The 56,245-nt window shown below is 39.7% G+C and carries 71 protein-coding genes and 2 other annotated features (1 of these 73 cut by a window edge); of the genes, 3 read left to right on the forward strand and 68 right to left on the reverse strand.

Annotated elements, in window-relative coordinates; translation table 11 throughout:
- Positions 1–629: 629 nt before the first annotated feature.
- The gene (gene pdaB / locus AC0KUU_RS27870) at positions 630–1,394 is read left to right on the forward strand and encodes a polysaccharide deacetylase family sporulation protein PdaB (protein ID WP_043982700.1); all 765 of its coding nucleotides are present in this window, start codon (positions 630–632) and stop codon (positions 1,392–1,394) included.
- Between the two features lie 44 nt (positions 1,395–1,438).
- Here pdaB and AC0KUU_RS27875 read toward each other — a convergent pair whose 3' ends face one another.
- A complete protein-coding gene (locus AC0KUU_RS27875; RefSeq protein WP_043982702.1) occupies positions 1,439–2,059 on the reverse strand; it encodes a KinB-signaling pathway activation protein in 621 nt (206 codons plus the stop codon).
- Positions 2,060–2,204: 145 nt separating this feature from the next.
- Here AC0KUU_RS27875 and gerD point away from each other — a divergent pair, with 145 nt between their 5' ends.
- Positions 2,205–2,834, forward strand: coding sequence for a spore germination lipoprotein GerD (gerD, locus tag AC0KUU_RS27880; RefSeq protein WP_013054964.1), 630 nt, complete (start codon positions 2,205–2,207; stop codon positions 2,832–2,834).
- A 187-nt stretch (positions 2,835–3,021) separates the two neighbouring features.
- Positions 3,022–3,930 (forward strand): LysR family transcriptional regulator, encoded by a 909-nt coding sequence (locus tag AC0KUU_RS27885; protein WP_043982703.1) that lies wholly within the window; start codon positions 3,022–3,024, stop codon positions 3,928–3,930.
- Positions 3,931–3,968: 38 nt separating this feature from the next.
- Here AC0KUU_RS27885 and AC0KUU_RS27890 read toward each other — a convergent pair whose 3' ends face one another.
- The 67 genes from AC0KUU_RS27890 to clpC form a co-directional block, all read right to left on the reverse strand.
- The gene (locus AC0KUU_RS27890; protein ID WP_034654900.1) at positions 3,969–5,042 is read right to left on the reverse strand and encodes an Mrp/NBP35 family ATP-binding protein; all 1,074 of its coding nucleotides are present in this window, start codon (positions 5,040–5,042) and stop codon (positions 3,969–3,971) included.
- Positions 5,043–5,132: 90 nt separating this feature from the next.
- A complete protein-coding gene (gene cwlD, locus AC0KUU_RS27895; RefSeq protein ID WP_043982704.1) occupies positions 5,133–5,840 on the reverse strand; it encodes an N-acetylmuramoyl-L-alanine amidase CwlD in 708 nt (235 codons plus the stop codon).
- A 70-nt stretch (positions 5,841–5,910) separates the two neighbouring features.
- Positions 5,911–6,336, reverse strand: a complete 426-nt coding sequence (locus AC0KUU_RS27900) for a DUF2521 family protein (protein WP_013081382.1) — start codon at positions 6,334–6,336, stop codon at positions 5,911–5,913.
- A 108-nt stretch (positions 6,337–6,444) separates the two neighbouring features.
- Positions 6,445–6,837, reverse strand: a complete 393-nt coding sequence (gene rpsI / locus AC0KUU_RS27905; protein WP_013054959.1) for a 30S ribosomal protein S9 — start codon at positions 6,835–6,837, stop codon at positions 6,445–6,447.
- A 22-nt stretch (positions 6,838–6,859) separates the two neighbouring features.
- A complete protein-coding gene (rplM, locus tag AC0KUU_RS27910) occupies positions 6,860–7,297 on the reverse strand; it encodes a 50S ribosomal protein L13 (RefSeq protein WP_013054958.1) in 438 nt (145 codons plus the stop codon).
- A gap of 156 nt (positions 7,298–7,453) precedes the next feature.
- Positions 7,454–8,194, reverse strand: a complete 741-nt coding sequence (gene truA / locus AC0KUU_RS27915; RefSeq protein ID WP_013054957.1) for a tRNA pseudouridine(38-40) synthase TruA — start codon at positions 8,192–8,194, stop codon at positions 7,454–7,456.
- Positions 8,195–8,212: 18 nt separating this feature from the next.
- Complete coding sequence (locus AC0KUU_RS27920; RefSeq protein ID WP_043982706.1) at positions 8,213–9,010, reverse strand: energy-coupling factor transporter transmembrane component T family protein; 798 nt, start codon at positions 9,008–9,010, stop codon at positions 8,213–8,215.
- Positions 9,007–9,876, reverse strand: a complete 870-nt coding sequence (locus tag AC0KUU_RS27925) for an energy-coupling factor ABC transporter ATP-binding protein (protein ID WP_162215143.1) — start codon at positions 9,874–9,876, stop codon at positions 9,007–9,009. Before AC0KUU_RS27925 ends, AC0KUU_RS27920 begins: the two co-directional genes overlap by 4 nt.
- On the reverse strand, positions 9,852–10,691 hold the full coding sequence (locus tag AC0KUU_RS27930; protein WP_013054954.1) for an energy-coupling factor ABC transporter ATP-binding protein: 840 nt from the start codon (positions 10,689–10,691) through the stop codon (positions 9,852–9,854). The genes AC0KUU_RS27925 and AC0KUU_RS27930 overlap by 25 nt, the downstream gene beginning before the upstream one ends.
- Positions 10,692–10,829: 138 nt before the next feature.
- On the reverse strand, positions 10,830–11,192 hold the full coding sequence (rplQ, locus tag AC0KUU_RS27935; protein WP_013054953.1) for a 50S ribosomal protein L17: 363 nt from the start codon (positions 11,190–11,192) through the stop codon (positions 10,830–10,832).
- Positions 11,193–11,236: 44 nt separating this feature from the next.
- Complete coding sequence (locus AC0KUU_RS27940; protein WP_013054952.1) at positions 11,237–12,181, reverse strand: DNA-directed RNA polymerase subunit alpha; 945 nt, start codon at positions 12,179–12,181, stop codon at positions 11,237–11,239.
- A 180-nt stretch (positions 12,182–12,361) separates the two neighbouring features.
- Positions 12,362–12,751 carry a 30S ribosomal protein S11 gene (rpsK, locus tag AC0KUU_RS27945; RefSeq protein ID WP_013054951.1) on the reverse strand — a complete coding sequence of 130 codons (390 nt, stop codon included), beginning with the start codon at positions 12,749–12,751 and terminating at the stop codon, positions 12,362–12,364.
- A 23-nt stretch (positions 12,752–12,774) separates the two neighbouring features.
- Entirely contained in the window at positions 12,775–13,140 is a 366-nt protein-coding gene (gene rpsM / locus AC0KUU_RS27950) for a 30S ribosomal protein S13 (protein ID WP_013054950.1), read from the reverse strand.
- 24 nt (positions 13,141–13,164) lie between these two features.
- Positions 13,165–13,278, reverse strand: a complete 114-nt coding sequence (rpmJ, locus tag AC0KUU_RS27955; protein WP_003156543.1) for a 50S ribosomal protein L36 — start codon at positions 13,276–13,278, stop codon at positions 13,165–13,167.
- A gap of 37 nt (positions 13,279–13,315) precedes the next feature.
- Positions 13,316–13,534 (reverse strand): translation initiation factor IF-1, encoded by a 219-nt coding sequence (gene infA / locus AC0KUU_RS27960; protein WP_010285101.1) that lies wholly within the window; start codon positions 13,532–13,534, stop codon positions 13,316–13,318.
- A 235-nt stretch (positions 13,535–13,769) separates the two neighbouring features.
- Positions 13,770–14,516 (reverse strand): type I methionyl aminopeptidase, encoded by a 747-nt coding sequence (gene map, locus AC0KUU_RS27965; protein WP_322551666.1) that lies wholly within the window; start codon positions 14,514–14,516, stop codon positions 13,770–13,772.
- Entirely contained in the window at positions 14,513–15,166 is a 654-nt protein-coding gene (locus AC0KUU_RS27970) for an adenylate kinase (RefSeq protein WP_013054948.1), read from the reverse strand. Before AC0KUU_RS27970 ends, map begins: the two co-directional genes overlap by 4 nt.
- Before the next feature lie 66 nt (positions 15,167–15,232).
- On the reverse strand, positions 15,233–16,525 hold the full coding sequence (gene secY / locus AC0KUU_RS27975) for a preprotein translocase subunit SecY (RefSeq protein WP_013054947.1): 1,293 nt from the start codon (positions 16,523–16,525) through the stop codon (positions 15,233–15,235).
- A complete protein-coding gene (rplO, locus tag AC0KUU_RS27980; protein ID WP_013054946.1) occupies positions 16,525–16,965 on the reverse strand; it encodes a 50S ribosomal protein L15 in 441 nt (146 codons plus the stop codon). The genes secY and rplO overlap by 1 nt, the downstream gene beginning before the upstream one ends.
- A gap of 33 nt (positions 16,966–16,998) precedes the next feature.
- The gene (rpmD, locus tag AC0KUU_RS27985) at positions 16,999–17,181 is read right to left on the reverse strand and encodes a 50S ribosomal protein L30 (RefSeq protein ID WP_013054945.1); all 183 of its coding nucleotides are present in this window, start codon (positions 17,179–17,181) and stop codon (positions 16,999–17,001) included.
- A 14-nt stretch (positions 17,182–17,195) separates the two neighbouring features.
- Positions 17,196–17,696: a 30S ribosomal protein S5 gene (gene rpsE / locus AC0KUU_RS27990; protein ID WP_013054944.1), complete on the reverse strand. Its 501-nt coding sequence runs from the start codon at positions 17,694–17,696 to the stop codon at positions 17,196–17,198.
- A 20-nt stretch (positions 17,697–17,716) separates the two neighbouring features.
- A complete protein-coding gene (gene rplR / locus AC0KUU_RS27995; RefSeq protein ID WP_013054943.1) occupies positions 17,717–18,079 on the reverse strand; it encodes a 50S ribosomal protein L18 in 363 nt (120 codons plus the stop codon).
- 32 nt (positions 18,080–18,111) lie between these two features.
- A complete protein-coding gene (gene rplF, locus AC0KUU_RS28000) occupies positions 18,112–18,651 on the reverse strand; it encodes a 50S ribosomal protein L6 (protein WP_013054942.1) in 540 nt (179 codons plus the stop codon).
- A gap of 30 nt (positions 18,652–18,681) precedes the next feature.
- Positions 18,682–19,080 (reverse strand): 30S ribosomal protein S8, encoded by a 399-nt coding sequence (rpsH, locus tag AC0KUU_RS28005; protein WP_028410368.1) that lies wholly within the window; start codon positions 19,078–19,080, stop codon positions 18,682–18,684.
- A gap of 30 nt (positions 19,081–19,110) precedes the next feature.
- Positions 19,111–19,296, reverse strand: a complete 186-nt coding sequence (locus AC0KUU_RS28010) for a type Z 30S ribosomal protein S14 (RefSeq protein ID WP_013054940.1) — start codon at positions 19,294–19,296, stop codon at positions 19,111–19,113.
- 33 nt (positions 19,297–19,329) lie between these two features.
- Positions 19,330–19,869 carry a 50S ribosomal protein L5 gene (gene rplE / locus AC0KUU_RS28015; RefSeq protein WP_013054939.1) on the reverse strand — a complete coding sequence of 180 codons (540 nt, stop codon included), beginning with the start codon at positions 19,867–19,869 and terminating at the stop codon, positions 19,330–19,332.
- 31 nt (positions 19,870–19,900) lie between these two features.
- Positions 19,901–20,212, reverse strand: coding sequence for a 50S ribosomal protein L24 (rplX, locus tag AC0KUU_RS28020; protein ID WP_013054938.1), 312 nt, complete (start codon positions 20,210–20,212; stop codon positions 19,901–19,903).
- 49 nt (positions 20,213–20,261) lie between these two features.
- Entirely contained in the window at positions 20,262–20,630 is a 369-nt protein-coding gene (gene rplN, locus AC0KUU_RS28025; protein WP_013054937.1) for a 50S ribosomal protein L14, read from the reverse strand.
- A 51-nt stretch (positions 20,631–20,681) separates the two neighbouring features.
- Positions 20,682–20,945 (reverse strand): 30S ribosomal protein S17, encoded by a 264-nt coding sequence (rpsQ, locus tag AC0KUU_RS28030; RefSeq protein ID WP_013054936.1) that lies wholly within the window; start codon positions 20,943–20,945, stop codon positions 20,682–20,684.
- A gap of 25 nt (positions 20,946–20,970) precedes the next feature.
- A complete protein-coding gene (gene rpmC / locus AC0KUU_RS28035; RefSeq protein WP_013054935.1) occupies positions 20,971–21,171 on the reverse strand; it encodes a 50S ribosomal protein L29 in 201 nt (66 codons plus the stop codon).
- Positions 21,161–21,595, reverse strand: coding sequence for a 50S ribosomal protein L16 (gene rplP, locus AC0KUU_RS28040; RefSeq protein ID WP_013054934.1), 435 nt, complete (start codon positions 21,593–21,595; stop codon positions 21,161–21,163). Before rplP ends, rpmC begins: the two co-directional genes overlap by 11 nt.
- A 2-nt stretch (positions 21,596–21,597) precedes the next feature.
- Positions 21,598–22,254 carry a 30S ribosomal protein S3 gene (rpsC, locus tag AC0KUU_RS28045; protein WP_013054933.1) on the reverse strand — a complete coding sequence of 219 codons (657 nt, stop codon included), beginning with the start codon at positions 22,252–22,254 and terminating at the stop codon, positions 21,598–21,600.
- A 3-nt stretch (positions 22,255–22,257) separates the two neighbouring features.
- Entirely contained in the window at positions 22,258–22,599 is a 342-nt protein-coding gene (gene rplV, locus AC0KUU_RS28050; RefSeq protein WP_013054932.1) for a 50S ribosomal protein L22, read from the reverse strand.
- A 19-nt stretch (positions 22,600–22,618) separates the two neighbouring features.
- The gene (gene rpsS, locus AC0KUU_RS28055) at positions 22,619–22,897 is read right to left on the reverse strand and encodes a 30S ribosomal protein S19 (protein ID WP_013054931.1); all 279 of its coding nucleotides are present in this window, start codon (positions 22,895–22,897) and stop codon (positions 22,619–22,621) included.
- A 57-nt stretch (positions 22,898–22,954) separates the two neighbouring features.
- On the reverse strand, positions 22,955–23,785 hold the full coding sequence (gene rplB / locus AC0KUU_RS28060) for a 50S ribosomal protein L2 (protein WP_013054930.1): 831 nt from the start codon (positions 23,783–23,785) through the stop codon (positions 22,955–22,957).
- 27 nt (positions 23,786–23,812) lie between these two features.
- Complete coding sequence (gene rplW, locus AC0KUU_RS28065; protein ID WP_013054929.1) at positions 23,813–24,100, reverse strand: 50S ribosomal protein L23; 288 nt, start codon at positions 24,098–24,100, stop codon at positions 23,813–23,815.
- Positions 24,100–24,723: a 50S ribosomal protein L4 gene (rplD, locus tag AC0KUU_RS28070; protein WP_013054928.1), complete on the reverse strand. Its 624-nt coding sequence runs from the start codon at positions 24,721–24,723 to the stop codon at positions 24,100–24,102. The genes rplW and rplD overlap by 1 nt, the downstream gene beginning before the upstream one ends.
- 28 nt (positions 24,724–24,751) lie before the next feature.
- Positions 24,752–25,381, reverse strand: coding sequence for a 50S ribosomal protein L3 (rplC, locus tag AC0KUU_RS28075; RefSeq protein WP_013054927.1), 630 nt, complete (start codon positions 25,379–25,381; stop codon positions 24,752–24,754).
- A 41-nt stretch (positions 25,382–25,422) separates the two neighbouring features.
- Positions 25,423–25,731: a 30S ribosomal protein S10 gene (gene rpsJ / locus AC0KUU_RS28080; protein WP_013054926.1), complete on the reverse strand. Its 309-nt coding sequence runs from the start codon at positions 25,729–25,731 to the stop codon at positions 25,423–25,425.
- A gap of 315 nt (positions 25,732–26,046) precedes the next feature.
- Complete coding sequence (gene tuf / locus AC0KUU_RS28085; protein WP_013081371.1) at positions 26,047–27,237, reverse strand: elongation factor Tu; 1,191 nt, start codon at positions 27,235–27,237, stop codon at positions 26,047–26,049.
- A gap of 116 nt (positions 27,238–27,353) precedes the next feature.
- Positions 27,354–29,432, reverse strand: coding sequence for an elongation factor G (gene fusA / locus AC0KUU_RS28090; RefSeq protein ID WP_043982712.1), 2,079 nt, complete (start codon positions 29,430–29,432; stop codon positions 27,354–27,356).
- Positions 29,433–29,489: 57 nt separating this feature from the next.
- Positions 29,490–29,960, reverse strand: coding sequence for a 30S ribosomal protein S7 (gene rpsG / locus AC0KUU_RS28095; RefSeq protein ID WP_013054923.1), 471 nt, complete (start codon positions 29,958–29,960; stop codon positions 29,490–29,492).
- Between the two features lie 50 nt (positions 29,961–30,010).
- Positions 30,011–30,433, reverse strand: coding sequence for a 30S ribosomal protein S12 (rpsL, locus tag AC0KUU_RS28100; RefSeq protein WP_013054922.1), 423 nt, complete (start codon positions 30,431–30,433; stop codon positions 30,011–30,013).
- A gap of 99 nt (positions 30,434–30,532) precedes the next feature.
- A complete protein-coding gene (locus tag AC0KUU_RS28105; protein ID WP_013054921.1) occupies positions 30,533–30,781 on the reverse strand; it encodes a 50S ribosomal protein L7ae-like protein in 249 nt (82 codons plus the stop codon).
- Positions 30,782–30,912: 131 nt separating this feature from the next.
- Positions 30,913–34,506 carry a DNA-directed RNA polymerase subunit beta' gene (rpoC, locus tag AC0KUU_RS28110; RefSeq protein ID WP_013081369.1) on the reverse strand — a complete coding sequence of 1,198 codons (3,594 nt, stop codon included), beginning with the start codon at positions 34,504–34,506 and terminating at the stop codon, positions 30,913–30,915.
- 62 nt (positions 34,507–34,568) lie between these two features.
- Entirely contained in the window at positions 34,569–38,132 is a 3,564-nt protein-coding gene (gene rpoB / locus AC0KUU_RS28115) for a DNA-directed RNA polymerase subunit beta (protein ID WP_013081368.1), read from the reverse strand.
- A gap of 245 nt (positions 38,133–38,377) precedes the next feature.
- Positions 38,378–38,980, reverse strand: a complete 603-nt coding sequence (locus tag AC0KUU_RS28120; RefSeq protein ID WP_043982713.1) for a class I SAM-dependent methyltransferase — start codon at positions 38,978–38,980, stop codon at positions 38,378–38,380.
- Between the two features lie 112 nt (positions 38,981–39,092).
- Complete coding sequence (gene rplL / locus AC0KUU_RS28125; protein ID WP_013054917.1) at positions 39,093–39,455, reverse strand: 50S ribosomal protein L7/L12; 363 nt, start codon at positions 39,453–39,455, stop codon at positions 39,093–39,095.
- A gap of 44 nt (positions 39,456–39,499) precedes the next feature.
- Positions 39,500–40,000 (reverse strand): 50S ribosomal protein L10, encoded by a 501-nt coding sequence (rplJ, locus tag AC0KUU_RS28130; RefSeq protein ID WP_013054916.1) that lies wholly within the window; start codon positions 39,998–40,000, stop codon positions 39,500–39,502.
- A 40-nt stretch (positions 40,001–40,040) separates the two neighbouring features.
- Positions 40,041–40,184: a sequence feature (ribosomal protein L10 leader region), on the reverse strand.
- A 65-nt stretch (positions 40,185–40,249) separates the two neighbouring features.
- Positions 40,250–40,945: a 50S ribosomal protein L1 gene (gene rplA / locus AC0KUU_RS28135; RefSeq protein WP_013054915.1), complete on the reverse strand. Its 696-nt coding sequence runs from the start codon at positions 40,943–40,945 to the stop codon at positions 40,250–40,252.
- 110 nt (positions 40,946–41,055) lie between these two features.
- Entirely contained in the window at positions 41,056–41,481 is a 426-nt protein-coding gene (rplK, locus tag AC0KUU_RS28140; protein ID WP_013054914.1) for a 50S ribosomal protein L11, read from the reverse strand.
- A 165-nt stretch (positions 41,482–41,646) separates the two neighbouring features.
- Positions 41,647–42,180 (reverse strand): transcription termination/antitermination protein NusG, encoded by a 534-nt coding sequence (gene nusG / locus AC0KUU_RS28145; RefSeq protein WP_013054913.1) that lies wholly within the window; start codon positions 42,178–42,180, stop codon positions 41,647–41,649.
- Positions 42,181–42,375: 195 nt separating this feature from the next.
- Positions 42,376–42,555 carry a preprotein translocase subunit SecE gene (secE, locus tag AC0KUU_RS28150; RefSeq protein ID WP_013054912.1) on the reverse strand — a complete coding sequence of 60 codons (180 nt, stop codon included), beginning with the start codon at positions 42,553–42,555 and terminating at the stop codon, positions 42,376–42,378.
- 53 nt (positions 42,556–42,608) lie between these two features.
- Positions 42,609–42,758, reverse strand: coding sequence for a 50S ribosomal protein L33 (gene rpmG, locus AC0KUU_RS28155; protein WP_013081365.1), 150 nt, complete (start codon positions 42,756–42,758; stop codon positions 42,609–42,611).
- A gap of 81 nt (positions 42,759–42,839) precedes the next feature.
- On the reverse strand, positions 42,840–43,490 hold the full coding sequence (gene sigH / locus AC0KUU_RS28160) for an RNA polymerase sporulation sigma factor SigH (RefSeq protein WP_013054910.1): 651 nt from the start codon (positions 43,488–43,490) through the stop codon (positions 42,840–42,842).
- 68 nt (positions 43,491–43,558) lie between these two features.
- On the reverse strand, positions 43,559–44,068 hold the full coding sequence (locus AC0KUU_RS28165) for an NYN domain-containing protein (RefSeq protein WP_013081364.1): 510 nt from the start codon (positions 44,066–44,068) through the stop codon (positions 43,559–43,561).
- 2 nt (positions 44,069–44,070) lie between these two features.
- Positions 44,071–44,814 (reverse strand): 23S rRNA (guanosine(2251)-2'-O)-methyltransferase RlmB, encoded by a 744-nt coding sequence (gene rlmB / locus AC0KUU_RS28170; RefSeq protein WP_043982715.1) that lies wholly within the window; start codon positions 44,812–44,814, stop codon positions 44,071–44,073.
- On the reverse strand, positions 44,804–45,229 hold the full coding sequence (locus tag AC0KUU_RS28175; protein ID WP_013054907.1) for a Mini-ribonuclease 3: 426 nt from the start codon (positions 45,227–45,229) through the stop codon (positions 44,804–44,806). The genes rlmB and AC0KUU_RS28175 overlap by 11 nt, the downstream gene beginning before the upstream one ends.
- Positions 45,230–45,236: 7 nt before the next feature.
- Complete coding sequence (gene cysS / locus AC0KUU_RS28180; RefSeq protein ID WP_043982717.1) at positions 45,237–46,634, reverse strand: cysteine--tRNA ligase; 1,398 nt, start codon at positions 46,632–46,634, stop codon at positions 45,237–45,239.
- On the reverse strand, positions 46,624–47,280 hold the full coding sequence (gene cysE, locus AC0KUU_RS28185; protein ID WP_025753192.1) for a serine O-acetyltransferase: 657 nt from the start codon (positions 47,278–47,280) through the stop codon (positions 46,624–46,626). Before cysE ends, cysS begins: the two co-directional genes overlap by 11 nt.
- A 72-nt stretch (positions 47,281–47,352) precedes the next feature.
- Positions 47,353–47,577: a binding site (T-box leader), on the reverse strand.
- 39 nt (positions 47,578–47,616) lie between these two features.
- Positions 47,617–49,074 carry a glutamate--tRNA ligase gene (gltX, locus tag AC0KUU_RS28190; RefSeq protein WP_028412658.1) on the reverse strand — a complete coding sequence of 486 codons (1,458 nt, stop codon included), beginning with the start codon at positions 49,072–49,074 and terminating at the stop codon, positions 47,617–47,619.
- A 105-nt stretch (positions 49,075–49,179) separates the two neighbouring features.
- The gene (gene ispF, locus AC0KUU_RS28195) at positions 49,180–49,659 is read right to left on the reverse strand and encodes a 2-C-methyl-D-erythritol 2,4-cyclodiphosphate synthase (protein ID WP_013054903.1); all 480 of its coding nucleotides are present in this window, start codon (positions 49,657–49,659) and stop codon (positions 49,180–49,182) included.
- The gene (ispD, locus tag AC0KUU_RS28200; RefSeq protein ID WP_043982719.1) at positions 49,656–50,357 is read right to left on the reverse strand and encodes a 2-C-methyl-D-erythritol 4-phosphate cytidylyltransferase; all 702 of its coding nucleotides are present in this window, start codon (positions 50,355–50,357) and stop codon (positions 49,656–49,658) included. Before ispD ends, ispF begins: the two co-directional genes overlap by 4 nt.
- A gap of 25 nt (positions 50,358–50,382) precedes the next feature.
- Positions 50,383–51,480 carry a PIN/TRAM domain-containing protein gene (locus AC0KUU_RS28205; protein ID WP_013054901.1) on the reverse strand — a complete coding sequence of 366 codons (1,098 nt, stop codon included), beginning with the start codon at positions 51,478–51,480 and terminating at the stop codon, positions 50,383–50,385.
- Positions 51,481–51,627: 147 nt separating this feature from the next.
- Positions 51,628–52,707, reverse strand: a complete 1,080-nt coding sequence (gene disA / locus AC0KUU_RS28210; protein WP_013054900.1) for a DNA integrity scanning diadenylate cyclase DisA — start codon at positions 52,705–52,707, stop codon at positions 51,628–51,630.
- A 3-nt stretch (positions 52,708–52,710) separates the two neighbouring features.
- Positions 52,711–54,087, reverse strand: coding sequence for a DNA repair protein RadA (gene radA, locus AC0KUU_RS28215; RefSeq protein ID WP_013054899.1), 1,377 nt, complete (start codon positions 54,085–54,087; stop codon positions 52,711–52,713).
- Positions 54,088–54,210: 123 nt separating this feature from the next.
- Positions 54,211–56,245, reverse strand: the 3' portion of a protein-coding gene (gene clpC / locus AC0KUU_RS28220; protein ID WP_043982721.1) for an ATP-dependent protease ATP-binding subunit ClpC. Its footprint extends 407 nt past the window's final position; the window shows 2,035 of its 2,442 coding nt (coding positions 408–2,442); its start codon lies beyond the right edge, outside the window; the stop codon is at positions 54,211–54,213.

The following is a 56,245-nucleotide window of genomic DNA, read 5'->3' on the forward strand; positions in this document are numbered from 1 at the left end:
CCAGCGTTCATCCTGAGCCAGGATCAAACTCTCCGAAGAAATGTTTGACTTGCTCAATTTAAAAATAAAATTTAACGTTGACGTTTGTCGCTTTGTTCAGTTTTCAAAGTTCAACCGTCGCTCTTGAGCGACTTTTTTATATTAACAAGTTGTCGTTCATTTGTCAACAACTTTTTAATATTTTATTTCTGATGAATTGCGATTGTTTTCCAATCACCCATCAGCGACATTTAATAATTTAACATCTGTACTATATAAAGTCAACACTTTTTAAAAATTTTTTTTCGTTTTACCAAAAAACCTTATTTACTTCCCTGTTTTCACTGAACCTTAGCAAGATCTTTGAAAGGATTTGGTACTTCTCTTGAATGTTTCGTTCAAGAACTACATGATTCAAACTTTGTTGAAAAGCAACGTTTGTTCTTTTCATTTCTTCTCTGAGTAGTGCTTCTAACTCTAAACACTCCACTTGATTAAATAAACAAATTTTCATTGATTCACCTGCTTTTTGCGACATTGATTCTCAAAACATCAAAATAAAATCAGTCGTTCTTTTCCTTACCTGTTATTAATTGTAGACAAAACGCATACAAATTAGACAAGTACTACTTATTAAATGAGGTGACAAAATGAATATGTTTTATACTATTCGAGCCAAAAGAATCAAACAAACAATGCTTATCGTAGTTGCTGCTTTGTTTACAAGCTTTTTTCTTTATGCTCAACAGACGTTTCACTTTCCTGTGTTTTCAACAGATAACGGTCCACGAGCTGTTTATAAGGCGGATGATAAAAATTCCGAAGTCGCTCTTACATTTAACATCAGCTGGGGAGACGAAAGAGCTATTCCTATTCTAAATGAACTGAAAAAACAGCATATTGAACATGCTACTTTCTTTTTATCTGCTTCATGGGCTGAACGTCATCCAGATGTTGTAGAGCGCATAAAAAAAGAAGGCCACGAAATTGGCACAATGGGCTATGACTATACTTCCTATACAAGCCTAAAACCTAATGAAATTAGACAAGATCTTGCAAAATCAAAGAAAGTCTTTGATTCCCTAGGACTTAAAGATGTTCACCTTCTTCGGCCTCCTAACGGGCAATTTAATAAAGACATCTTAAAATTAACAGCGGATATAGGATATACAACCGTGCACTGGAGCATCGACTCTAAAGACTGGACAAATCCAGGAGTTGAAAAGATTGTATCGAATGTCACAAAACCCTTAGATGGGGGAGATATTATCTTGCTGCACGCGTCTGACTCCGCTCAACAAACAGCAAAGGCTATTCCATATATCAAGAATTCATTACAAAATAAAAAAGTCTCAAACGTAAGTGTTTCAACATTAATTTCAAATTCAAAAACCCAAGTAAAAGATATCCGCTAAGATCTATTCGCACTGTATATGGAAAGCAAAAGCAGACAAATATACTATTTGTCTGCTTTTGCTATTCTTTCGTGCGTAAGAAGTTTCGGCAAAATAAGAAGTTGATACATATTACAAATTAGAAGTGGAAACACCATAAGGTAAAGCCAGCTTTCTTCGTTCGTTCGCAGCGCAGGGAACCATTCAATTGTCGTTACAACAATCATAAAAAACAGCGCTGGTACAAAAGCCTCTTTATTCGTCTGCTTTTTCTTTGCATACGCCACTAACAACCCTACCGCTAACAAGAAAACGCTTAACAAAATATACTTGCCTATGCCTTCTCCCGGTTGTTGAAAGAACTTATATCGAAAATAAGCAACGTCAAATAATACAAATAAAACAAATACAATTTGAACCGATTTCCAAAGTGATGCAGATTTAAAAATTCCCAACCCAAATCGGTGAATAGTTAAATATGCAAAAAACCCCATTTGACTAATTAAACTAAAAATAAACCCTACGCCTACGAGCCATGTTAAAACAGCAACAATTTCTCCTATCTTTCCTTGTTGAAATAAATGACCGTATTCCCCCCAGCGCACCGCAAATCCAACAAAAGCTGTACTTATCCCCCCGACAGCTAACGTGGTTAGAAATAGACGAACCCAATTTCGACTATTCACTTCCATCTCCCCCATAAGTTACAAAATTGTACCTTTTCATAAATTGTACCAATCACGTTTTGAAAAATCTAGAGCTCTTTTATGAATAAAAAACCTTGATTATCTCATATTAAGCGTAAGCATATTAGGAAAGGAGCTCATTACTATGAAAAAGCGACTCATGCTCCTCATTTATATAGGAATGTGTATGCTTTTAGCTACAGCCTGTGCACCGCAAGATGAAGAGAACAATGGTATGGATTATGATCAAACAAAGAAAATGGTTGTTGATATTTTAAAAACAGATGAAGGAAAAAAAGCAGTCGAGGCAATTATGAAAGACCCTTCTGTTAGACAAGATATTTTAATGGATCAAAACGCGATAAAAGATACAATTTCTCAAACCCTAGTCTCAGATAAAGGCGTGGAATTTTGGAAAAAAGCCATGGATGATCCGAAGTTTGCTGAAAGCTTTGCTAAAAGTTTGGAAAAAGAAAATAAGACGGTCATCAAACAACTGATGAAAGATCCTGAATATCAAGGAATGCTTCAAGATGTTTTAAAGGATCCGGCTATGGAAAAAGAAGTACTGACTGTTTTAAAGAGTAAAGAATATCGCACTTATTTACAAAAGATTATGACCGAAACGTTTGATAGCCCTCTTTATCAATCTAAAATTCAAGACATTCTTTTGAAAGCCGCTGAAGAAACACAAGGTGGACAAAAACAAAGCAGCGACGATGGGGGTTCTTCTTCCTCTGGATCTGATTCAGGCGGAGAACAGCAACAGCAGTGATTAAATACGCATCTCATATGAGGTGCGTATTTAATTATGCCATTTATTTTTATTAAAAAACCTAAATAACTTCTTTATATTTTTTAATACTTAGTATTTTTATTGGAATTGTAAACTTTAATTCTTAGCTTTATGGTAAAATATTAGAAATTAACACAATCGTTTTATAGCAAAAGGAGGGAATTCGATGGAATTTCGCGTTATTAAAACGTTTCAAACCATTGTTCGTTTAGGAAGCTTTCAATTAGCCGCTGAATATTTAAAGTACTCTCAGCCTACCATTACACTGCACATTCAAAAGTTGGAATCCGAACTAGGATTTAAGCTTTTAGAACGAGGAAAAAGCATAAAACTTACTGAAGCAGGTAAAATCTTTTACGAGCGGGCAAATATTTTACTAAAGGAATATGAATATCTAAATAACACCTTAAAGGATTATTCAACAGGCGAAGCTGGCACTATCCGTATAGGTGCTGCAGAGCCTACAGCAAGCAGTCGACTGCCTTCCATTCTCTCATTATTTAAAAAAAGATATCCCAACACAGAAATTAGCTTACTCGTTGCAGACGAAAAGCATCTTCATCAACATATACGCAATCAAGAAATTGATTTCGCGATTGGCACTGTCTCAGAATCGTTCAGAGATATAGAATTTGAGGCACTACTAACGGAAAAACTTGTGCTGCTACTACCATTCAATCATGCTCTAACAAAAAGAAAAACAATCTTTGCAAAAGATTTAATACACGAAACGCTGATTACAGCTGGGCACTCTTCCGTTCAAAAGAAAATTGAGCAGCTAATCTTTGAACGAACAGGCCAACTGCCTGCTAAAGTCCAGTTAGGCACTATTAGCACACTTCAGCATTTTGTAAAAGAAAACTTAGGAGTAGCCGTTGTTCCACAAATAAGCGCAACTCTTCCGCCAGATCAAGTAGTGGTTAAAACGATTCATGACTTGCATGAGGGGCCTGCAATCGGCATTTTAAAGCACCAGTCTCACACCGTAAGTACAGCCGGAAAAACATTTTTAGCTCTCTTAAAACAAAACCTTGCATTTGATTTAAAAAAGGCGCAGATTGAACTCTCTGTATAATAGCAAAAAGCACGCGCTGTTCGAGCGCGTGCTTTTCGTTATTTTCCTGTTGCTGCTTTTTCATTTTCGCAAATAAATGCAATCTTGCTTGCAATCTCTCCATATATTTTACCTAAACGATGCGATTCATCGTAAATGGAAGGTGCAAAATCTTCTTCATTCCAGTCAGGCTGACTTAACGGAAGCTGTCCTAACAGCTCTGTCTGAAGTTCCTCAGCGAGTTTTGGACCTCCGCCTTTACCAAATACATACTCTTTTTCCCCTGTTAGCTGGCTTTCAAAGTAGGCCATATTTTCTACAACTCCAATTACCTCATGGTCGGTTTTCAAAGCCATAGCACCCGCTCTAGCTGCAACAAATGCCGCTGTAGGATGTGGTGTTGTAATAATCACTTCTTTACAAGCAGGAAGCATAGAGTGAACGTCTAATGCGACATCACCTGTTCCGGGAGGTAAGTCTAGTAGAAGATAATCTAATTCTCCCCATTCAACTTCTGTAAAAAAGCTTGTCAACATTTTTCCAAGCATAGGTCCTCGCCAGATAACAGGTGAATTATCTTCTACAAAGAAGCCCATGGAAATAACTTTTACTCCGAAACGGTCAACTGGGATAATCTTTTCACCTTCTACTACAGGACGCTGTGTGATTCCCATCATATCTGGAACGCTGAATCCATAAATGTCAGCATCAATTAAACCAACTTTCTTTCCTAAACGAGCTAGAGAAACGGCCAAGTTAACAGAGACTGTTGATTTACCAACGCCTCCTTTACCGCTGGCAATAGCAATAAATTCAGGCGCATTCGGACTAGTTAGTAAGTTGCCAGTATTCGGCTGCTCAGCACGGTACTGCTGAAGTTCCTCAGGCGTAAACTCAACAAATCGCAGTCCAACCGACTGTACACCTGCTTTTTTTAATTCTTCTACAATTGTGCCTTGAAGGCTCAGCTGTTCACTAGTACCTGTTTTTGCAACAGCAATCTTCAGGCTTATATGCTGTTTTTCAGATTTAATTGTTATTTCTTTAATCGCATCTGTTTCTGATAGTTTTTTATTTAAAAATGGATCTGTAATTTCCCCTACTACTTCTTTTACTTGCTTTTCCGTTAGCATACTCCCACCACCATGTTAAAATCTATTTATTTATACTATCAAGTATATCATACATATTAGATTTTTCTGAATAGAAGGATGCTATGCTTTTTATTTCGGCTTTTCTCCAGTAAAATACCGGCTGACTCCTTCATAAACGGATTCAGCTAACTTTTTTTGATAGCGTTTCGATTGAAGCATTTTACGTTCTGTAGGATTTGATAAGAACCCTACTTCAACCAAAGCACCGGGTGGCTTAGAATGCTTAAGAAGGTAAAGAGTTTGAATAGCTTTTGCTTCACGAGTCGTATTGTCCAGGTTATTTCTTAGCTCTTGTTGAATGAGTTTGGCCACTTGCTCGTTTTCTTTTAGGGATCCGTAATAGAAAGTTTGAGCCCCTCTCCACGCAGAGGATGGAATAGCATTCAAGTGAATACTTAAGTACAAATCAGCATTGGATTTATTAATCATCGTTAAGCGATTTTTTAAGTCTTCTACTTTTCTGCGACTGTATCCTCTTGTATCTTTGGCCGCTAAGTCTTCGTCTTTTTCTCTCGTCATAATAACAAGTGCCCCTTGCTCTTGTAGATAGTCCCGAAGCATTAATGAAATTTTAAGAGTTATTTCTTTTTCAAGCACTTCATCCTCTCCTACCGCTCCTCCATCAACACCGCCGTGTCCAGGATCTAGTACAATAACTTTCCCGCTAAGAGGGAGTGAAAGCGAACCGGATGATGTTCTATGATCTATCTGATATTGTACAATGACAAAAAGAACGAGAAGCGCTATAATTGTGCTCATTATTTTTACTTTAGACATTTTATCCCTTCCCTTCTTGCCTCACCTATTTATTTCTATATGGGACAAGAACGGGAATTATGAGTACTTTTTAATGCAAACGTAACCGACGTCTTTTTTCTGCGGTACGATAACCTTCTTTCCACCAGTCTTGCACATATCCTTGACACAAATAATACAGACCGTCTTGATAAAGATCTGTTACAGACATGCTGACGGCTCCGTACAATGTATCAATTAAAAGAGACTCTTCTTGCTTACTGTGCTTCTGAAAGTCTTCGTAGCCTTTACCACGTTTACTCACCCGGGCACCTAATAAAAATGATTCGATGGCAATATCAAGACAGTACTCCTCCACATGTTCGTCTCCTAGCATATTCCACTGAAACATGGGATGAAAATAACGGCGCAGCCTCTCTTGAAGTAAATCAAACGACAGTTCTCTTAGGACTTTGCGTTCATATTTCATTTCTTTTTCATAACGTTTTTCTTTTAAATATGTAACCTCGTTCACCATAACGCCTCCCTTTTTTACATATTGTCTGCACAAGCCTTCGTCTCATACGCAAACAACAAATAAAAAAAGCCTTGGTCCAAAGACCAAGGCTTGAAACGTAATATAAAATTAACGTTTTGAGAATTGTGGTGCACGACGAGCGCCTTTAAGACCGTATTTTTTACGTTCTTTCGCACGAGCGTCACGAGTTAATAGACCAGCACGTTTTAATGTTCCACGGTATTCAGGGTCTGCTTCTAATAAAGCACGAGAGATTCCGTGACGAATAGCGCCAGCTTGACCTGCATAACCTCCACCATTAACGTTTACAAATACGTCATAGTTACCTACAGTTTCAGTTAAAGCAAGTGGTTGTTTTACTACTTCACGTAGTGCAGCAAATGGAATGTATTCTTCGATTTCACGACCGTTGATTGTTACGCGACCGTTACCTGGTACTAAACGTACACGAGCAACAGAGCTTTTACGACGACCAGTTCCGTAATATTGTACCTGTGCCAAGATAATAACCTCCTCTTATTAATTATCCGCGAAGTTCGTAAACTTCTGGTTTTTGTGCTTCATGTGGATGTGTTTCACCAGCATACACATGTAATTTTTTGAACATTTGACGGCCTAGGCTACCTTTTGGAAGCATGCCTTTGATTCCTAATTCAAGCATTTTCTCAGAGTAGTTAGTACGCATTTCTAATGCTGTACGTTGTTTCAAACCACCTGGGTGCATGCTGTGACGGTAATAAATTTTATCAGTTAATTTTTTACCTGTTAGTTCGATTTTTGACGCATTGATAAGGATCACGTGATCACCAGTATCAACATGTGGTGTAAAAGTTGGTTTATGTTTACCGCGTAAGATTGATGCTACTTCACTTGCTAAACGACCTAAAGTTTTACCTTCAGCATCGACAACATACCATTTACGCTCTACTTCGTTTGCTTTCGCCATGAAAGTTGTACGCATGAGTTTCCCTCCTAATTTTCATCATCAATTATAAAATTATTTCAACCTTCTATTTCAACACGATTAATTTCCGGGGCTAACCGTGGGGTTAAAATACATACCATATGATATATTATATCTTTAAGCTACTAATGTCAAGAAAATGTTACACCAGGTTTAGTTGTCATAGAAAACGCGCCATAAATATAGTCCTTGCGAAGGCGCAGTTTTTCCTGCACGAGGACGTGATTTGCTTTCTAGAATATCTTTTATAGCATCTGGTTCAATACGGCCTTGTCCCACTTCTAAAAGCGTTCCAACAAGAATACGAACCATATTATACAGAAAGCCACTTCCAACGAATCTAAACACAAGCTGACTATTCTCTTCATACATATCAATCTTGTAAATCGTACGAATCTTATCTTCCACTTCTGTTCTCGCTGAACAAAAGCTTGTAAAGTCGTGTGTACCGAGTAAATATGTGATGGCTTTTTTCATTTTTGAGTAGTCTAATGGATAAGGGTAATGGTATGCATAAGAACGAGTGAAAGGATTTCGATCTTCGCCGCGCAAAATATGATAGCGATACTCTTTTGAAGTAACGTCATACCGGGCGTGAAAATGTGCATCAACTTCACATACATTCTTCATTACAATATCATCTGGTAGCATTGAATTCAATGCTTTTTTCCACTTATCACATGGAATATTTAGGTTTGTATCAAAATGAATGACTTGCCCCTGTGCATGAACATTTGTGTCCGTTCGTCCAGAGGCGTAAATCGGAACTTTTTTGTTATGCATTTTCTCTAAAACGGCTTCAATCTCCAGTTGAACAGTTCGCTTATTGGGCTGAACTTGATAACCTGAAAAGTGTGTGCCGTCGTATGCAACTATACATTTTAAACGTTTCATCTTTTCACCAAACAATCTTTACGTTCTAATCAGCACTAAAACAACTGCTACTGCCAGCAGAAGTAAAAGCATAATTGTATCTATGCTTCCCCATTTCAATTGACGATACTTTGTACGCCCTTCTCCGCCTTTATAACCCCTTGCCTCCATGGCAATAGCTAGCTCTTCAGCACGCTTAAATGAACCTATAAATAGAGGAACAAGTAAAGGAACAACAGCTTTCAAACGATCCCTAAGGGGGCCGCTGCTAAAGTCCACTCCTCGTGCTGTCTGCGCTTTAATAATTTTATCTGTCTCTTCCATCAATGTAGGAATAAAGCGAAGAGAAATGGACATCATTAAAGCTAATTCGTGTACGGGAAGCTTAAGCTTTTTAAATGGATTCAGCAAGCTTTCCATTCCATCTGTTACTTCAATAGGCGTAGTCGTTAAAGTTAGCATCGTCGTAATTAAAATTAAGAACAAGAAGCGCAAGGAAATTAAAACACCTTGAATAAGGCCGCCTTTATAGACAGAAAACCATCCCCATTCAAACAAAAGAGGACCTTCCTTTGTCATAAAAATGTGCAAAAGAAACGTGATGATAATAATAAACATAACGGGCTTTAACCCTCTTAAAATAAACGAGACGGGCACTTTACTCATGGCCACTATCATAAGGGTATACACACCTAAAAAAGCATAGCCGATAGGATTATTTGCTAAAAACACAATTAATACATACGCAAATACGAGAAGCAGCTTGGCCCGAGGATCCATTCGATGGACAACCGAATGACCCGGCACATACTTACCAATAATGATTGAGTTCATCATAATCGTTCACCTTGCTGCATAAGGTGCTGCACTTTCTCTACCACCTCAGAAAAGGTAATAACCGTATCCGATGCTTCAAGCTGAAATTTCTCTTGCAGCTTCAGCATAAAGCGAAGCGATTCTGGAACATCCAATCCATATTCTTTTAACTGCGTATGCTGACCAAATACTTCTCTAGGTGACCCTTTCATCGCAATCGTTCCCTTATTCATCACAATTAGCTCATCTGCGTACATAGCTGCATCTTCCATGCTGTGAGTCACGAGAATCGTCGTCAAGCCTTTTTCTTTATGAAGACGATAAATCATATTCATAATTTCTTGACGCCCTCTAGGGTCCAATCCAGCAGTTGGCTCATCTAAAATTAGCACACTAGGATTCATCGCTAGAATACCTGCTATCGCTACACGACGCATTTGTCCACCACTCAAATCAAAAGGAGATCTGGCGAGAATGTCTTCTGGCAATCCTACTAACTTGATAAGCTCTCTTGCTTTTTGCTTTGCTTCTTTTTCCGAAACGCCATAATTCATTGGTCCAAAAGCTATATCTTTTTCCACCGTTTCTTCAAAAAGCTGATGTTCTGGAAATTGAAACACCACGCCTACTTGCTGACGAATAGCTTTTAAATTCTTTTCTTTTCGATTGGCTTTAATGGTGCGCTCACCGATTTGAATTTCACCAGCAGTTGGCTTCAATAAGGCATTCAGATGCTGTATGATTGTTGATTTCCCAGAACCAGTATGGCCAATAACAGCCAAAAATGTACCTGATTGAATGTTTAAATTTAAGTCATGTAGAGCAATTCGTTCAAATGGTGTATTAACTTGATAACGGTGCTCTACTTCTTTGAATATAATGTCCATAGTTCGTCCACCAAGTCCTCATCTGTTAAATGAATTTTTGATAAAGGAATTCCTACGGAAGCAAAACGATGGCTTAGTTTAACGGAAAACGGCAAGTCTAGTCCAATATCCGTTAACTTGGAACCTAATGCAAATACTTCGCGTGGAGTACCTGTTGCATAGATCTTCCCTTTGTTCATCACAACGACTCTGTCAGCCATTGCTACTTCATCTAAATCGTGAGTAATTGAAATAACCGTCAGTTGTTTTTCTTCTTTTAATTTTCTAACAGTTTCAAGTACTTCAGTTCGCCCAATAGGATCTAACATAGATGTTGCTTCATCTAGAATGATGACAGATGGCTGTACGGCAATTATACCCGCAATGGCCACACGCTGTTTTTGTCCACCTGATAGCTGATGAGGCTCTTGATCCAGAAAAGCACTCATATTGACCATTTCGATTGCTTCAGGTATACGTTTTTCCATAATCTCAAATGGAATCCCGTTGTTTTCAAGCCCAAAAGCAATATCGTCTTGAACGGTTGAGCCAACAAATTGATTATCTGGATTTTGAAACACCATTCCAATCTGCTTGCGCACATCCCATATTGTTTCTTCAGATAAAAGAGTATCGCCCACTCGAACCGTTCCTTTTTCAGGTAGCAAAAGGCCGTTTAGAATTCGTGCCAGCGTCGACTTACCAGATCCATTATGTCCAGCTATCGCTAACCATTCACCTTTATAAGCAGAGAGAGAAAGGTGATCTAATGTTAGGTCTGCTTCAGGATCGTATCGAAAGCATAAATCTTTTACCTCTAAAGACATTTCTTTCAACGCTATCTTCCTCTCAGCTTTTTCTATTGCAGCATTGCCTACATTGATTTTTTACGCTATTTACCCAGTTTTAGGTATAAAAAAAGGGCAACGACTAGTTACACACTGTCTCGCCCTTTTCTATCTGTATTAAAAATATTAAACTAATTCAATGATAACCATTGGAGCACCGTCACCACGGCGAGGTCCAACTTTTAAGATACGAGTGTAACCGCCTTGGCGATCTTCGTAGCGAGTAGCAATATCGCTGAATAGTTTTTGTAAAGCGCTTTGACCAGCTTCTTCGTTAGCTACTTCATTACGGATGTAAGATGCAGCTTGACGACGAGCGTGTAGATCTCCACGTTTACCTAAAGTAATCATTTTTTCAACAGTTGAACGTAATTCTTTTGCACGAGCTTCAGTTGTCTCAATGCGTTCACTGATGATTAAATCAGTTGTTAAATCACGAAGAAGCGCCTTGCGTTGTGCGCTTGTACGACCTAATTTACGGTAAGACATGTGAGGTCCCCTCCTTTGTTAAGTAGTTAAACAGGTAGATATAATCAGTCGTCCTTACGTAGACCCAAACCTAATTCTTCAAGTTTAGCTTTAACTTCTTCTAAAGATTTACGGCCTAAGTTACGAACTTTCATCATATCTTCTTCTGTTTTATTAGCAAGCTCTTGTACAGTATTGATGCCTGCTCGTTTTAAGCAGTTGTAAGAACGAACAGATAAATCCAGTTCCTCGATCGTCATCTCTAGAACTTTTTCTTTCTGGTCTTCTTCTTTTTCTACCATAATCTCTGCTTTTTGAGCTTCATCTGTTAAGTTAACGAAGATATTTAAGTGTTCAGTTAGAATCTTTGCACCTAAAGCAACAGCTTTTTCTGGCTCGATGCTACCGTCAGTCCAAACATCCAACGTTAACTTATCGTAATTTGTCATTTGACCAACACGAGTATTCTCTACATAATACGATACGCGAGTAACAGGCGTATAGATTGAATCAATTGGAAGTACACCAATTGGTTGGTCTTCACGCTTGTTAGCATCGGCAGGATTATAACCTCGACCTGTGCGAGCAGTAAGTCTCATACGGAAATGAGCATCTGACTCAAGTGTTGCAATATGAAGATCCGGATTTAGAACTTCGATATCGCTGTCTGCTTGAATGTCAGCAGCCGTTACTGTACCAGGACCTTTAACATCGATCTCAAGTGTTTTCTCTTCATCAGAGTAAATCTTTAACGCTAACTTTTTAACGTTTAAAATGATGTTTGTTACATCTTCAACAACTCCAGGAACTGTTGAAAATTCATGTAATACACCTTCAATTTGAATAGATGTTACAGCTGCACCAGGGAGTGAGGATAATAGGATACGACGTAAGGAGTTACCCAAAGTAGTACCATATCCACGCTCAAGTGGTTCGACGACGAATTTACCGTACTTTCTATCATCGCTGATTTCTACCGTTTCGATTTTTGGCTTTTCAATCTCTATCAATATAAACCCTCCTTCAAAACGTCGAAACCTCGGCTAGACGGCTGATTTCTCAAATGCCTAACCGAAATTCCCTATTAGACAGTTCCCGAATGTGCACAACAAATGGAAAACATTTCGTTGCATGAATAAATTCTACACCATCATCATTATAGACAACGAAATAGAATCTATACATATTAATTATACACGACGACGTTTTGGTGGGCGGCATCCGTTGTGAGGTACAGGAGTAACATCTTTAATAGCTGTTACTTCTAAACCTGCAGCTTGAAGAGCACGGATAGCTGCTTCACGACCAGCACCAGGGCCTTTAACTGTAACTTCAAGAGTTTTCATTCCGTTATCCATAGAAACTTTAGCAGCAGTTTCAGCAGCCATTTGCGCAGCAAATGGAGTAGATTTACGAGAACCTCTGAAGCCAAGTGCGCCTGCACTAGACCAAGCAATCGCATTACCGTGAACATCTGTAATTGTTACAATAGTGTTGTTAAACGTTGAGCGAATATGAGCTACACCAGCTTCAATATTCTTTTTCACGCGACGTTTACGTGTATTAGTTTTACGTGCCATCTGTTAATGACCTCCCTTACTAATTATTTCTTCTTGTTCGCTACAGTACGGCGTGGGCCTTTACGTGTACGAGCATTGTTTTTACTGTTTTGACCACGAACTGGTAAACTACGACGGTGGCGGATACCACGGTATGAACCAATCTCAATTAAACGTTTGATGTTTAAAGAAACTTCACGACGAAGATCGCCTTCTACTTTATAGCTATCTAAAATATCACGAATTTTACCTAATTCTTCTTCTGTTAAGTCACGAACGCGAGTATCTTCAGAAACTCCAGCTTCAGCTAGAACTTTTTCAGCAGTTGGACGACCAATACCGAAAATGTATGTTAATGAAATTACTACACGCTTGTCACGAGGAATATCAACACCAGCAATACGTGCCATATGAATAGTGCACCTCCTTATTGATTAACCTTGTTTTTGTTTATGCTTAGGGTTTTCACAAATTACCATTACTTTACCTTTTCTACGGATAACTTTACATTTTTCGCAGATTGGTTTAACTGATGGTCTGACTTTCATGTTTCATACCTCCTTGATAGTACGGAGTGCATAGGTTTTATTTGAAACGGTACGTAATTCTACCGCGAGTTAAATCGTATGGTGACAATTCTACAGTTACTTTATCACCAGGTAAGATTCGAATGAAATGCATGCGAATTTTTCCTGATACGTGAGCAAGTACTGTATGACCATTTTCTAATTCTACCTTGAACATAGCGTTAGGTAAAGTTTCAGCAACTGTACCTTCAACTTCAATTACATCGTCTTTTGCCATTAAAGTGCTCTCCTTTCTTTGAAACAGTAACAAGCTATCATTAAACGACTTAAAAAGAACCTGTTCTGAACATCCGGAGATCGTAATCATTAAATTCAAGATGATTGACGCTAATATACATCTTTACCATTTTAACAGCAATTCAGACGAAAAACGATCATCGTGAATTTAGATAATTACTGTTTACTGTCCAGTGCATCTAGCGAGGAATGGATAGAGATAACATCCTTTAACATTACAATGCTGTCAGAATTTCATATCCCGTCTCAGTAATTGCAATAGTATGTTCGAAGTGCGCACACATTTTACCATCTACTGTGACAACTGTCCAGTTATCAGGTAATGTTTTTACATATCGCATACCAGCATTCACCATTGGCTCAACTGCCAATACCATGCCTGGACGTAGACGCGGTCCTTTATTCGGTGGACCATAATGAGGTACTTGCGGATCTTCATGTAAGTCTTTGCCGACCCCATGGCCAACATATTCTCTTACAATCGAAAAGTTACGTGATTCTGCGTACTGTTGAATAGCATGTGAAATATTCGACAAACGCTCACCCGGCTTAGCTTCTGCTAATCCCTTGTAGAGAGATTGCTCAGTCACATTAAGCAGCTCTTGATTTTCTAATGAAATCTTTCCTACTCCATATGTCCAAGCTGAATCACCGTGATAGCCACCGAATTTAGCTCCGATGTCTAAACTGATGATATCTCCTTCATTAAGCTTGCGTTCACCCGGAATACCATGAACTAATTCTTCATTCACAGAAACACATACACTGCCGCGAAAACCATTATACCCTTTAAAAGACGGAATTGCATCATGTTGACGAATAAAATTTTCAGCAATTGCATCCAATTCTATAGTCGTAATACCTGGAGCGATATGCTTTTTTAACTCTAGATGAGTTAAAGCCACGATTCGTCCAGCTTCACGCATGACCTCAATTTCCTCTGGTGTCTTGCAAATGATCATTGCTTAACCCCAGCAAGTAATTGACGAACATCCTCAAACACAATGTTAATATCTTGATTACCATTAATATTGCGTAGATAACCTTTTTCTTGATAGAAATCAAGTAGAGGTTGAGATTGTTTAACATTAACTGAAAGTCTAGTTGAAACCGTCTCAGCATTGTCATCTGCACGTTGGTAAAGCTCTCCGCCACATTTGTCACAAACTCCTTCTTTCGCAGGAGGATTGAATACTAAGTGGTAAGTAGCTCCGCAATCTTTACAAATGCGGCGTCCAGTAAGACGCTCCATTAAAATGCTTTGATCTACATCAATATTAATCACATAATCAATTTGCTTGTTTAGTTCTTTTGTAATTGTTTCAAGAGCTTCTGCTTGGGCTACTGTTCTTGGGAAGCCATCAAGTAAAAAGCCGTTTTCACAATCTTGTTTGTTTAAACGCTCGCGCACAATTCCAATTGTTACTTCATCAGGAACAAGGTTACCTTGGTCCATAAATGATTTAGCTTTTAAACCTAGTTGCGTTCCTTCTTTAATTGCAGCTCGGAACATATCTCCTGTTGAGATATGAGGGATATCGTAATGCTCAACGATTTTTTCTGCTTGAGTACCTTTCCCAGCACCAGGAAGGCCCATTAACACTAAATTCATTTCTTGCTTCCCCCTCAGTATCTTATCCGTTTAATGGGAAAGCAGCTTGCTTCCCACTAAACAGCTTTACTTAATAAATCCCTTATAATGGCGTTTCACTAATTGACTCTCAAGCTGTTTCATTGTCTCAAGAGCTACACCGACAACAATTAACAAACTAGTACCGCCGATCTGAGCAGATGATGGTAAGTTTGCAATTTTGATGAACAGAACCGGCAACACAGCAATTAACGCAAGGAATATCGAACCGATTAATGTCAGACGATATAACACTTTCGTTAAATAAGCTTGTGTGCTTTTACCAGGACGGATGCCTGGGATGTAGCCACCTTGCTTTTTCAAGTTCTCTGCTACTTGTTCAGGGTTAACTTGAACAAATGTATAGAAGTAACAAAAAGCAATGATTAACGCTACATACACTATCATACCAATTGGCTTAGTATAGTCAAATGTATTCTGAATCCACGTCGTTACATCATTTGGACCGAAAAATGATGCAATTGTTGGTGGTGTGATAATAAATGAAACTGCAAAGATAACAGGAATAACCCCAGCTGCATTTACTTTTAACGGTAAATGAGTGGATTGACCTCCAACAGGATTACGACCAGCTGAACCCTTTGCATATTGAATAGGAATTTTTCGTAGCGCTTGTTGGAAGTAAATAACCCCAACAATAATAGCTAAAACTGCAATCGCAATTAAAACTACCGTTACGATACGAATGAATAATTGATCCCCAACGTCTTCAAATTGCTGTGCATAAATTTGATTTAATGTTGTCGGAATACCAGCTGCAATCCCAGCAAAGATAATGATGGAAATACCGTTACCTACGCCTTTTGCAGTAATCTGCTCTCCTAACCACATTAAGAAGGCAGTACCTGCCGTTAACACTGTAGCAATTAGAAGATACGTAGAAATTCCTGGATTAGCGATCAATTGTCCGCCCGAAATATTGTTGAATCCTATAGACATACCTAAAGCCTGGATAAATCCAAGCACAATTGTTCCATAACGAGTTACTTGAGCTAATTTACGGCGCCCAACATCTCCCTGCTTTGACCATTCTGTAAACTTAGGTACAACATCCATCTGCAATAATTGGACGATGATGGATGCTGTAATATAAGGCATAATGCCCATAGCAAGAATGGAGAAGTTTTTTAACGCGCCGCCGCCAAATGTATTCAGAACCCCGAATACATTTAACCCATCTTGCAATTTTAGTACATCCGTATTAACACTTGGTACAGGAATAAATGTACCAATTCGGAAGACAATTAACATTAACAAAGTGAAAAAGATTTTTTGTCTTATTTCACGCACGCGCATTAAATTGGAGATTGTTTGAAACATTAGATCACCTCAACTGTACCGCCAGCAGCTTCGATAGCTTCTTTAGCAGTTGAAGAGAATTTAGCAGCTTTAACAGTTAGCTTAGAGTTTAATGTACCGTTTCCTAGTACTTTAACGCCAGCTTTTGCTTTGCTTACTAAACCAGTTTCGATTAATAATTCTGGTGTTACTTCAGTTCCATCTTCAAAACGGTTAAGAGCTTCTAAATTAACGATCGCGTATTCTTTGCGATTGATATTAGTGAACCCACGTTTTGGAAGACGACGGAATAAAGGAGTTTGACCACCTTCGAAGCCAGGTCTTACGCCACCGCCAGAGCGAGCGTTTTGCCCTTTGTGACCTTTACCTGAAGTCTTTCCGTTACCTGAACCAGTACCACGACCTACACGGTTACGTACTTTACGTGAACCTTCAGCTGGTTTCAATTCATGAAGTTTCATTCCGGAGCACCTCCTTAGAGTGACAATTTATACTTATTGCTCTTTTACTGTAACAAGGTGAGCTACTTTGTTAATCATTCCGCGAATTGCAGGATTATCGTCTTGAACGACAGTTTGATTTAACTTACGTAGGCCAAGTGTACGAACAGTTACACGTTGATCTTCTGGACGACCAATTACGCTACGAGTAAGGGTAATTGCTAGTTTGTTTGCCATTCCATATCCCTCCCTTATCCTAACAGTTCTTCTACAGTCTTGCCACGTAGTTTTGCAACATCTTCAGCACGTTTTAGGTTAGCTAAACCGTTAAGAGTTGCACGTACCATGTTGATTGGAGTGTTTGAACCTAAAGATTTAGATAGAATATCACTTACTCCACCCAATTCTAGTACCGCACGAACTGGGCCACCAGCGATAACTCCTGTACCTTCAGAAGCAGGTTTTAAGAAAATTTGACCTGCACCAAATTGTCCAAGGATTTCGTGTGGAATAGTTGTACCAACCATAGGTACAGTAATTAAGTTTTTCTTCGCATCTTCAATTGCTTTACGGATTGCATCTGGTACCTCTTGTGCTTTACCAGTACCGAATCCAACGTGACCGTTTTTGTCACCAACTACAACTAATGCAGCGAAGCGGAAACGACGTCCACCTTTCACAACTTTAGCTACGCGGTTAACGGTAACAACACGTTCTTCAAGCTCTAATTTATTTGGATCAATACGACGCATGATTTTCCCTCCTTTTACAATTAGAATTGTAATCCAGCTTCACGAGCAGCGTCAGCTAATGCTTTAACACGGCCATGATATAAATAACCGCCACGGTCGAATACTACTTCGTTTACACCTTTTTCTACTGCGCGTTTAGCGACTAATTCGCCAACTTTGATAGCAGCTTCAGTGTTACCAGTGCTTTCTAAAGTCAGGTCTTTATCTAACGTTGAAGCACTTGCGATTGTTACTGAATTTAAATCGTCGATAACTTGTGCGTAAATATGTTGATTAGAACGGAACACGTTTAAACGCGGACGAGTTGCAGTTCCAGATAACTTCGCACGAACACGAGCATGTCTTTTTTTACGAACTTTGTTTTTATCAAGCTTCGTGATCATTTCGGGCACTCCTTTCTTTTACCTAACCGGCATTACTTCTTAGCAGTTTTACCTTCTTTACGACGTACATATTCGCCTTCGTAACGAATACCTTTACCTTTGTAAGGCTCTGGTGGACGAACGTCACGAATATTTGCAGCTAATGCACCTACGCGTTCTTTATCAATACCTTTAATAACGATCTTAGTTTGAGAAGGAACTTCGATTTCGATTCCTGTTTCAGGAGTAATCTCAACTGGGTGAGAGTATCCAACGCTCAATACTAATTTGCTACCAGATTTTTGTGCACGGTAACCTACACCGACTAATTCTAAACCACGTTCGAATCCTTTAGTAACACCTTCAACCATGTTACCTAAAAGGCTACGAGTAGTTCCGTGAAGAGCGCGGTGCTCTTTATTGTCACTAGGACGATTAACAACTAATACGTTGTCTTCAACTTTAATTTCGATTTCAGGGTGGAATGTACGAGTTAATTCACCCTTTGGTCCTTTTACAGTTACAGTGTTGCTCTCGTTCGTAACTGTAACACCTGCTGGAAGTTCTAAAGGCTTTTTACCAACACGTGACATAGTTACACCTCCATTCACATTTAAAACTTATTACCAAACGTACGCTAATACTTCTCCACCAGCTTGCTTTTGACGAGCTTCTTTGTCAGTTAAAACACCTTGAGAAGTAGAAACGATTGCGATACCTAAACCGTTAAGTACACGTGGTACTTCGTTATTTTTTGCATAAACACGTAGACCAGGTTTACTGATACGTTTTAAGCCTGTAATTACACGTTCGTTATTTGAACCGTATTTTAAGAAGATACGGATAATACCTTGTTTGTTGTCTTCGATGTATTCTACATCACGTACGAAACCCTCACGCTTAAGGATTTCTGCAATTTGCTTCTTAATGTTAGAAGCAGGAACTTCAATTTTCTCATGACGAACCATGTTCGCATTGCGGATACGAGTTAGTAAATCTGCAATAGGATCAGTCATTACCATATTAATTTACCTCCTTCCCAAACTTGGGTTTTACCAACTAGCTTTTTTAACACCAGGAATTTGACCTTTATAAGCAAGCTCACGGAAACAAATACGGCAAAGCTTGAATTTACGTAGTACTGAGTGTGGACGTCCACAACGTTCGCAACGTGTATACTCTTGTACTTGGAATTTTTGCTGGCGTTTTTGCTTCGCAATCATTGATTTTTTAGCCACATTTTCGCCTCCTCTGCTTAACGTTGGCAGTTATTACTTCTGGAATGGCATACCGAACTGAGTTAAAAGCTCACGAGCTTCTTCATCAGTGTTTGCTGTTGTAACAATAACGATATCCATACCACGAACTTTAGTTACTTTATCATAATCGATCTCTGGGAAGATCAATTGTTCTTTAACACCTAACGTGTAGTTTCCACGACCATCAAATGCTTTTTTAGATACACCACGGAAATCACGCACACGTGGAAGTGATACTGATACTAGTTTATCGAAGAATTCGTACATACGCTCGCCGCGTAAAGTAACTTTCGCACCGATTGGCATACCTTCACGAAGACGGAAACCAGCGATAGATTTTTTCGCACGAGTTACAACAGGTTTTTGACCAGTGATTTCAGCTAGTTCTTCAACAGCATTATCTAAAGCTTTTGAGTTAGAAACAGCATCACCGATACCCATGTTGATTACGATCTTGTCGATTTTTGGCACTTGCATTACAGATTCATAATTAAACTTGCTAACTAGAGCAGGAGTAATCTCTTTTGTAAATTTCTCTTTAAGACGGTTCATGTGAACTAAACCTCCCTTCACATTTCATTAATTATTTATCTAAAGTTTCACCAGATTTTTTTGCTACACGTACCTTTTTGCCATCGATAACTTGGTACCCAACACGAGTTGGCTCACCAGATTTAGGATCCAACGGCATTACGTTTGATACGTGGATAGGTGCCTCTTGGCTAACGATTCCACCTTGTGGATTTACTTGAGAAGGTTTAGAGTGTTTTTTCACAACGTTCACACCTTCAACAAGTACACGGTCTTTCTTTGGGAAAGCTGCAAGTACTTCACCTTGCTTACCTTTGTCTTTACCAGAGATAACCACTACTTTGTCGCCCTTTTTAACATGCATCCTATTCGCACCTCCTTAAAAGGCATTTTGTATTTGTTCTATATATCAATTAGATAACTTCTGGAGCTAATGATACGATCTTCATGAAGTTGTTATCACGTAATTCACGAGCAACTGGTCCGAAGATACGAGTACCACGTGGTCCTTTGTCGTCACGGATGATTACGCAAGCATTTTCGTCGAAACGGATGTAAGAACCGTCAGTACGGCGAACACCACTTTTTGTACGTACAACAACAGCTTTAACAACGTCACCTTTTTTAACAACGCCTCCTGGTGTTGCTTGTTTCACCGTACAAACGATAACATCACCAATGTTTGCTGTCTTGCGACCTGAACCACCAAGTACTTTAATAGTAAGTACCTCACGTGCACCAGAGTTGTCTGCAACTTTTAAACGAGATTCTTGTTGAATCATGTACGAAACCTCCCTTCGGATGAATCATTCTTATCCGATCTATCTTAACTATTAGATGATAACAGCTTTTTCTACAACTTCTACTAGACGGAAACGTTTAGTAGCTGATAACGGACGAGTTTCCATGATCTTCACGATATCGCCTAGTTGAGCTGTATTGTTTTCATCGTGAGCTTTGAATTTCTTTGAGTATTTTACACGCTTGCCATAAAGCGAATGCTTTTTGTAAGTTTCAACAAGAACAGTAACAGTCTTATCCATTTTGTCAGAAACTACGCGGCCAGTGTAAACTTTACGTTGGTTGCGTTCACTCATTCTGAAAGCCTCCTCTCAGACTTAATTATTTATTAGCAGCAATCTCTCTTTCACGAACTACAGTTTTCATACGAGCGATCGATTTGCGCACTTCGCGAATACGAGTAGTATTCTCTAATTGTCCAGTCGCTAATTGGAAACGAAGGTTAAACAACTCTTCTTTTAAAGCCTTAACTTTTTGTTCAATTTCAGCAGTGGTAAGGTCACGAATTTCATTAGCTTTCATTAGAATCACCACCAATTTCTTCACGTTTTACAAACTTACATTTTACAGGTAGCTTGTGTGCAGCTAAACGTAAAGCTTCACGTGCAACCTCTTCAGATACACCTGAAATTTCAAACATTACTTTTCCAGGTTTAACAACTGCTACCCAACCTTCAGGAGCACCTTTACCAGAACCCATTCGGACTTCTAGAGGCTTAGCAGTATAAGGTTTAGAAGGGAAAATTTTAATCCATACTTTACCGCCACGTTTCATGTAACGAGTCATTGCGATACGAGCAGCTTCGATTTGACGGTTTGTAATCCAAGAAGCTTCAGTAGCTTGTAAACCGAATTCACCGAAATGTACTTCCGTACCACCTTTAGCGCGTCCACGCATTTTTCCGCGGTGTTCGCGACGATATTTAACGCGTTTTGGTAATAACATAATTATTTTCCTCCTTCCTCAGTTTTCTTTTTAGTAGGAAGAACCTCTCCACGATAGATCCATACTTTCACACCAAGTTTACCATAAGTAGTATCTGCTTCAGCGTGAGCATAGTCAATATCAGCGCGAAGTGTATGAAGTGGAACTGTACCTTCACTGTAATATTCAGAACGAGCAATATCAGCTCCGCCTAAACGACCAGATACCATTGTTTTGATACCTTGTGCGCCAGCACGCATGCTACGTTGGATAGCTTGCTTTTGAGCACGACGGAATGATACACGGTTCTCAAGTTGGCGAGCGATGTTTTCAGCTACTAGTTTAGCATCTAAATCTGCTCGTTTAATTTCAAGGATGTTAATGTGTACACGCTTGCCTGTTAATTGGTTAAGAGCTTTACGAAGTGATTCTACTTCAGTACCACCTTTACCAATTACCATACCAGGTTTTGCAGTGTGGATCGTTACGTTTAAGCGGTTAGCAGCGCGTTCGATTTCAACTTTAGAAACAGCTGCATCGTTTAAACGTTTAGCGATATATTCACGTACTTTTAAGTCTTCATGTAATAAGTCAGCGTAGTCTTTGCCAGCGAACCATCTTGATTCCCAATCACGGATGACACCGACGCGAAGACCGACCGGATTTACCTTTTGACCCATGAATTATCCCTCCTTCTTTTCTGATACCACGATTGTGATGTGGCTTGTGCGCTTGTTAATTTGGCTTGCACGTCCCATAGCGCGTGGACGGAAACGTTTTAAAGTTGGACCTTCGTTAACAAAAGCGTCAGTAATAACTAAATTGTTAGCGTCCATTTCATAATTGTGTTCTGCATTGGCAATAGCAGATTTTAATACTTTCTCAACGACTGGAGAAGCAGCCTTCGGCGTGTGAAGTAGCACTGCTAGCGCTTCACCCACTTGCTTACCTCGAATTAAATCTACAACTAAACGAACTTTACGAGGAGCAATACGTACTGTTCTCGCGACAGCTTTAGCTTGCATTTAAAAGCCTCCTCTCATATTAGCGTCTTGTTTTCTTATCATCACTTGCGTGACCTTTGTAAGTACGAGATGGTGCGAATTCACCAAGTTTGTGACCTACCATGTCTTCAGTAACATAAACTGGTACATGTTTACGACCGTCATATACAGCAATTGTATGACCAATGAACTGAGGGAAGATAGTTGAACGACGAGACCAAGTTTTTACTACTTGCTTGCTGTCAGTTTCGTTTAACTTCTCAATTTTGTTGATTAAATGGTCATCTACAAAAGGTCCTTTCTTTAAGCTGCGACCCATAAATGAACCTCCCTTCGTGATTGTCCTACGGTTCGTTTGAACCGTAGCTCAATCCCGTTATTTTTTACGACGACGAACGATAAATTTATCGGATTTGTTTTTCTTCTTACGAGTTTTGTAACCAAGTGTTGGTTTACCCCATGGACTCATTGGAGACTTACGTCCGATTGGAGCACGTCCTTCACCACCACCGTGTGGGTGATCGTTAGGGTTCATTACAGAACCACGTACAGTTGGACGGATACCTAACCAACGAGAACGACCGGCTTTACCGATGTTGATTAACTCGTGTTGTTCGTTACCAACTTGACCTACAGTTGCACGACAAGTTGCAAGGATCATGCGTACTTCACCAGAAGTTAAACGTACTAATACGTATTTACCTTCTTTACCAAGTACTTGAGCAGATGTACCTGCAGAACGAACTAATTGTCCACCTTTACCAGGTTTCAATTCGATGTTGTGTACTACTGTACCAACAGGAATGTTAGCTAAAGGAAGCGCGTTACCTACTTTAATGTCAGCTTCAGGACCTGACATAACTTCTAAACCTACTTTTAGGTTTTTAGGAGCAAGGATGTAACGTTTTTCACCATCAGCATAATGAATTAATGCGATGTTAGCTGAACGGTTTGGATCATATTCGATTGTAGCAACGCGTCCAGGTATTCCATCTTTATCGCGTTTAAAATCGATGATACGGTATTGACGCTTGTGCCCACCACCTTGGTGACGAACAGTCAATTTACCTTGGTTGTTACGACCACCTTTTCTCTTGACAGGTGCAAGTAACGATTTTTCTGGTTTGTCAGTAGTAATTTCAGCGAAATCAGAAACTGACATGCCACGACGACCATTTGAGGTTGGTTTATACTTTTTAATCGCCATCTCAATTTCCCTCCTTCTCTAGTAATCTTAAGCTTCGAAGAATTCGATTTCGTTGCTCTCTTGAGTTAGTGTTACTACCGCTTTACGACGACGGTTAGTAAGACCACTGTAGCGACCTACACGCTTGAATTTACCTTTGTAGTTCATGATGTTTACTTTTTCAACTTTTACGTCAAAGATTTTTTCGATAGCATCTTTAACCTCAGTTTTATTAGCTCTTACATCAACATCAAACGTATATTTTTTCTCAGCCATTAAGTCTGTTGAACGTTCTGTAATTACGGGGCGCTTAATAATATCACGAGGATCTTTCATTATGCAAGCACCTCCTCTACTTTTTCAACTGCGTCTTTAGTGATTACAAGCTTATCATGGTTCATAACGTCTAATACGCTTAAACCATTAGCTGCAACAACTGTTACACCAGGAATATTACGTGCTGAAAGTGCAACGTTTTCGTTAAGATCAGCAGTTACTACTAATGCTTTGCGTTCTACTGTTAGGTTTTTAAGAACTGCTACCATTTCTTTTGTTTTTGGAGCATCAAAAGAAAGAGCTTCAAGAACAACGATGCTGTTATCTTGAACTTTAGTTGATAATGCAGACTTAATTGCTAAACGACGAACTTTTTTAGGTAATTTGTAGCTATAGCTTCTTGGAACTGGACCAAATACTACGCCACCACCACGCCATTGTGGAGAACGGATAGATCCTTGACGAGCACGACCAGTACCTTTTTGACGCCATGGCTTACGGCCACCGCCTCTTACTTCAGAACGATTTTTAACTTTAGAAGTACCTTGACGTTGAGATGCGCGTTGCATTACGATCGCGTCGAAAAGTACTTTGTTGTTTGGTTCGATACCGAAAACGGCATCTTGAAGTTCGATTTCTCCAACGTTTTCACCGTTTTGGTTAAACAATGCTACTTTTGGCATTGGTTATTCCTCCTTTCTCGAAGAATTATTATTTAGATTTAACTGCAGATTTAACAGTAACTAGAGATTTTCTAGCTCCTGGCACGTTACCTTTTACTAATAAAAGATTGCGTTCTGCGTCAACTTTAACGATTGATAAGTTTTGCACAGTGATGCGCTCTCCACCCATGCGTCCTGGTAATAATTTACCTTTGAATACGCGGTTTGGAGCTACAGGACCCATTGAACCTGGGCGACGGTGGTAGCGAGAACCATGAGACATAGGTCCGCGAGATTGTCCGTGGCGTTTAATAGCACCTTGGAAACCTTTACCTTTTGAGATTCCTGTTACATCAATTACATCGCCTTCTGCGAAAATATCAACCTTGACTTCTTGACCAACTTCATATGCTGAAGCGTCCACACCGCGTAACTCACGGATGAAGCGCTTAGGAGCAGTATTAGCTTTAGTAGCATGTCCTTTTGCAGGTTTGTTAGATAGTTTTTCACGGATATCTTCGAAACCTAATTGGATCGCTTCGTAACCGTCTGTCTCAGCGTTTTTAACTTGAAGAACTACGTTAGCAGAAGCTTCAATTACTGTTACTGGGATCAAGTCACCATTTTCAGCAAATACTTGAGTCATACCGATCTTTCTTCCTAAGATTCCTTTGGCCATTAGTCACACCTCCTAAGTATCTTTTCATTCTTTATTTTAAATTAAAGTTTAATTTCGATATCTACACCAGATGGTAAGTCTAAACGCATTAATGAATCAACAGTTTGTGGTGTTGGATTCACGATATCAATTAAGCGTTTATGCGTGCGCATTTCGAACTGCTCACGAGAATCTTTATATTTGTGTACTGCACGTAGAATTGTATAAATTGATTTTTCAGTCGGTAATGGAATCGGACCAGATACAGCCGCACCAGAACGTTTTGCAGTTTCTACGATTTTCTCAGCAGATTGATCAAGAATTCTGTGATCATATGCTTTTAAACGAATGCGAATTTTTTCTTTTGCCATTATTTTCCCTCCTTTTTCGCCTATTTTACAATAGACATTCTCCGCGGAAATTTCCCCACACTCGCCATGGCAAAGCGGCCGGGTGTGTCGGCAACCTTCCGCATCATCGCAGTCAAAGACCAACATTTTTATTATACTAAAAATGGGTTCATATTGCAACAATAAAGTTAAAAAACTTTTTTATGTGTCGCACACTTTTTTCATTATATATAAAAGGAGATCATTTTGCAAGTGTAATAGTAAAAACTATCTTTACCTTTTATCACCAAATAAAAAAGGAGTAGGTTACCCTACTCCCTTTACTGAAACGAGAAATTACTCGCTGATTTTAGCTACAACGCCAGCGCCTACTGTACGTCCACCTTCACGGATTGAGAATTTAGTACCTTCTTCAATCGCGATTGGAGCGATAAGTTCAACAGTCATTTCGATGTTGTCGCCAGGCATTACCATTTCTACGCCTTCAGGTAAGTTACAAATACCAGTTACATCAGTTGTACGGAAGTAGAACTGTGGACGGTAGTTTGTGAAGAATGGAGTGTGACGTCCACCTTCATCTTTAGAAAGAACGTATACTTCAGCAGTAAATTTAGTGTGTGGAGTGATTGAGCCTGGTTTAGCTAATACTTGTCCACGTTGGATTTCTTCACGTGCTACACCACGAAGTAAAGCACCGATGTTGTCGCCAGCTTCAGCATAGTCAAGAAGCTTACGGAACATTTCTACACCTGTTACAGTAGTAGATTTTGGCTCTTCAGTTAAACCGATGATGTCGATAACGTCACCAACTTTAACTTGTCCACGCTCTACACGACCTGTAGCAACTGTACCACGACCAGTGATTGAGAATACGTCCTCAACTGGCATCATGAATGGTTTTTCAGTGTCACGTTCTGGAGTTGGGATGTACTCATCAACAGCGTCCATAAGCTCGATGATTTTAGCTTCCCAATCAGCTTCGCCTTCAAGAGCTTTAAGAGCAGAACCTTTGATTACTGGTACATCGTCACCAGGGAAGTCGTATTCAGAAAGAAGGTCACGTACTTCCATTTCTACTAATTCAAGTAGCTCTTCGTCGTCTACCATGTCACATTTGTTTAAGAATACAACTAGGTAAGGTACACCTACTTGACGAGAAAGAAGGATGTGCTCACGAGTTTGTGGCATTGGACCATCAGCAGCAGATACTACTAAGATACCGCCATCCATTTGAGCAGCACCAGTGATCATGTTTTTAACATAGTCAGCATGTCCTGGGCAGTCAACGTGTGCATAGTGACGAGTGTCAGTTTCGTACTCAACGTGTGCAGTTGAGATTGTGATTCCACGCTCGCGCTCTTCTGGAGCAGCGTCGATCATGTCGTAAGCCATTGCTGCACCTTTACCACTTTTCTTAGCAAGAACAGTAGTGATAGCAGCTGTTAAAGTTGTTTTACCATGGTCAACGTGACCAATTGTACCGATATTGGCATGTGTTTTTGAACGGTCGAATTTTTCCTTAGCCATTCGAAAATCCTCCTTAAAATTCATGTAGTTTATGTTTTATGAGGCCGTGAAAGGGAATGAACTCCACTTTCACAGCGTACATAAGTAGTTATACTTCAATAAAGAGTGAAAATCAATTATTCACCTTTATTTTTTTTAATAATTTCTTCTGAAATTGATTTAGGAACTTCTTCGTAGTGATCGAAGTGCATAGAATATGTTCCGCGACCTTGAGTGTTTGAACGTAATGCAGTTGCATAACCAAACATTTCAGAAAGTGGAACGAATGCACGTACAACTTGAGCGTTACCGCGTGCTTCCATACCTTCTACACGTCCACGACGAGACGTAATGTCACCCATGATATCTCCTAAGTATTCGTCAGGGATAACAACTTCAACCTTCATCATTGGTTCAAGGATAGCTGGGCTACATTTTGATACTGCGTTTTTAAGAGCCATAGAAGCGGCAATTTTAAACGCCATCTCACTTGAGTCAACGTCATGGTAAGATCCATCAACTAAAGCAGCTTTGATATCGATTAATGGATAACCAGCAACAACACCGTTTTGTAATGCATCTTCAAGACCAGCTTGAACTGCAGGGATGTATTCACGTGGAACTACACCACCAACGATTTTGTTCTCAAATTCAAAGCCTTTTCCTTCTTCGTTAGGTTCGAACTCAATCCAAACGTGACCGAATTGTCCACGACCACCAGATTGACGAGCGAATTTACCTTCAACTTTCGCACCAGCGCGGAAAGTTTCACGGTAAGCTACTTGAGGAGCACCAACGTTTGCTTCTACTTTGAATTCGCGACGCATACGGTCAACGATGATATCAAGGTGAAGCTCACCCATACCAGAGATGATGATTTGACCAGTCTCTGTATTAGTTTCCGCACGGAAAGTTGGATCTTCTTCTTGTAACTTTTGAAGAGCTGTAGTCATTTTATCTTGGTCAGCTTTTGATTTTGGCTCAACAGATAAAGAGATAACTGGCTCTGGGAATTCCATAGACTCAAGAATTACAAGACTCTTTTCGTCACATAGAGTATCACCAGTAGAAGTATCTTTTAATCCTACAGCTGCCGCGATATCTCCAGCGTATACTTCAGAAATCTCTTCACGAGAGTTAGCATGCATTTGTAGGATACGACCTACACGCTCACGCTTACCTTTTGTAGAGTTTTTGATGTATGAACCAGAGCTTAGTACACCAGAGTACACACGGAAGAATGTTAATTTACCAACATAAGGGTCCGTCATAACTTTGAACGCTAATGCTGAGAAAGGAGCGTTGTCGCTAGACTCACGCGTAACTTCTTCTTCTGTGTCAGGTACGATACCTTGGATTGATGGTACATCTACTGGAGATGGTAGGTAATCAATTACTGCATCTAGCATTAATTGTACACCTTTGTTTTTGAATGCTGAACCACAGATAACTGGGTAGAATTCAACGTCACAAGTACCTTTACGGATACCAGCTTTTAGTTCTTCAACTGTAAGCTCGCCTTCGTCTAAGTACTTCATCATTAATTCTTCGTCAAGTTCTGCAACAGCTTCTACTAAGCTTGCACGATATTCTTCAGCTTGCTCTTTGTATTCCTCAGGAATTTCACGAGACTCTGAACGAGTACCTAAGTCATCTTCGTAGAAGTATGCTTTCATTTCCACTAGGTCAATGATTGCTTCGAACTCATCTTCAGCACCAATTGGCAACTGAATTGGGTGAGCATTTGCACCTAAACGATCGTGGATCGTTTTTACAGAGTACAAGAAGTCAGCACCAATTTTGTCCATTTTGTTAACGAATACGACACGGGGAACACCGTACGTAGTCGCTTGACGCCATACTGTTTCTGTTTGAGGCTCAACACCAGATTGAGCATCAAGAACTGCCACAGCGCCATCAAGTACACGTAATGAACGCTCAACTTCAACAGTGAAGTCTACGTGTCCAGGAGTATCAATGATGTTAACGCGGTGACCTTTCCAAGAAGCAGTTGTCGCAGCAGACGTGATAGTGATACCACGTTCTTGCTCTTGCTCCATCCAGTCCATTTGTGAAGCTCCTTCATGAGTTTCACCAATTTTATGGATACGGCCAGTATAATAAAGAACACGCTCAGTTGTTGTTGTTTTACCAGCATCAATGTGAGCCATGATCCCAATATTACGAGTGTTTTCTAAGGAGAACTCTCTTGCCATCTTAGGTATTTCTCCTTCCATATTATAATTTGTTTTTTAAAAAGTTTCGTTAAAAGATTACCAACGGTAATGAGCAAATGCTTTGTTAGCTTCTGCCATTTTGTGAGTATCTTCACGTTTCTTAACTGCAGCACCAGTGTTGTTAGCTGCATCAAGGATTTCGTTAGCTAAACGCTCTTCCATCGTTTTTTCTCCACGAAGACGAGCATAGTTTACTAACCAACGAAGACCTAAAGTAGTACGACGCTCTGGACGTACTTCTACAGGAACTTGGTAGTTAGAACCCCCTACACGGCGTGCTCTAACTTCTAGTACAGGCATGATGTTTTTAAGAGCTTGGTCGAATACTTCCATAGCTTCTTTACCACTGCGCTCTTGTACTAAATCGAATGCTCTATAAAGAATAGCTTGTGACTTACCGCGCTTTCCATCAAGCATCATTTTGTTGATTAAGCGAGATACAAGCTTAGAATTGTAAATCGGATCTGGTAATACGTCTCTTTTTGCAACAGGTCCCTTACGTGGCATTCTACTTCCTCCTTTCACTTTTAAAAGTTTATCTATTAATTGTTAAGCTATTATTTTTTAGCTGCTTTTGGTCGCTTAGTACCATATTTAGAACGACCTTGCATACGGCCATCCACACCAGCAGTATCAAGTGCACCACGTACGATATGGTAACGTACCCCTGGTAAATCTTTTACACGTCCACCGCGGATAAGTACCACGCTGTGTTCTTGTAAGTTGTGACCAATACCTGGGATATAAGCTGTTACCTCGATACCGTTTGTTAAACGTACACGAGCATATTTACGAAGAGCCGAGTTCGGTTTCTTCGGTGTCATAGTACCCACACGTGTACATACACCACGTTTTTGTGGAGAAGATTGGTTAGTTTGAGCTTTTTTGAAGCTGTTGTAACCTCTGTTTAAAGCAGGTGAGTCAGATTTTTTACCTTTACTCACACGACCATTACGGATTAATTGGTTAATAGTAGGCATTTAAATTTTCCTCCTTTCGCCTTTTGTAAGACCACACATCCAGGTGGTTCATTTTTTAGCAAAAAACAAAGTCTTTGAAACTAAAAGTTCAAAAACGTGTTAACTAATAATTGCAACAGTTGCAGCGTTAACTTCTATCCTACAAGCTTGACCAAGCTTTCGCATAGAAGGGACATACGTATACGGAACGTTTTCTTGCTGTGCTGTTTTTGCCACAATGGATGTGACATAAAAATCAGCGTCTTCAGCAATGATGACTTCCTTTACTGTACCTTTTTTTAATGCTTTCACCGTCTGCTTTGTTCCTACAATAATATGATCAGCCTGTAATACTTTTTCATAAGACATTATCATATCCTCCAAAGTAACAGGTAGTTTATAGGAGCACCTTTGATATAGTATCATTCCCTAGAATGGATGTCAACTAACGTTTTGTAGTTTTTTTAAAAAACATCCATTCTAGAGTAATGATTTTATAATTAGTCGATTGTTACCGTTTCTTCAGCTTGGTTTTTGATCGGTTCAGCATTACGATATCTCGTCATACCTGTACCAGCCGGAACTAGCTTACCAATGATAACATTCTCTTTAAGTCCAAGCAACTCATCACGTTTTCCTTTGATTGCAGCATCGGTAAGAACACGCGTTGTTTCTTGGAATGATGCAGCAGATAAGAAGGAATCAGTTTCAAGAGATGCTTTTGTAATACCAAGTAATACAGGACGACCCGTCGCTGGACGATTGCCTTCAAGTAATACTTTTTCATTTGCATCAGTGAATTGGTGAATATCAAGTAATGAACCTGGTAATACATCTGTATCTCCTGAATCCATTACGCGCACTTTACGAAGCATTTGGCGAACCATTACCTCTACGTGTTTATCTCCAATTTCTACCCCTTGCATACGGTATACTTTTTGCACCTCACGAAGCAAGTACTCTTGTACAGCCGTGATGTCTTTTACTTTTAGTAGTTCTTTAGGATCAATTGAACCTTCTGTTAATTCTTGACCACGTGCAATGCGCTGTCCTTCAATAACTTTCAGACGTGCACTGTACGGAGCTGTGTAAGAACGCGTTTCAATCTCTCCTTGAACAGTAATTTCATGTTGACGATCGCGTCCTTCAGAAATGCCGGCAATTGTACCTTCAATTTCAGAAATAACGGCTTGACCTTTAGGGTTACGCGCTTCGAAGATCTCTTGGATACGCGGTAAACCTTGAGTGATATCGTCTCCAGCAACCCCACCTGTATGGAATGTACGCATCGTTAACTGTGTACCTGGCTCACCGATAGATTGAGCAGCGATGATACCAACTGCTTCACCCACTTCAACTTCTGAACCAGTTGCAAGGTTACGACCGTAACATTTTTTACATACACCGTGGCGAGTGTTACAAGTGAATGCAGAACGAATCCATACTTCTTCAACACCAGCATCCACAATTGTTTCAGCTAGGTCTTCTGTAATTAGTTCGTTTTCTTTCACTAACACTTCGTTTGTTCCTGGGTGAAGTAGGGTTTTTCTTGCATAACGTCCAATTAGACGCTCATCAAGTTTCTCAATTTCTTCTGTTCCTTCTTTGATTGCAACAGCCAGAATACCGCGGTCTGTACCACAGTCGTCATCACGTACGATAACGTCTTGTGCCACGTCAACCAGACGACGAGTAAGGTAACCTGAGTCAGCAGTTTTAAGAGCCGTATCGGCAAGACCTTTACGTGCACCATGGGTAGAGATAAAGTACTCTAATACTGTTAAACCTTCACGGAAACTAGATTTGATTGGTAACTCAATGATACGACCAGACGGGTTGGCCATTAGTCCACGCATACCTGCAAGCTGAGTGAAGTTAGATGCGTTACCACGGGCACCAGAGTCACTCATCATGAAGATTGGGTTGCGTTTGTCTAATGACGCCATTAATTTACCCTGGATAACGTCTTTCGCGCTACTCCATACAGAGATAACACGCTCATAACGCTCATCTTCAGTAATTAAACCGCGACGGAATTGTTTTAGTACGTTATCTACTTTAGCTTGCGCTTCTGTTAAGATAACTTCTTTTTCTCCTAAAACCACGATATCAGCTACACCAACTGTAATACCGGCTTTAGTAGAATATTTGAAACCTAGGTCTTTCATACGGTCAAGCATTTTAGAAGTCTCAGTAATTTTGAAACGTTTAAATACTTCAGCGATAATATTACCTAAGATTTTTTTCTTAAACGGTGCGATAGCCGGTTGATTCTTGATGAATTCCTTCACATCTGCACCTTTTTCAACAAAGTACTTCTCAGGAGTTTTCACTTCTAAGTTTTCTCTTGTTGGTTCGTTAATGTATGGGAACGATTTTGGTAAAATTTCGTTGAAAACTAATTTACCAACCGTTGTAACAAGCAACTGTTGATTTTGTGCTTCTGTAAACGTTTCGTTGTTTAAAGAACCTGCATACACACCTACACGTGTATGAAGATGCACATAACCGTTTTGGTACGCTAATAGTGCTTCATTTGTATCCTTGAACACCATACCTTCTCCAACTGCCTCTTCACGCTCAAGCGTTAAGTAGTAGTTACCTAATACCATATCCTGTGAAGGTGTAACAACTGGTTTACCATCTTTAGGGTTCAAGATATTTTGAGCAGCAAGCATTAAGATACGTGCTTCTGCTTGTGCTTCTGCAGATAATGGAACGTGAACCGCCATTTGGTCACCGTCAAAGTCAGCGTTATATGCTGTACATACAAGCGGGTGAAGACGGATAGCGCGACCTTCTACAAGCGTAGGTTCAAATGCTTGAATACCTAGTCTGTGTAGCGTTGGTGCACGGTTTAAAAGAACTGGATGCTCTTTAATAACCGATTCTAATACGTCCCATACTTCAGGTTGCACGCGTTCAATTTTACGTTTTGCACTCTTGATGTTATGAGCTAAACCGCGTTCAACAAGCTCTTTCATTACGAAAGGTTTGAAAAGCTCTAACGCCATTTCTTTTGGAAGACCACATTGATACATCTTTAAGTTCGGACCTACAACGATTACCGAACGGCCAGAGTAGTCAACACGTTTACCTAATAAGTTTTGACGGAAGCGACCTTGCTTACCTTTTAACATGTGAGAAAGAGATTTTAATGGACGGTTACCTGGTCCTGTTACCGGACGTCCGCGACGACCATTATCGATTAATGCATCTACAGCTTCTTGAAGCATACGCTTTTCGTTTTGAACGATAATGCTAGGAGCTCCAAGGTCTAATAAACGCTTTAAGCGGTTGTTACGGTTAATTACACGACGATATAAATCATTTAGATCAGACGTAGCAAAGCGTCCACCATCTAATTGAACCATTGGACGAAGTTCTGGCGGAATAACCGGTAGAACGTCTAAAATCATCCAAGAAGGTTCGTTACCAGAATGACGGAAAGCCTCTAGTACTTCTAAACGTTTAATAGCACGTGTACGACGTTGACCTTGAGCAGTTTTCAATTCTTCTTTCAAAGCATCTACTTCTTTATCAAGATCGATGTCATGCAATAATTTCTTAACAGCTTCAGCACCCATTGCTGCATGGAAAGTTTGTCCGTACTTCTCACGATACGCACGGTATTCTTTCTCTGATAAAAGCTGTTTCTTTTCAAGTGGTGTATCACCAGCATCTGTTACTACATAAGAAGCAAAATAAATGATTTCCTCTAGCGCACGAGGGGACATGTCTAAGACAAGTCCCATGCGGCTAGGAATACCTTTAAAGTACCAAATATGAGAAACAGGTGCAGCTAGTTCGATATGACCCATGCGTTCACGACGAACTTTTGCGCGCGTAACTTCTACGCCGCAACGATCACATACAACACCTTTATAACGAACGCGCTTATATTTTCCACAATGACATTCCCAGTCCTTTTGTGGACCAAAAATACGCTCACAGAATAAGCCGTCTTTTTCAGGTTTTAACGTACGATAGTTGATCGTTTCAGGTTTTTTTACCTCACCGTACGACCAAGAACGAATTTTATCTGGCGAAGCTAGACCGATTTTCATATACTCAAAGTTATTTACATCTAGCAAGGAGCCTACCTCCCTTTTAATCTACAGGTTTTTTCCCTTAACGTTTATATGAAAGTAATTCCTTACTCTTTTGTGACAGGATCTTTTTGTCCTTCAGAAAGGCTTTCTTCGTTATCAGCAATAATTGATTCTGTTGGTTGCTCATGGTCCTCTTCTGAGTCCATGATATCAATTTCTTGCTCGTCAGCAGAAAGCATCTTCACATCCATACCTAAACTTTGCAGTTCTTTAATTAATACTTTGAACGATTCAGGTATGCCAGGTTCTGGAATGTTTTCACCTTTAACAATTGCTTCGTATGTTTTCACACGACCTACTACGTCATCTGATTTCACTGTTAAGATCTCTTGTAATGTGTAAGCAGCACCGTATGCTTCAAGTGCCCATACCTCCATCTCACCAAAACGCTGTCCACCGAACTGCGCTTTACCACCAAGTGGTTGTTGTGTAACAAGTGAGTATGGTCCAGTAGAACGAGCGTGAAGTTTATCGTCTACCATGTGAGCAAGTTTGATCATGTACATGATTCCTACTGATACACGGTTATCGAATGGTTCACCTGTTCGACCATCATATAGAACTGTTTTAGCATCACGAGACATGCCAGCTTCTTCGATTGTTGCCCAAACATCTTCCTCACGCGCACCATCAAATACTGGAGACGCAACGTGAATGCCAAGCTTACGAGCAGCCATACCTAAATGAAGCTCTAGCACCTGACCGATGTTCATACGAGATGGTACCCCTAATGGGTTTAACATGATGTCAATTGGCGTACCGTCTGGTAGATAAGGCATATCTTCTTCAGGTAAAATACGTGAAATTACACCTTTGTTACCGTGACGACCGGCCATTTTGTCACCTTCAGAAATTTTACGTTTCTGAACAATATATACACGGACTAATTGGTTTACACCTGGTGGTAATTCGTCGCCATCTTCACGGTTGAAGACTTTAACATCAAGAATGATTCCACCGCCGCCGTGCGGTACACGAAGAGAAGTATCACGAACTTCACGCGCTTTTTCACCGAAAATAGCGTGTAGAAGACGTTCTTCAGCTGTTAGTTCTGTTACACCTTTTGGCGTTACTTTACCAACTAAAAGATCTCCGTCTTTTACTTCTGCACCAATGCGGATGATTCCACGCTCATCTAAGTTACGAAGCGCATCTTCACCTACGTTTGGAATGTCACGCGTAATTTCTTCAGGTCCAAGCTTCGTATCACGAGACTCAGATTCATATTCTTCAATATGAACAGACGTATATACATCGTCTTTCACAAGGCGTTCACTCATGATGATGGCATCCTCATAGTTGTAACCATCCCATGTCATGAAACCAACCATTACGTTTCGTCCTAAAGCAAGCTCACCTTTTTCCATTGAAGGACCGTCGGCTAAGATCTCACCTTTTACTACTTCGTCGCCAACTGAAACAATTGGACGCTGGTTGTAACAAGTACCTTGGTTAGAACGAACAAATTTTAATAATTTGTATTGATCTAAGTTACCTTTAACTTTTTGTCCGTCTACTTCTTCATAGCGGCGAACAAAAATTTGTTTTGCTTCTACGCGCTCTACAACACCAGGATATTTACAAATCACGGCTGCACCAGAGTCTTTACCAGATACGTATTCCATACCTGTACCTACGATTGGTGCTTCAGGATTTAATAAAGGTACTGCTTGACGTTGCATGTTCGCACCCATTAATGCACGGTTAGAGTCATCGTTCTCTAAGAATGGGATACATGCTGTAGCGGCAGATACAACTTGTTTTGGTGATACATCCATATAATCTAAACGATCGCGACGGATAACCGTGTTTTCTCCACGGAAACGTGCAACGACATTTTCATCTAAGAATGAACCATCATCACCTAGACGAGCGTTCGCTTGGGCTACAACATAGTTATCTTCTTCATCAGCTGTTAAGTAGTCAATTCGCTCTGTCACTTTACCTGTTTCAGGATCGATACGACGGTAAGGTGTTTCGATGAAACCGAATTTGTTTACTTTTGCATAAGAAGATAGTGAGTTGATTAACCCGATATTCGGACCCTCTGGCGTTTCAATCGGACACATACGGCCATAGTGGGAGTAGTGAACGTCACGCACTTCGAAACCAGCGCGCTCACGAGTTAGACCACCAGGTCCTAGAGCTGAAAGACGACGTTTGTGCGTCAATTCGCCTAATGGATTCGTTTGATCCATGAACTGTGATAATTGAGAACTTCCAAAGAACTCTTTAATCGCCGCAATAACTGGGCGAATATTAATTAATTGTTGAGGTGTGATTGTATTCGTGTCTTGAATTGACATTCTTTCACGAACAACACGTTCCATACGAGATAAACCGATACGGAATTGGTTTTGTAACAATTCACCTACAGAACGCAGACGACGGTTACCTAAGTGGTCGATATCATCTGTGTCTCCTACTTGATGAAGCAAGTTAAAGAAGTAACTGATTGATGCTAAAATATCAGCAGGTGTGATATTTTTAACTTCTTCTGTTACATATGCGTTACCTGATACAGTGATGATTTTTTCACCTTCTGGATCATTTGGCGCATAAATCTTAATAGATTGTAATGTAACATCGTCTTCTACTACTCCACCAACCGGACTATAAGTCTTGAAGTTTACTCCACCTTCAAGCATCGGAATCAAGCGATCTAGCAGACGGCGGTCAATCATTGCGCCTTTTTCTGCAATAATTTCACCTGTTTCAGGATCAACTAATGTTTCAGCTAGCTTTTGATTAAATAAGCGATGTTTGATATGAAGCTTTTTATTAATTTTATAGCGACCTACGTTCGCTAAGTCATATCGTTTTGGATCAAAGAAGCGAGATACTAATAGAGACTTCGCATTCTCAACTGTCGGTGGTTCACCCGGACGTAAACGCTCATAGATTTCTAATAGCGCTTTTTCCGTTGTTTCCGTATTATCTTTTTCAAGCGTATTACGGATGTATTCATTATCACCGATTAAATCGATAATCTCTTGGTCAGAACCGAAACCTAGCGCGCGTAACAGCACTGTTACTGGCAGTTTACGAGTACGATCAATACGCACGTATACTACATCTTTTGCATCAGTTTCATATTCTAGCCATGCACCACGGTTAGGGATAACAGTTGCTGTATATCCTTTTTTACCGTTTTTATCAAGCTTTCCACTATAGTAAACACTTGGTGAACGAACCAACTGTGATACGATAACACGCTCAGCACCATTAATTACAAAGGTACCTGTTTCGGTCATCAATGGGAAATCCCCCATGAACACATCTTGGTCTTTTACTTCACCTGTTTCTTTATTAATTAACCGCACCTTAACACGAAGAGGTGCTGCATAAGTTACATCACGTTCTTTGGACTCTCCTACTGAATACTTTGGCTCACCTAAGCTGTAATCAATAAATTCTAGTGATAAGTTACCTGTAAAATCATCAATTGGAGAAATATCTTGGAACATTTCTCGTAAACCTTCATCTAAAAACCATTGGTATGAAGCCGTTTGAATCTCGATTAAGTTCGGTAACTCTAAAACTTCACTAATACGAGCATAACTTCTGCGTTGGCGGTGGCGTCCATACTGAACTAGTTGACCTGTCAACTGATTCACCCCTCAAATCAAGCGTTATTATTCAAAATATATAATAAACCATATGTTTATTATTGAACAAAAGAAAAATGGTCTCTTTAAATAGAAAACCACAATTTCATAAAAACGTACTATTGATTTTATTAGTTTTTCCCATATAATTCAAAATTATACCTTTTATTTTATGTATAACCCGAGCTTATATGGAATATTTATATATTGGCATTTTATAATGCTAACACACTAAAAAATATTAGTCAACATTTTTTAGCACATATGATATAATACCCTTTTTTCTTGTCTACTACTTCCACTTCATTAAATAGAGATTCTAATTTCGCAAGAGCAGATGGCGCTCCTTGCTTTTTCTGAATCACAATCCAAAGTTCTCCTTGGTCGGCAAGGTGATCTAATGATTTTTCTAGAATTTCATGAACAACTTTTTTACCCGCACGGATCGGCGGATTACTAAGAATAGCTGCAAAATTCGTTTCCTTCACATTTTCATAGCAAGAGCTTTGATAGATTGAAACATTTGATACTGAATTAACTTCAGCATTTTTTTGAGCTAGCGCTAATGCACGTTCATTAACATCAACCATATGAACGTTTCTTTGGCTGTCCTCTTTTGCAAGTGCCAACCCAATTGGGCCATATCCGCATCCAACATCCAGAAGCGGGCTGGGATTCTCGGGCATTTGAAACGTTTCAATTAACAGGCGCGATCCAAAATCGATCTCTTTTTTTGAAAAAACACCGCAGTCACTCGTAAATGAAAAAGAGGTTCCTCTCAATTCAAATGAAAAGCGCTCTTCATTACTTGCAGACGATGGTGTATTAGAAAAATAATGTTCTGTCAAAATAGAACCTCCTAATCAATATGTTCTTCTTTACTATAAATGAAAAGGATGACAGAAGCAAAAAAGCTCGCTTGTACAAGCGAGCTTTTTTATATCAGTTGTTAAGCAATAATTACTTAACTTCTACAGAAGCGCCAACTTCTTCAAGTTTAGCTTTTGCTTCTTCAGCTTCTTCTTTAGAAATACCTTCTTTAAGAGCTTTTGGAGCGTTATCAACGATTTCTTTAGCTTCTTTTAAGCCAAGACCAGTGATTTCACGTACTACTTTGATAACTTTGATTTTTTGTCCGCCAGCACTTTCAAGTACTAGGTCAAATTCAGTTTTCTCAGCAGCAGCTTCACCAGCAGCACCGCCAGCTACAGCTACAGGAGCAGCAGCAGTTACGCCAAATTCTTCTTCGATTGCTTTTACTAAATCGTTAAGTTCTAAAACAGTCATATTTTTAACTGCTTCAATGATTTGTTCTTGAGTCATTGTTAATTTCCTCCTTGTGATTGTGTTATATATAACAGACTAGATTATGCACCTTGTTCTTCTTTTTGATCTGCCACAGCTTTTGTAGCAAGAGCAAGGTTGCGAATTGGAGCTTGAAGCACGCTAAGCAACATAGAAAGTAAGCCTTCGCGAGATGGTAGTTCTGCAAGTGCTTTAATTTCTTCAACAGATGCAACATTACCTTCAATTACACCAGCTTTGATTTCTAACGCTTCGTGTTCTTTCGCGAAGTTGTTTAAAATTTTAGCTGGAGCAACAACATCTTCTCCACCAAATGCGATTGCATTTGGACCTACTAACGCATCATTAAGATCTGTTAGTTCAAGTTTTTCTACAGCACGGCGAGTTAAAGTGTTTTTGTAAACTTTGAACTCAATGCCTGCTTCACGTAATTGCTTACGAAGTTCAGTAACTTCAGCAACATTCAAACCACGGTAGTCAACGACAACTATTGAGTTACTCGCTTGAAGTTTTTCAGCAATTTCGTCTACGACTTGTTTCTTTTGTTCAATTACGTTGCTCATCTTTACACCTCCTGTAGATTTCCTTCCGTACACTCAGACAAGGTGCAATAAAAAACCTCCATGACAATAAAGACATGGAGGTGTAGTAAGCGAACCATAACGTTTCACTAATTTATCTCACACACCTCGGTAGGAAATTAAGCTTTGCAGCACCTACTGTCTACGGTACAAATGTTATTCTTTTTAACAACATTATCTATTATAATCAGGGACTTTCAAAAAGTCAACACCGATTTATTTCCAAATTTATTAAGCAGAGAATGAAGCAGTATCAACTTTGATACCAGGGCCCATTGTTGAAGTAACAGCTACGTTCTTCATGTATGTGCCTTTTGCTGCTGCCGGCTTAGCTTTTACCATAGTTTCGAAGATTGTAGTGAAGTTTTCAACTAACTTGCTCTCTTCGAAAGATACTTTACCGATTGGTACGTGGATGTTACCAGCTTTATCAACGCGGTATTCTACTTTACCAGCTTTGATTTCGTTAACTGCTTTTTGAACATCAAATGTTACTGTACCAGTTTTAGGGTTTGGCATTAAACCTTTAGGTCCTAATACACGACCAAGTTTACCAACTTCACCCATCATATCTGGAGTAGCTACGATTACATCGAACTCGAACCAACCTTGTTGGATTTTGTTGATGTAGTCAGCATCGCCAACGTAGTCAGCGCCTGCAGCTTCAGCTTCTTTAGCTTTTTCGCCTTTAGCGAATACTAATACACGTTGAGTTTTACCTGTACCGTTTGGTAGTACTACTGCACCACGAATTTGTTGGTCAGCTTTCTTAGGGTCAACTCCTAAACGGAATGCTACTTCTACAGTTGCATCAAATTTAGTTGTGTTTGTTTTCTTTACTAATTCAATCGCTTCTTGTACTGAATAAGTTTGTGTACGATCTACAAGCTTAGCAGCTTCAACGTACTTTTTACCTTTTTTAGCCATTTTTGTTTCCTCCTTATGTGGTTTTAACGGAATAACCTCCCACTAATAAAGGTTGCGAGCATAGGAAAACTTCCATTTCTCGCAACCTTCTAACACCCAATCAAATGGAATTAGTCTTCAACTACGATTCCCATACTGCGCGCTGTACCTTCTACCATGCGCATTGCAGATTCAACGCTAGCAGCGTTTAAGTCAGGCATTTTAGTTTCAGCAATCTCACGCACTTTGTCACGCTTGACTGTTGCAACTTTATTACGGTTTGGTTCACCAGAACCAGACTCAATACCAGCCGCTTTCTTAAGTAGTACAGCAGCAGGTGGAGTTTTCGTAATAAATGTAAATGAACGGTCTTCAAATACCGTGATTTCAACAGGAATGATAAGACCAGCTTGATCAGCTGTGCGAGCGTTAAACTCCTTACAGAAACCCATGATGTTAACACCGGCTTGACCTAATGCAGGACCAACTGGTGGCGCTGGATTTGCTTTACCTGCAGGAATTTGTAACTTAACAAGTTTAATTACTTTTTTAGCCACGAGACACACCTCCTTAAGTCCGTGATGTGGTAATAGGGCGATGCCCTCCCACTCAATGTTCTTTATATATAAAATAAAGAAATAGTTGTTTTAGTCTCTAGTTTTGAGACATACTGACTTATGAAATATTAACATTAAACTTCATGAATTGCAAGGTCTTACAGATTATATTTTTTCAATTTGTGTAAAGTCTAGCTCTACTGGTGTTTGTCTTCCGAACATATCCACATGAACCTTAACTTTACGTTTATCTGTATCGATTTCTTCAATGGTACCTTCGAAGTTTGCAAACGGACCTTCTTGAACCAATACTGTTTCTTTTAGTTCAAAGTCAAAGTCAGCATGCTTCTCGTCCATGCCCATTTGTTTTAAGATCATTTCTACTTCTTCTGGTAGAAGAGCAGTTGGCTTTGAGCCAGAACCTGCTGAACCTACAAAGCCCGTAACGCCAGGTGTATTACGAACTACATACCATGAATCATCCGTCATGATGATTTCAACTAACACGTACCCTGGAAATACTTTTTTCTTTGTAATCTTTTCTTTGTTGTTCTTAATTTCTCTTTCTTCTTCTTCAGGAACAACAACGCGAAAAATTTTATCTTGCATACCCATTGTTTCTACGCGCTTTTCTAAATTTGTTTTTACTTTATTTTCATATCCAGAATAAGTATGGACTACATACCAATTTTTCTCCATTTCTGAGGACTATACGTCCTTCCCTCCCAGCTCACTATAAAATAAGATGTCCTAATCTATTGCACAGACAACGCACTAGGAAAATAGTTGACTCCTAGCACAATCATTCTTAAAGCAAATTAAAAAACCCGTCTCCGGGCTTTTCTGAAAAAAACATAATTTAGCTTTATTATACCATGATTCAAGTCAATTTATTCAAGGGATTAAACGAATAAGTGACGAAATTCCGTAATCAACTACTACAAAAAAGAGTGTCATAAATACAACTGTAGAAATAACAGTAATTGTATAACGAGTTAGCTCATTTTTTTTAGGCCAACTTACCTTCTTCATCTCACGCCCAACATCACGCAAGAAATTTCCTACACGGTTCATGTTTGTAACCTCCAATAAATTAAAAGGGGTATTAGTCTGTGCAGATTATTGATCTACTTTGTTTCACGATGAATCGTATGTGCGTTACACGTTTTGCAAAACTTCTTCATTTCTAAACGCTCTTCGTTTTGCTGTGTGTTTTTCATAGTCGTATAGTTACGACTAGCGCATTGCACACACGCAAGTACAACTTTTTTACGCATAATGTCAACCACCTATAGAGTGATAATGTCTATAAAAAAGTATCACAGACTTTCTTAGCATGTCAATATGAGGATAGAAGGCTACATTGTGATTTCACGAATCTCGAGGTAGCGCTCTAATTTCCTCTTCACACGCTGAAGTGCATTATCGATGGATTTGACGTGGCGGTTTAACTCTTCTGAAATCTCTTGATAAGATTGACCATCTAAATAAAGAACGAGAACTTTTCGCTCAAGATCACTTAAAAGTTCAGCCATCTTTAATTCAATATCATCAAACTTCTCTCGATTAATGAGCAACTCTTCTGGATTTGCTACTTTTGTCCCCGAAATAACATCCATTAAGGTTCGGTCGGACTCTTCATCATATATTGGCTTGTCCAATGATACATAAGAGTTTAATGGAATATGTTTTTGCCTTGTTGCGGTTTTAATAGCGGTAATAATTTGCCTGGTAATGCAAAGTTCAGCAAAAGCTTTAAACGAAGTTAGCTTATCTTCTCTAAAATCTCTAATTGCCTTATATAACCCTATCATACCTTCTTGTACAATATCTTCACGGTCTGCCCCAATTAAAAAATATGACCGCGCCTTTGCTCGCACAAAGTTTTTGTATTTATGAATCAAATACTCTAATGCGTCAATATCGCCTTTATGCACAAGATCGACAACTGTTTCATCCTCTTGTTGTTCGAAATGAGCATGCAGTTTTCTCCCATAATTATCGCCCATATCGATCCCCCCGACCGCACAGTAGATAGAAATATTATACAGTAGCTAATTCCGTACCGTCAATAACCTCACCGCTGTCCCCGACGCCATTTTTCGAAAATTTCGGCTACTTGATTGGAAAGTTGAATGCGTGCCGCTGGCTTTTGATTTTGAATAGACTTCACATCAAGATTAATATGTTTCTCAATCTGCTCAATTTCGTTGTACAATTCTCGAGCAGAAATTCTGAGCGCACCTTGTCCAAAGATTGCCCACTGCTCCGTGAAATCAGATGTAGCAACATGAATCTGTGTCTTTACATTGTTTAGCTCTTGAGCCAGCTTTTCAATGTACTCATCCGCTGTTTCATTTTCTCTTGTAAATACAACGTCAACCTTATGATTTTTTGCCTTCTTTTCAATTCCTTCGACCATATGAGCATCGAAGACAATAATGACACGATACCCCATATATGCTTGATACTCTGCCATCTTTTCGATTAACAGATCTCGAGCACCGGCTAAATCATTATCTCTAAGCTTTCTTAGGTCGGGCCACGCACCTATCATGTTATAACCATCCACCAGTAGAATATCCATTCTTATTCACCTAGAGGATGGCGTTTTCGGTAAACCTCATACATGAGAAGACTAGCTGCTACAGATGCATTTAACGATGTAACATGCCCAACCATTGGAAGCTGTACAAGGAAGTCGCATTTTTCACGAATCAAACGACTCATGCCTTTTCCTTCGCTTCCAATAACTAACGTAAGCGGCATACCTCCATCTAAGTTGCGATAATCATCGCTTTCTTTCGCATCTGTTCCAACAATCCATACGCCTCGATCTTTTAATTCATCAATCGTCCTTGATAGGTTTGTTACCCTTGCTACGGGAACATGTTCAATCGCTCCTGTAGAGGCCTTAGCTACAGTGGCCGTTAATCCAACTGAACGGCGCTTTGGAATAATAATACCGTGTGCGCCAACGGCATCGGCTGTTCGCATAATAGAACCTAAATTATGGGGATCTTCAAGCTCATCTAGCAGAAGAAAAAACGGACTTTCATTACGTTTTTCCGCTAAGTTAAATAAATCATCTAACTCTGCATATTGATAAGCAGCAACTTGTGCAGCTACTCCTTGATGAATACCTTCTACCATTTGCTCAATTTTCTTTTTCGGTACAAACTGCACCAATACACCATTACGTTTTGCTAACTGCGTGATTTGCCCCATAGAACCGCCTTGCGATCCTTCGGCAATCCATAGTTTGTTAATGTCGCGCCCAGACTTTAGGGCTTCTAGGACCGGATTACGTCCAATGATAAATTCATGTTCCATGATTCATTCCTCCCTCTCCTTCATCGACGAAAGAGATAGCTTTAGTAATAAGTTCCATCATTCTTTCTTCTTCACCTAAAAGATACAAATAGCCTACGACCGCTTCAAATGCCGTACTGTAGCGATACGTTTGCACATCTGTGTTTTTAGGGACTGTACCGGACTTTGCATTGCGTCCTCGGCGCAGTACACCTTCTTCTTCTTCAGTAAAAAAGTTTTCATTTTTAAAATAATATACGATTTGCGCTTGTGCTTTTGCTGATACGTATTTTTTAGCTTTATTATGAAGCTGGTTAGGGCGCACTGTCCCTAACACCAGCAGGTGGCGGCGAACATGTAAATCAAACACCGCATCACCCATATAAGCAAGAGCTAAGCTATTTAGCTGTTTTACATCTAATTTACTGCTGCTCATAACACTATTATCCTCTTTTCCATCTTGTTCCTTGCGCCGTATCTTCTAAAATAATATTTTTAGCCTTTAATTCATCTCGAATTTGATCTGCTAATTGGAAATTACGATCTTTACGAGCCTGAATACGATCTTGGATCAATTGATCAATTTCTTCGTCTAGAAGTTCAGCTTCTCCAAACGTAATGCCTATTGCAGCACCTAGTTCTTTAAACTCTTTAATAAAGGCTTCAATTACATCTGTAGACGTTGTTTGTTCTAATAAATACAAGTTAGCTTGCTTTGCTAGCTCGAACAGAACAGAAATGGCATTTGCAGTATTAAAATCATCATCCATCTCTTCAACAAACGTTTCGCGAAGCTCTTTTAGCTTTTCGAACCATTCTGAAGCATCTTCTTGAAGATTTGTTGCTGCCTCTAGACGGTGAGTTAAGTTGCCGTAAGCTGTTTGCAGACGCTCAAACCCTTTGCGCGTATTCTCTAAAATTTCTTCGTTATAGTTAATTGGGTGACGATAGTGAACGGATAAAATAAAGAATCGAAGTAGGGACGGATCATGCTTTTTAATAATGTCATGAACTAACACGAAGTTCCCTAGTGATTTAGACATCTTTTCATTATCAATATTGATATATCCGTTATGAAGCCAGTATTTCGCAAACGATTTCCCAGTGAGCGCTTCTGATTGGGCAATTTCATTTTCGTGATGAGGGAAAGCTAAATCCTGACCGCCTGCGTGGATATCAATTGTATCACCTAAATACTTGCGTGCCATCGCAGAGCACTCGATATGCCAGCCTGGTCTTCCTTGACCCCAAGGGCTATCCCATGCGATTTCTCCATCTTTGGTTGCTTTCCAAAGAGTAAAGTCTAATGGATCTTCTTTCTTTTCTCCAACTTCGATACGAGCACCGGATTGCAATTCATCAATAGATTGATGTGATAATTTTCCGTATCCTTCAAACTTACGTGTACGATAGTATACATCACCCTCTGACTCATATGCATATCCTTTTCTCACCAGTTCATCAATGAACTCAATAATGATATCCATATTTTCAGTTACGCGTGGATGCACATCGGCATGCTTGCATCCAAGAGCTGACGTATCTTCAAAGTAAGCATCGATAAAGCGGTTTGCGATCGTTGGAACATCTTCTCCTAACTCTTTTGCTGCCTTAATTAATTTATCATCCACATCTGTGAAGTTTGAGACATACTCTACATCGTAGCCTCTAAATTCTAAATAGCGGCGCACCGTATCAAATACGATTGCAGGACGCGCATTTCCAATATGAATATAGTTATACACGGTCGGTCCGCACACGTACATTTTGACTTTGTTTTCTTCTAGAGGTACAAATGTCTCTTTTTGACGTGTTAACGTGTTATATAGCTTAATTGCCATGGTGAATCTTCCCTTCTTTTAATTCCTTTAATTGATTTTGCAGGTGTAAAATTTCTTTCTCTAGCTGTTTAAAACGCTCTGCATCTGGATCTGGCAAATCTTGATGATTCAAATCTTTTGGAATCCGGACGCCATTTTGAATGACGACTCGGCCAGGGATACCAACAACCGTTGAGTTTTCTGGGACGTCATTTAACACAACTGAGCCCGCTCCAATTTTGGAGTGCGCATGAATCGTAATCGACCCTAGTACTTTAGCACCTGTTGCAATTAAGACATTGTCCTCGATCGTCGGGTGACGCTTTCCTTTTTCTTTCCCTGTTCCTCCGAGTGTTACTCCTTGATATACTGTTACATTATCTCCAATTTCGCACGTTTCCCCAATCACAATTCCCATTCCATGGTCAATAAAAAAGCGGCGGCCAATTTTCGCACCCGGATGGATTTCAATCCCTGTGAAGAATCGGCTAATTTGTGAGATTACACGTGCCAGAAAAAACCACTTTCTTTTAAAAAGCCCGTGAGCGAATCTATGTGCCCAAATAGCATGCAACCCCGAATAGGTTAATATCACTTCAATATAACTTCTTGCTGCAGGATCTTGTTCAAATATGGCTTCAATGTCTTCCTTTAACAACTTTAGCATCATCTCACCCCAATTCCGCTATTCCTCTATCTACTCATTGATTGTATAAAAAAACGCCCCTATGTCAAATGACACAGAGACGTATATACGCGGTTCCACTCTGTTTGGATCAACAAACGATCCCAACTCTTCTCTCATAACGTGAAAGTACCCGCTTTTGCCTACTTACTTTAGCAGCATTCAACAAAAGACTCAAAGGCGCACTTCAACAAGTTTTGTCATAGGTTACTTTCAGCCGGTGATAACCCTCTCTGATATGCAATGAACTTGCCTACTCTTCCTTCTCAACGATATCCATATTTGATTATTCTATCATATGGGCAAAATAGAAATTTGTTAACTATAAATGCTTTCTAGACGAGCTAAAACTGTTTCTTTCCCTAAAAGAGAAATAGCTTTTGGAAGCTCAGGACCGTGTGTTTCGCCTGTTGTTGCTACACGAATTGGCATAAATAGTTTTTTACCTTTTTGACCTGTTGCTTTTTGTACAGCTTTTGTTGCTGCCTTAATTTCATCAGCACTGAATTCTTCTAAGGAAGAAATTTCTTCAGCAAATGCTTTTAACACTTCCGGTACTTGCTCTTCAGCAAGCACTGCTTTTGCTTCTTCACTGTAATCAATTTCTTTCTTAAAGAACATTTCAGTAAGTTCAACAATCTCAGCGCCAAAGCTCATTTGTTCTTGGTATAGAGCGACTAAGTCACGTACCCATTGTTCTGTTTCTGCATCGCGCGTTTCTTCAACTTTTCCAGCTTTCACTAAGTGAGGAACTGATAAAGCTACTACCTCGTCTAAATCCAATTGTTTCATGTATTGGTTGTTCATCCAACGTAATTTGCTTGTATCAAATAGTGCTGGAGATTTTGATAAACGAGCTGGGTCAAAAATTTCAATGAACTGTTCTTTAGAGAAGATTTCTTCTTCTCCCACAGGTGACCAGCCAAGCATTGTAATAAAATTAAACAGTGCTTCCGGCAAGTAGCCTAATTCTTTATATTGCTCAATAAACTGAATGATTGACTCATCACGTTTACTTAGCTTACGGCGATTTTCATTTACGATTAATGTCATATGACCAAATACAGGAGGCGTCCAGCCTAAAGCTTCATACACAAGAATTTGCTTCGGTGTATTAGAAATATGGTCATCTCCGCGTAGAACATGTGTCATCTTCATTAGATAATCATCAATGGCTACAGCGTAGTTATATGTTGGTGTACCGTCTTTTTTCACAATAACGAAATCACCAATGCCTTCAGATTCAAATGATACTTCATCTTTGACTATATCATTCCATTTAATTTCTGTGTTGCTAGGAACACGGAAGCGAATGCTTGGCTCACGGCCTTCTGCTTCTAGTTCAGCACGCTGTTCAGCTGTTAAGTTACGGCACTTACCTGAATAGCGCGGCATTTGACTGTTCGCCTGCTGTTCTTCACGCTCTTTTTCAAGCTCTTCTGACGTACAGTAACAGTGATAAGCTAATCCTTTTTCAAGAAGTTCTTCCGTATATTTTTGATAGATTTCCGTACGTTCAGACTGGCGATAAGGACCGTACTCGCCGCCTACGTCGATACTCTCATCCCATTCAATACCTAACCATTTTAAATAGCGCAGCTGACTTTCTTCTCCGCCTTCGATATTACGCTTTTGATCTGTATCTTCAATACGGATAATAAATTTACCGTTTTGATTTCGTGCAAATAAATAATTAAATAGTGCTGTTCTTGCATTCCCTATATGAAGATGTCCAGTTGGACTCGGGGCATAACGAACTCTTACTTCGCTTGACATAACTAAGATGACCTCCAATTTAATATTACTTATAGTATGTATTTATATGTTTTAGACATGTTCTAATTTTATCACCAAATAGGTATCTGTCAAAGTCAACTGTTTTTATTTTTGATAAACTAAAACGGCTGCTTGGGCGGCAATTCCTTCTTCACGTCCCGTAAAGCCTAACTTTTCTGTTGTTGTTGCCTTGACGTTAATTTGAGAAATGCTTGCTTCTAACAGCTGCGCAATACGCTCTCTCATTGGTTCAATGTAAGGAGCCATTTTAGGTTTTTGCGCGATAATTGTGCAATCTACATTGCTTAATTCATAGCCTTCATCTTTTAGCAGTTTCCATACGTGTTGAAGAAGCTTTGCTGAATCAGCATCTTTAAATTCAGGGTCTGTATCCGGAAAATGCTTTCCGATATCTCCCTTAGCCGCCGCTCCTAATAAGGCATCTGCGATTGTATGCAACAGCACATCTGCATCTGAGTGGCCTAATAATCCTTTTTCATACGGAATTTCTAAACCGCCGATGATTAAAGGTCTTCCTTCTGCAAATTCATGTACGTCGAAACCTTGTCCTACTCGAATGTTCATTTTTCCACTCCTTCAGTCTTGTTTAGCTTTGTTAATATAGCTTCTGCATATAACAAATCTTCTGGTGTTGTTAGTTTTATATTATCGTAATTTCCCTCTACAATCGATACTTTTTGCCCCGCTTTTTCTACTAAGCTTGCATCATCGGTGCCTAAGTATTCATTTGTTTTTGCTTTTTCGTGTGCATCCATTACTACATCAAAAAGAAAAGCCTGCGGCGTTTGAATAGCCCACAAGCTAGAGCGCTCAACTGTTTCAACGACAGTACCCTGTTCCACACGCTTAATTGTGTCTTTTACTGGAACAGCCAGCACAGCAGCCTTATCACTAGCAGCTTTTTCTACTAACTCATGGATTGTGTTTTGTTGAACAAATGGACGAGCACCATCATGAATTAATACCATCTGAGCCTGCTTTAAACTTTTAAGGCCGTTATAAACGCTATGTTGACGTTCATCGCCTCCAACTGTCAATGATTGAACCTTTTGAATTGGATATTCGATTAATAACTCTTCAAAAATCTCCATTTCTTTTTCGTTTACAACTAGTACAATTCCACTGCACCAAGGATCTTGTTCGAATTTTTGCAGCGTATGAATGATAAGCGGAACGTTTTGAATAGTTAAAAATTGTTTGTTCCGCCCCGCTTTCATTCGCTTCCCCTGACCTGCAGCTAACACGATAATTTCATACTTCATAGGTATACTCCCTTTACCTGTTACGTCACAGTGCTTTTTCTAATAACTTGGGTTTCGCAAAAATCATACGGCCTGCTGAGGTTTGGAGTACGCTCGTCACCAGTACATCAATTTGCTTTCCAATATAATTTCTACCTTCTTCTACCACGATCATTGTACCGTCATCAAGATAGGCAATACCTTGATTGTGCTCTTTACCGTCTTTTATAACCAATACGTTCATTTCTTCTCCTGGAAGTACAATTGGCTTGACGGCATTTGCTAAGTCATTGATATTTAAAACGCCAACATTTTGAAGTTCACATACTTTATTTAAATTAAAATCGTTTGTCACGACCAAACCGGAAGTTAGCTTTGCCAATTTAACCAGCTTGCTGTCTACTTCTTGAATGTCTTCGAAATCGCCTTCATAAATTTCTACCTTCATTGCCAGTTCTTTTTGAATACGGTTTAGAATATCTAGACCTCGTCTACCTCTGTTTCGTTTTAGAACATCCGACGAATCAGCAATATGCTGAAGTTCCTCAAGCACAAAGCGCGGAATAACAATCGTTCCGTCTAAAAATCCTGTTTGACAAATATCTGCGATACGGCCGTCAATAATAACGCTCGTATCTAAAATCTTAAGAGACTTTAATGATTCTTCGTTATCTGTTTCTTCTTCTTGTCCTTTTTTCTTCCCAATTCGAGCCGGCATCGAAAACACGCTTACAAGTTCATCACGTTTTTTAAACCCGACTTGAAACCCTAAGTAACCTAAAAGAATACTTAGAAAGATTGGTAAAATGGTACTTACTACTTGAAGTTGAATTCTGCCTAAAAAAGCTCCGACCAAGTAGGCTACAATAAGCCCTAAAATCAACCCTAAGCTCCCAAAAAGCACATCCGTTACAGGCGCCTTCAGTAACGCCTCTTCCACTCGGCGAATTAATTCAACTATATAATCAACAATCCAAAACGTGACAAGGAAAAACAAAATGGCTCCTAGTATTGCATCGACGTAAGGCTTTTCTAGAAATGCTACATCTTGCAGATTTAATAATTGAATAAGTTCAGGTATAAAAAAGACGCCCAATGTACCACCTGTAATAATAAAAAATAACTGTACAAAACGTTTTAACACGCCTTCACCTCCCTTTATCATTATAAACAGTTTACAATGATTGAAACCTGTTATTTAACCAAAAAACAGAATTTGTAAACAAACTGTCACTTTTTTTGTATTTTCACAATATCTTAATGAATCAAACATTTAATGTCAATTAATATCCTATAGCTGGCGGTTTGTAAGATGCTGCTCTTTTAGTCTTTTTAGGCCTTCTCTGATTTTGCGTGCTCGAATTTCACCGATGCCTTCTACCTCATCCAATTCTTCTACCGACGCATCTGCTATCGTTTTTAAATCCCCTAATTCATCAATGAGATTTTCAATAATAATCGATGGAAGTCTTGGAATTTTATGAAGCATTCGATACCCTCTAGGAATAACGCTGTCTTCAAAGCTTGTATACATGGGATATCCCATTAAGCGAAGAAGCGTTTGGTCATCGAGAAGAACATTATTTGACGGCTGCTGCATGCGTTCAATTACTCGGTAAGGGTCAAAGCTGAGGTCATACATATAATCTTTGATTAATAAAGTTGCTTCTTCCTCTAAGTGGGAAAGTAGTTCATTCATTTGGAGACGGATTAGTCTTCCTTCTGTTCCTAACTCGCTAATATAGCTCAAAATTTCATTTTTAATACGCAGAACCATTTCTGTACGATGAAGCGACTGCAGCACATCTGTATGAGTTACTTGCTCTTCAAACTCTAATGCACTGAGACTTGTAATCGATTCGTCTAATACCGCCTTGTACTTTTCAAGTGTTCCAAGCGCTTGATTCGCTTTTGCTAAAATAACGCTAATGTCTTTCAATACATACTGCAGAGACCCTTTGTAAAGCGTAATCACATTTCTTCTTTGTGAAATGGCTATTACCAATACACCTGACTGCTTAGCTACACGCTCTGCTGTACGGTGTCGCATTCCTGTCTGTGAAGAAGGAGTAGAGGGGTCTGGCATGAGCTGAGCATTAGCAAATAATATCTTGCTTCCGCTGTCATTTAAAATAAGCGCTCCATCCATTTTGGCTAACTCGTATAAATGCGCAGGTGTAAATGCACAATTAATCGAAAATCCTCCATCTACCATCTTTTTGACTTGTTCATTGTAGCCCATAACAATTAAGCCGCCCGTCTTTGCCCGCAAGACGTTATCGATACCGTCACGAATAGGGGTTCCTGGTGCTACAAACTGCAGAATTTCTGATATTTGTTTTTGACTAACTGTTGTTTTTTCTCCTTCCACTGCTTATCCTCCTAATGTATATTGCAGAGCCTCCGCTACTGTTGATACCCCAATCACATCAATACCATCTGGGACTTTCCATCCTCCTAAATTTTTCTCTGGGATAATAATTCGTTGGAACCCTAATTTTACCGCTTCTTGAACGCGCTGTTCAATTCTAGATACTCGGCGTACTTCACCTGTTAATCCTACCTCTCCTACAATAACATCCGTAGCGCTAGAAGCAGCATCTCTGAAGCTTGAAGCAATACTAACGGCTACAGCTAAATCAATTGCTGGTTCATCTAATTTCACTCCACCTGCTACTTTTAAATAAGCATCTTGATTCTGCAGCAGCATTCCTACACGCTTTTCTAAGACAGCCATGATAAGCGAAACGCGATTATGATCTACTCCCGTCGCCATTCTTCTAGGGTTTCCAAAGCTCGTTGGACTGATTAGCGCCTGCAGCTCTACTAATACGGGTCTTGTCCCTTCCATTGAAGCGACAACAACCGATCCTGCTGCTCCCTGAGACCGTTCTTCTAGAAAGATTTCAGATGGATTCAATACTTCTTCTAGCCCACTTTCTTTCATTTCAAAAATGCCCATTTCATTTGTGGATCCAAATCGGTTCTTAACTGCTCTTAATATACGATACGTATGATGGCGCTCTCCTTCAAAATAAAGAACCGTATCCACCATATGTTCAAGAAGTCTTGGTCCTGCAATGGCCCCTTCTTTCGTTACATGACCCACAATAAAGATGGCAATTCCATTCGTTTTAGCAACACGCATTAGTTCAGCCGTACACTCTCGCACCTGTGAGACGCTTCCTGGCGCTGATGTGACATCAGCATGGTAAATGGTTTGAATGGAATCAATCACCACAAAATCAGGCTGCATGCTTGAGATGGCCTCTAGTATTAATTCTAAGTTTGTTTCTGCGTGAACATAAAGCTCTTCAGCTTTTACACCTAGCCTGTCCGCTCTTAACTTCGTTTGTTTGGTTGATTCCTCTCCCGAAATATATAGTACTTTATTTTGTTTCATTGCTAACTGCGCGGAGGTTTGCAAAAGTAAAGTAGACTTTCCGATACCCGGATCTCCCCCTATTAAAACGAGTGACCCTCTGACAATACCTCCTCCTAATACACGATTTAACTCTGCAGAAGGTGTGAAAATTCGTGGTTCTGTTGTAGATTCAATCGCTGTAATTGACTGAGGTTTTTGGACTTTAGAAGCAGTAGCTCCGGAAAAAGCTCCTCGGCGTGATGATTTCGTTTCCTCCATTTCTTCTACCATAGAATTCCAGCTTCCGCACCCGGGACATTTCCCCATCCATTTTGCTGATTCATATCCGCAATGCTGACATGCAAATTTTGTTTTTCGTTTCGCCATTATGTTATCAATCTCTCCGTTCATTCAATCGATTTCTATCTCTATTGTACACTATTTCCTAAGCTAAAATAAAAAGGGAGGCATACGTGTTTTTTCGTATGCCTCGTCTTGGTTTGAGTAAATTTAGCTGATGCTGCTTGGAGCGGAGGATTTAACAACAAATTCTCCTTTGTCTACATCTAGCGTCACTTTCTGACCTTTTTGAACAACCCCTTTTAGCAGCTCTTCAGATAAACGGTCTTCAATATGTTTTTGAATTGCTCTACGAAGTGGACGAGCACCGTATTCTGGATCAAAACCTTCCTCTGCAATCTTATCAATTGCCTCTTTTGTTAATTCAAGATCAATTTCTTGCTCTTTTAAGCGTCTTGTTAACTGATCCGCCATTAATTTAACGATTTCAGCTAAGTGAGGTTTCTCTAATGAATGGAAGACGATAATTTCATCGATACGGTTTAGGAACTCAGGACGGAACGCGCGCTTCATTTCCGCCATTACTTTTCCTTTCATATCTTTGTAGTCTTGCCCTTCCGCTTCTACTGTGAACCCTAAGTGCTTGCTTCGTTTTAATGTATCAGCACCTACGTTTGATGTCATAATTAAAATCGTATTACGGAAATCAACTGTACGGCCTTTTGAATCTGTTAAGCGTCCATCTTCTAACACTTGTAATAAAATGTTAAATACATCCGGATGCGCTTTTTCAATTTCGTCTAAAAGAACAACTGAGTAAGGTTTTCTTCTTACTTTTTCCGTTAACTGGCCGCCTTCTTCGTATCCAACATATCCCGGAGGTGAACCTACTAAGCGTGAAGTAGAATGTTTCTCCATGTACTCAGACATATCGATACGAATCATTGCATCTTCATCGCCGAAGATTGACTCCGCTAATGCACGTGCAAGCTCTGTTTTACCAACCCCTGTTGGTCCTAAGAAAATGAATGAACCAATTGGACGTTTTGGATCTTTCAAGCCTGCTCTAGCACGGCGCACAGCTTTTGCAACTGCTTTTACCGCTTCTTCTTGCCCAATTACACGAGAGTGAAGAATCTCTTCCATGTTCAGCAGTCTTTCTGTCTCTTCCTGTGCCAGTTTAGAGACCGGTACACCCGTCCAGCTAGATACCACCATCGCAATATCTTCTACGGTTACAGCTGAGTTTTCTTTACCTTGCTGCTCTTTCCAAATTTTCTTTGTGTCTTCTAATTCTTCGCGTAGGCGTTGCTCTGTATCGCGTAAAGATGCTGCTTTTTCAAATTCTTGACTTTGAACAGACGCATCTTTTTCATTGCGTACTGATTCTAATTTTTGCTCTAATTCCTTTAAATTTGGCGGCGTTGTAAATGAACGTAAACGCACTTTTGAACCAGCTTCATCAATTAAATCGATTGCTTTATCCGGTAAGAAACGATCGGAAATGTAGCGATCTGATAGTTTCACCGCTTGCTCGATTGCCTCATCAGAAATAGATACTCGGTGATGGGCTTCATAACGGTCACGAAGCCCTTTTAAGATTTGAATAGACTCTTCCAACGTTGGTTCATCCACTTGAATTGGCTGGAAGCGACGCTCTAACGCTGCATCTTTTTCAATGTACTTTCTGTATTCATCTAAAGTCGTAGCACCGATACACTGAAGTTCTCCACGAGCAAGAGACGGTTTTAAAATATTAGAAGCATCGATAGCACCTTCTGCACCACCAGCGCCAATTAATGTGTGTAACTCATCGATAAAGAGAATGATATTACCTGCTTGACGAATTTCATCCATTACTTTCTTCAGGCGATCTTCAAATTCTCCGCGGTATTTTGTACCAGCAACGACCGTTCCCATATCCAAAGTCATAACGCGTTTATCGCGTAAAATTTCTGGAACCTCATTGTTGACGATTTGCTGAGCCAAACCTTCAGCGATTGCCGTTTTACCGACACCTGGCTCCCCAATTAATACAGGATTGTTTTTTGTACGTCGGCTTAACACTTCAATAACACGCTGAATTTCTTTCCCACGTCCGATAACAGGGTCTAAGCTTCCTTCGCGCGCTACAACTGTTAAATCGCGTGCTAAGCTGTCTAGCGTAGGTGTATTAGCGTTTGAAGAGCCTCCGCCTTGATGACTTGAAGCAGCTTCATTGCTACCTAATAAATGAAGCACTTGC

It is taken from the genome of Priestia sp. ST2 (assembly GCF_055810735.1).

What these genes read in the sequence shown, in the direction of transcription:
- radA (WP_013054899.1), bottom strand. Translation starts at nt 54,087, where the DNA reads ATGGCGAAACGAAAAACAAAATTTGCATGTCAGCATTGCGGATATGAA.
- infA (WP_010285101.1), bottom strand. Translation starts at nt 13,534, where the DNA reads ATGGCAAAAGACGATGTAATTGAAGTTGAAGGTACAGTTGCTGAAACT.
- rplN (WP_013054937.1), bottom strand. Translation starts at nt 20,630, where the DNA reads ATGATTCAACAAGAATCTCGTTTAAAAGTTGCAGACAACTCTGGTGCA.
- rlmB (WP_043982715.1), bottom strand. Translation starts at nt 44,814, where the DNA reads ATGGAACATGAATTTATCATTGGACGTAATCCGGTCCTAGAAGCCCTA.
- fusA (WP_043982712.1), bottom strand. Translation starts at nt 29,432, where the DNA reads ATGGCAAGAGAGTTCTCCTTAGAAAACACTCGTAATATTGGGATCATG.
- rplR (WP_013054943.1), bottom strand. Translation starts at nt 18,079, where the DNA reads ATGATCACGAAGCTTGATAAAAACAAAGTTCGTAAAAAAAGACATGCT.
- AC0KUU_RS28165 (WP_013081364.1), bottom strand. Translation starts at nt 44,068, where the DNA reads ATGGATATTCTACTGGTGGATGGTTATAACATGATAGGTGCGTGGCCC.
- rplO (WP_013054946.1), bottom strand. Translation starts at nt 16,965, where the DNA reads ATGAAACTTCATGAATTGAAACCAGCTGAAGGTTCACGTAAAGTACGT.
- rplJ (WP_013054916.1), bottom strand. Translation starts at nt 40,000, where the DNA reads ATGAGCAACGTAATTGAACAAAAGAAACAAGTCGTAGACGAAATTGCT.
- truA (WP_013054957.1), bottom strand. Translation starts at nt 8,194, where the DNA reads ATGAAACGTTTAAAATGTATAGTTGCATACGACGGCACACACTTTTCA.
- pdaB (WP_043982700.1), top strand. Translation starts at nt 630, where the DNA reads ATGAATATGTTTTATACTATTCGAGCCAAAAGAATCAAACAAACAATG.
- rplC (WP_013054927.1), bottom strand. Translation starts at nt 25,381, where the DNA reads ATGGCCAAAGGAATCTTAGGAAGAAAGATCGGTATGACTCAAGTATTT.
- rplD (WP_013054928.1), bottom strand. Translation starts at nt 24,723, where the DNA reads ATGCCAAAAGTAGCATTGTTTAACCAAAACGGTGAAAACGTTGGAGAA.
- rplM (WP_013054958.1), bottom strand. Translation starts at nt 7,297, where the DNA reads ATGCGTACAACTTTCATGGCGAAAGCAAACGAAGTAGAGCGTAAATGG.
- AC0KUU_RS27890 (WP_034654900.1), bottom strand. Translation starts at nt 5,042, where the DNA reads ATGCTAACGGAAAAGCAAGTAAAAGAAGTAGTAGGGGAAATTACAGAT.
- rpmD (WP_013054945.1), bottom strand. Translation starts at nt 17,181, where the DNA reads ATGGCAAACAAACTAGCAATTACCCTTACTCGTAGCGTAATTGGTCGT.
- secE (WP_013054912.1), bottom strand. Translation starts at nt 42,555, where the DNA reads ATGAACCGTGTAGGAAATTTCTTGCGTGATGTTGGGCGTGAGATGAAG.
- tuf (WP_013081371.1), bottom strand. Translation starts at nt 27,237, where the DNA reads ATGGCTAAGGAAAAATTCGACCGTTCAAAAACACATGCCAATATCGGT.
- gltX (WP_028412658.1), bottom strand. Translation starts at nt 49,074, where the DNA reads ATGTCAAGCGAAGTAAGAGTTCGTTATGCCCCGAGTCCAACTGGACAT.
- AC0KUU_RS28105 (WP_013054921.1), bottom strand. Translation starts at nt 30,781, where the DNA reads ATGTCTTATGAAAAAGTATTACAGGCTGATCATATTATTGTAGGAACA.
- ispF (WP_013054903.1), bottom strand. Translation starts at nt 49,659, where the DNA reads ATGAACATTCGAGTAGGACAAGGTTTCGACGTACATGAATTTGCAGAA.
- rplA (WP_013054915.1), bottom strand. Translation starts at nt 40,945, where the DNA reads ATGGCTAAAAAAGGTAAAAAGTACGTTGAAGCTGCTAAGCTTGTAGAT.
- map (WP_322551666.1), bottom strand. Translation starts at nt 14,516, where the DNA reads ATGATCATTTGCAAGACACCAGAGGAAATTGAGGTCATGCGTGAAGCT.
- rpsE (WP_013054944.1), bottom strand. Translation starts at nt 17,696, where the DNA reads ATGCGTCGTATTGATCCAAATAAATTAGAGCTTGAAGAACGTGTTGTT.
- rplX (WP_013054938.1), bottom strand. Translation starts at nt 20,212, where the DNA reads ATGCATGTTAAAAAGGGCGACAAAGTAGTGGTTATCTCTGGTAAAGAC.
- rpsM (WP_013054950.1), bottom strand. Translation starts at nt 13,140, where the DNA reads ATGGCACGTATTGCTGGTGTTGATATTCCTCGTGACAAGCGTGTAGTA.
- AC0KUU_RS27900 (WP_013081382.1), bottom strand. Translation starts at nt 6,336, where the DNA reads ATGGTGAACGAGGTTACATATTTAAAAGAAAAACGTTATGAAAAAGAA.
- cwlD (WP_043982704.1), bottom strand. Translation starts at nt 5,840, where the DNA reads ATGTCTAAAGTAAAAATAATGAGCACAATTATAGCGCTTCTCGTTCTT.
- nusG (WP_013054913.1), bottom strand. Translation starts at nt 42,180, where the DNA reads ATGGAGAAAAATTGGTATGTAGTCCATACTTATTCTGGATATGAAAAT.
- AC0KUU_RS27885 (WP_043982703.1), top strand. Translation starts at nt 3,022, where the DNA reads ATGGAATTTCGCGTTATTAAAACGTTTCAAACCATTGTTCGTTTAGGA.
- rpsH (WP_028410368.1), bottom strand. Translation starts at nt 19,080, where the DNA reads ATGGTAATGACTGATCCTATTGCAGATTTACTAACTCGTATCCGCAAT.
- AC0KUU_RS27920 (WP_043982706.1), bottom strand. Translation starts at nt 9,010, where the DNA reads ATGATGAACTCAATCATTATTGGTAAGTATGTGCCGGGTCATTCGGTT.
- rpmJ (WP_003156543.1), bottom strand. Translation starts at nt 13,278, where the DNA reads ATGAAAGTCAGACCATCAGTTAAACCAATCTGCGAAAAATGTAAAGTT.
- rpsK (WP_013054951.1), bottom strand. Translation starts at nt 12,751, where the DNA reads ATGGCACGTAAAACTAATACACGTAAACGTCGCGTGAAAAAGAATATT.
- rpsG (WP_013054923.1), bottom strand. Translation starts at nt 29,960, where the DNA reads ATGCCACGTAAGGGACCTGTTGCAAAAAGAGACGTATTACCAGATCCG.
- rplW (WP_013054929.1), bottom strand. Translation starts at nt 24,100, where the DNA reads ATGAAAGATCCTCGTGATATTATTAAGCGCCCCGTAATTACAGAACGT.
- ispD (WP_043982719.1), bottom strand. Translation starts at nt 50,357, where the DNA reads ATGAAGTATGAAATTATCGTGTTAGCTGCAGGTCAGGGGAAGCGAATG.
- AC0KUU_RS27970 (WP_013054948.1), bottom strand. Translation starts at nt 15,166, where the DNA reads ATGAATTTAGTGTTAATGGGCCTTCCTGGTGCTGGGAAAGGTACTCAA.
- rpsS (WP_013054931.1), bottom strand. Translation starts at nt 22,897, where the DNA reads ATGGGTCGCAGCTTAAAGAAAGGACCTTTTGTAGATGACCATTTAATC.
- rplP (WP_013054934.1), bottom strand. Translation starts at nt 21,595, where the DNA reads ATGTTATTACCAAAACGCGTTAAATATCGTCGCGAACACCGCGGAAAA.
- rpsL (WP_013054922.1), bottom strand. Translation starts at nt 30,433, where the DNA reads ATGCCTACTATTAACCAATTAATCCGTAATGGTCGTGTGAGTAAAGGT.
- rplQ (WP_013054953.1), bottom strand. Translation starts at nt 11,192, where the DNA reads ATGTCTTACCGTAAATTAGGTCGTACAAGCGCACAACGCAAGGCGCTT.
- rplB (WP_013054930.1), bottom strand. Translation starts at nt 23,785, where the DNA reads ATGGCGATTAAAAAGTATAAACCAACCTCAAATGGTCGTCGTGGCATG.
- rpmG (WP_013081365.1), bottom strand. Translation starts at nt 42,758, where the DNA reads ATGCGTAAAAAAGTTGTACTTGCGTGTGTGCAATGCGCTAGTCGTAAC.
- rplE (WP_013054939.1), bottom strand. Translation starts at nt 19,869, where the DNA reads ATGAACCGTCTTAAAGAGAAATTTACAAAAGAGATTACTCCTGCTCTA.
- gerD (WP_013054964.1), top strand. Translation starts at nt 2,205, where the DNA reads ATGAAAAAGCGACTCATGCTCCTCATTTATATAGGAATGTGTATGCTT.
- rplF (WP_013054942.1), bottom strand. Translation starts at nt 18,651, where the DNA reads ATGTCACGTGTTGGTAAAAAGCCTTTAGAACTTCCAGCAGGTGTTACA.
- AC0KUU_RS27925 (WP_162215143.1), bottom strand. Translation starts at nt 9,876, where the DNA reads ATGGACATTATATTCAAAGAAGTAGAGCACCGTTATCAAGTTAATACA.
- rpsJ (WP_013054926.1), bottom strand. Translation starts at nt 25,731, where the DNA reads ATGGCAAAAGAAAAAATTCGCATTCGTTTAAAAGCATATGATCACAGA.
- secY (WP_013054947.1), bottom strand. Translation starts at nt 16,525, where the DNA reads ATGTTTCAAACAATCTCCAATTTAATGCGCGTGCGTGAAATAAGACAA.
- rpmC (WP_013054935.1), bottom strand. Translation starts at nt 21,171, where the DNA reads ATGAAAGCTAATGAAATTCGTGACCTTACCACTGCTGAAATTGAACAA.
- AC0KUU_RS28175 (WP_013054907.1), bottom strand. Translation starts at nt 45,229, where the DNA reads ATGAGCAGCAGTAAATTAGATGTAAAACAGCTAAATAGCTTAGCTCTT.
- rplL (WP_013054917.1), bottom strand. Translation starts at nt 39,455, where the DNA reads ATGACTCAAGAACAAATCATTGAAGCAGTTAAAAATATGACTGTTTTA.
- cysS (WP_043982717.1), bottom strand. Translation starts at nt 46,634, where the DNA reads ATGGCAATTAAGCTATATAACACGTTAACACGTCAAAAAGAGACATTT.
- sigH (WP_013054910.1), bottom strand. Translation starts at nt 43,490, where the DNA reads ATGGGCGATAATTATGGGAGAAAACTGCATGCTCATTTCGAACAACAA.
- rplV (WP_013054932.1), bottom strand. Translation starts at nt 22,599, where the DNA reads ATGCAAGCTAAAGCTGTCGCGAGAACAGTACGTATTGCTCCTCGTAAA.
- rpsC (WP_013054933.1), bottom strand. Translation starts at nt 22,254, where the DNA reads ATGGGTCAAAAGGTAAATCCGGTCGGTCTTCGCGTCGGTGTCATCCGT.
- cysE (WP_025753192.1), bottom strand. Translation starts at nt 47,280, where the DNA reads ATGCTAAAGTTGTTAAAGGAAGACATTGAAGCCATATTTGAACAAGAT.
- rpsQ (WP_013054936.1), bottom strand. Translation starts at nt 20,945, where the DNA reads ATGAGTGAACGCAACCAACGTAAAGTTTACACTGGCCGCGTAGTTTCT.